Origin of the sequence: Acinetobacter halobius, from assembly GCF_044130335.1 — a bacterium.
GTDB lineage: Bacteria > Pseudomonadota > Gammaproteobacteria > Pseudomonadales > Moraxellaceae > Acinetobacter.
This window is the reverse complement of the sequence record NZ_JBIQOD010000018.1, coordinates 1-57,671: the sequence shown is the minus strand read 5'-3', so window position 1 is coordinate 57,671 and position 57,671 is coordinate 1. Positions and strand designations below refer to the sequence as shown.

Here is a 57,671-nt window from a genome sequence, read left to right as displayed (position 1 = left end):
GTAATCAGCACAAAACTGAGCGCATTTAAACCTAAGGGTGCATCGAGCAATAAATCGGTGAAAATACCCACAGCAAAGGCGAACCAAATTCCACACCATGTCGGCTGACACAGCACCCAAAACAGCATGACCATCATCATAAACAATGGACGCCAGCCAGAGAGCGTATAAGACAGTGGATAGACCATCAACACCGAAGCAATGATCACCGAAAAAATGATCGGAAATAGTGGATCACGCTGTTTGGCAGCACGAAGTTTAGCGATCGGCATGCGGTTGCTCCATCGCTAAAGAATCGGAAAATAACACAACGACATGATGTCCACCCGCTAGCTGTGCGGCAGGTACCACATCTATTTGAGCAAACTCACCTGAATTATGACGACTGATTTTTGAAATCGTACCCACCAAATAACCCGCTGGGAAATGCTCACCAAGACCTGAGCTATACACTTTTTCACCCACTTTAATTTCGGCACTGGTCGGGACATATTCCATTTTCAAATGCCCTAAATCTCCCGTACCCGAAACAATCGCTCGCATACCCGAGCGCTCTAAACGGACTGAAAGTGAATGTTCTTTATCTGAAAGCAACATCACACGGCTACTATGTGGATAGACATTGATAATCTGCCCCATAATGCCTTTGTCATCGAGCACCGTCTGCCCTACTTTTAACTGACTGTTGGCACCACGGTTAATCACAATAATATGACGCAGTGGATCGGCATCGGTTCCAATGACTTCTGCAATCTCCATACGACCATCAATGATTAACGGGGTATCTAACAAACCACGCAAACGGGTATTTTCCGCAGATAGTTCAGATAATTTTTGTAAACGTACCTGTGCCTGTAACAGTTCAGCTTGCATCGCGGTATTTTCACGGCGCAGTTGAGCCTCAGACTTGGTTTGTTGATTCAGCCACTCTCGCGATAACACGGGATAACTTGCTACAGCATAAATTGGATTATAAGCGGCGTACAAGACATCTCTTGCAGGTTGAATCACATGCGGCATGCGCCAGTTAAAAAACAGCACAACCAAACATGTGATCACTGCAATGATAAATGAGCGAAAAGATGGCGGTTGTCTGGAAAACAGATTTGTTTGCACCCGCCGATTCCTTTATTAGCCTACAAATAACATGTCGTGATTTGGATTATCGAAGAACTCCAAAACTTTACCACCACCACGAGTGACACACGTTAAAGGATCTTCTGCAACCACCACAGGTAAGCCCGTTTCTTGCGCAAGAAGTTTGTCGAGGTTACGTAGTAATGCACCACCACCTGTCAACACAATACCGCGCTCAGCGATGTCTGAAGACAGCTCAGGAGGCGTTTGCTCAAGTGCAGATTTCACAGCCGAGACAATACTTTGTAGAGGATCAGAAATCGCTTGCGTGATTTCGTCCGAAGTTACATTAATGGCACGTGGCACACCTTCAGCAAGGTTGCGACCGCGAACTTCAATCTCAAGCGTTTTAGCATCAGGCTCGGGCAAAGCCATACCCACTTCTTTCTTGATAATTTCTGCAGTGGTTTCACCAATCACACAACCATGAGCCTTACGTACGTAGTTAATGATTTGTTCATCAAATACATCACCACCAATACGGAGTGAGTCAGCATAGACACAACCTTGTAATGAAATGATCGCAATTTCAGTTGTACCACCACCGACATCCACCACCATCGAGCCACATGCTTGCTCAACTGGCATACCTGCACCAATTGCAGCGGCCATTGGTTCTTCAATCAAACGAACATCGCGTGCGCCTGCATTAAATACAGCTTCACGAATAGCACGACGCTCAACCAAAGTTGATTTGCAAGGCACACACACCACAACACGCGGTGCAGGTGGGAACAGACGTTTTTCATGTACTTTACCAATAAATTGGTTCAGCATGGTTTCAGTCACTTCAAAATCGGCAATCACACCATCCTTCATTGGACGAATGGCAGAGATATTTGCAGGGGTACGGCCTAGCATTTGCTTTGCATCAAGACCTACTGCGGCAACGATTTTTTGTGAACCACTGTGACGAATTGCCACAACTGTCGGTTCATTTAATATAATGCCTCGTCCTGGTGCATAAATAAGTGTATTTGCTGTACCTAAATCAATGGCTAGATCGGGCGAAAACAAGCCAATTAGTCTTTTTAGAATCACGGAGACGTTCTCGATTAAACTTTATGTGGACGCAAGGTGGCAACTTTAACTAAATGTGATGATTTGAACAAGTCAATCGCTTATTATAACGCACGATATTTTGAAATTTTTTAATACTGACTCAGGTGATGTTATGTCTACATCGGATGCACAGCATTCTGCAGATTTAAATGCACAAACAGTTTCAGCAATCGCCAATCTTGCTCGATTGTCGCTAGATGATACGCAATCTGCTGAATATGCTCAAAGTCTAAATAAAATTTTAGGCATGATGGAAACCTTAAAAGGTATCGACACCGATGGTGTTGAGCCGCTTAAAAGCCCATTTGATCACCCACAACCCTTACGTGAAGATGTGGTTTCAGAAACCAATCATCGTGATGAATATCAAGCCATTGCACCGCAAGTGCAAGACGGTTTGTACCTTGTTCCTCGCGTGATTGAATAATTTCTATTCAGTTAAACCATTATTTTGTAAAAATTAACGTAAAGACATTTCTCATGACAGATTTACATCGCTTATCGATTCGTGAACTCTCTGAGGGTTTAGCTGGGGCTAAATTTTCATCTCGCGAACTGACTGAACATTATTTAAAGCGCATTGCAAAACTAGATACACAAGTTAAATCTTATGTAACCGTGACTGCAGAACAAGCGCTTGCACAAGCCGATGCTGCTGATGCCGCAATTAAAGCAGGCACAGCAACCGCATTGACAGGTGTGCCCATTGCACACAAAGACATTTTTTGTACCCAAGGCATTAAAACCACTGCGGGTTCAAAAATGTTGGATAACTTTATCTCTCCTTACGACGCCACCGTTGTAGCGAAAGGCAAAGCCGCTGGTCTGGTCACTTTGGGTAAAGTGAACATGGACGAGTTCGCCATGGGTTCAACCTCTGAGAACTCATTCTACGGCGCTACAGCAAACCCTTGGAACTTAGGTCATGTACCAGGTGGTTCTTCAGGTGGTTCTGCGGCAGCGGTTGCAGCGGACCTCGCTCCATTTGCGACAGGTACAGACACAGGTGGTTCAATTCGACAACCTGCATCATTCTGTGGCTTAACGGGTCTTAAACCAAGTTATGGTCGTGTGTCGCGCTTCGGGATGATTGCTTATGCATCATCACTGGATCAGGGCGGACCAATGGCACGTTCGGCTGAAGACTGTGCCTACCTCATGAATGTGATGGCAGGTCATGACGCGAAAGACTCAACATCGGTTGAAAAAGACGTTGATGACTATGTGGCGAATCTAAACGGCACAGCGATTCAAGGTCTACGTATTGGTATTCCAAAGCAGTACTTCAATGTCGCTGGTTTAGATGCCGACGTGAAAGCACGTGTTGAAGAATCATTGAAAAAATTGGAAGAGATGGGCGCGATCCTAGTTGAGATTGATCTCAACATGACTGAAGCTTATGTTCCAACCTATTACTTGATTGCACCTGCTGAAGCGTCATCGAACTTGTCTCGTTACGATGGCGTACGCTATGGCTACCGTGCAGAGAACCCAGTTGACTTGATGGACTTATACAAACGTTCACGCTCTGAAGGTTTTGGTGCAGAAGTACAGCGTCGTATCTTGATTGGTACGTATGCGTTGTCTGCGGGTTACTACGATGCCTACTATGTGAAAGCGCAAAAAGTCCGTCGTCTGATTCAACAAGACTTCTTAAAAGCGTTTGAATCGGTGGATGTGATTGCTGCACCTGCTGCACCAACCACGGCTTATAAAATTGGAGCGAACTTGTCCCCAGTTGAAATGTACTTGGGCGACATTTACACCATCGCGGTTAACCTTGCAGGTCTTCCTGCGATTAATGCACCTGTTGGTTTTGACAAAGACAACTTACCTGTGGGCTTACAGCTGATTGGTAACTATTGGTCAGAATCTCAACTGTTGTCTGTGGTACATCAGTACCAACAAGCGACGGATTGGCATACGAAACGTGCGACAATTGCTGAGGAGAATGCATAATGGCTCAAGCTCAAAAGAAACCAAAGTCGTTATTAATTGACGGTTGGGAAGTCGTGATCGGGATCGAGATTCATACTCAGCTTGCAACCCAATCTAAAATCTTCTCAGGTTCATCGACTGAATTTGGTCAAGACCCAAACACCCAAGCTAGCCTCGTTGACTTGGCAATGCCGGGTGTACTGCCTGTACTGAATAAAGAAGTGGTGGATTTAGCCATTCGCTTTGGTTTGGGGATTGATGCTTACATCGACCAAGCGTCTGTGTTTGCACGTAAGAACTACTTCTACCCTGACTCTCCGAAAGGCTACCAAATCAGCCAGATGGATAATCCAATTGTGGGTTTGGGTCATATTGATATTCAACTTGAAGATGGTACGGTAAAGCGCATTGGCGTAACACGTGCCCACCTTGAGGAAGATGCAGGTAAATCAATCCATGACCAGTTTGAAGGAATGTCAGGCATCGACTTAAACCGTGCAGGTACACCTTTACTTGAAATCGTGTCTGAACCTGACATGCGTTCGGTTGAAGAAGCGGTGGCTTATATCAAGTCGATTCACACTTTAGTGCGTTGGTTGGGTATTTCTGACGGTAACATGGCGGAAGGTTCATTCCGTGCAGACTGTAACGTGTCGTTACGTCGTCCGGGTCAACCGTTCGGCACACGTTGCGAGTTAAAAAACCTCAACTCATTCCGTTTCATTGAACAAGCGATCAATGTTGAAATTGAACGCCAAATGGAAATTTTGGAATGGGATGGCACGATTGACCAAGAAACGCGTCTATTCGACCCTGTGAAGATGGAAACACGTTCAATGCGTTCAAAAGAAGAAGCGAACGACTATCGCTACTTCCCAGACCCTGATTTGTTGCCTGTGATTATTTCTGATGCGCAAATTGAAACAGCTCGTGCTGCATTGCCTGAGCTTCCTGCGGCACGTCGTGAGCGTTTCGTCGCGGACTTTGGTGTCACTGAGTACGATGCGCATGTGTTGACGCTGACCCGTGAAATGTCTGACTTTTATGAAGTGGTTGTGGCTGCTGCTGGCGGCGCGGCTCAAGGTAAAGTGTCTGCAAACTGGGTCATGGGCGAGTTCTCTGGTGCTTTAAATAAAGCGGGCTTAGAACTCGCAGACTCTCCTGTTTCGGCTGAAAAACTGGGCGGCATGGTTGCACGTATCGTGGATAACACCATTAGTGGCAAGATTGCGAAGCAAGTATTCGGCTTTATGTGGGATGAAGGTAAAACTGCGGACGAAATTATTGCGGAAAAAGGCTTGAAGCAGGAAACTGATACAGGTGCGATTGAAGCGATTATTAAAGACGTACTTGCTGCCAATGAGAAGATGGTTGAAGAGTTTAAATCTGGTAAAGAGAAAGCTTTCAATGGTCTTGTTGGTCAAGTAATGAAGGCGTCTAAGGGTAAAGCTAACCCTGCTCAAGTCAATGAATTAATGAAGAAATTGATTGGTTGATCTGATCTGTTTTTGAAAAAGAAACCCGTCTTAGGACGGGTTTTCTTTTAACTACGGAGGGGATGATCAGATAGACTAACTCTTACATCTTGCATGTTATGATCATATAAAGCTTTTTTAAAATAAGATAAGTACTGAAATGAAGCAGGCCCAATATAAATATTCTTCCAATAACTCTTTAATTCAATATCATAATTCACGAATGTATATGTAAGTAAGTTATTAATATCGAAGATATTTTTAATCCTGGTATCACTAATATCAGTACAATAAATTACTCTACATTCTTCCTCTTCTTTAAATGCCGCATGCTTAAACAAAAAGCTAACCAAAGACAAAAGGCTTCCTATAGGACTATACATTTTAGAACTTTGATTATTAGTTATAACTTTAATATATTCTTTTAACTCGCGTAACAACCTCTTCACGTTCAACTCGTTATTTTCAATTGTTTTGTTATATTTCTTCCACTCCAGCTCAATACTAGAAGCACTCCACCCATCTGCCGTTAACTCTTTATAGAAACTTAATTTAGACCTCTTTGCCAATTCAAGATAATCTGAGTTAGGATCTAGATAACAGCATCTAAAAATTGGTAATTTATTGAATCTAAAAAATTCTTTACATCTTATTTCCTCTAACTCTGAAAACCTAATAAATTCCTGTATTTGAGCAGCTAGAGATGTATTAACTAACCCAAATAAATCAGTAATTAAAACCAAGCTTACACCAGACCCCTCTTTTTGATTAGTTTTTCCATATAATCTAAACTGATTAAGATGATTATGATTAAATGTATAACTAGTTAAAAAATTAAGACTTTCACTATCAATACTTGGGTTTAAATTTAAATATGTATCTAATAACTTCCCTTCTGTTCGATCATTCATAAATTCTGTCGAATTTATTCTTAATCTTGCTTTAGATTTAAAAAGAAGATCATTGGCAACAGCAATAGAAGTATAATGTGCTACTTTTCTCTCATAAGAAAAATCAGGGCTTAACCCTAATAATCTCAAAATTTGTAGAACCCTCAAAACTAATAAACTTTGAAGAATATCACCTTGCTTTATATCAAAATTAAGAAACTCACTAAATGAGTAACTATATTCTTCTTTCAGAATTTCCAAGCCAATTTTGTGTTTACTTTCATCTAAGAAATCTTCTCGATTAAGAAAATGAAAAAAGAAACTAGATAAAAATTTTGCTAAGTTGTTTCTATCTGGAAAAATAAAATTTTTATGCAAAAGCTTTAAAGCTTTCTCCCTATTTTCTTTATATTGAATAATCGAATAATAGGTAGTAACTAAACGCATAAAAAGGAATATTCATTAAAAATGGAATTTTTCCCATAGCTAAATTCTTTTTTATTTTCTATTAACTCTATTTTTTCTTCAGCACTATAATTTTTACTTTCTATTAGATTCAATAATTTTTGTAGTTCACTCTTTATAAAATTATATTTATGTTCTAAAACTTTTGGATCAACCCAGTCTTTTTCAAATTTAGACTCCAGTGAAAGTATTGCCCATTTCTTCAAAGACAGAATATCATCAATAAACTCAGTATTCATATTTAATAAAATTTATACTTATCTCGAGATAAATTATAACAATAAAATCATATGTATATCAAAATATTATCTTCTATCATCAAACTTGAAGACTTGGGACGGATTCAACTTTCAAAGTCATTTTTTATGCGTGACTTCCACCCCCTCATCCCCCGCCTTCTCCCACTGGGAGAAGGAGCTTTCATTGTAAATTTGATAGCACCATATATTTAATAATGAATGTTCCCTCTCCTTTTTAAGGAGAGGGTTAGGGAGAGGTATTTAAAAATTCAAAACTCTGCTTCGTATAGCTAAAACTACCTATCTAATTCCCAAAAAACTACTACACTAAGCGTATTCTATTAATTAAAAAATCCACTACTTTCAAAAAATCAAAGGACAAAAAATGAAAACTATCATACTTACACTTTCCACTCTTGCCTTCCTTAGCACCACCATCTTTGCAGAAACCAAGCCCAATGTTCCAGCTAAAGATGCTAGCCAAATCTTTAAAGCCGCAGGCTTTTCAAAAACAAAACATGGCTGGGAAGGTAGCTGCGACACAGGTGAAATCACCACATACAAAGACCTCAATGCTGACGGTCTAAAAGACGCAGTCATTTCAGACTACAGCACCATGTGCTATGGCAATACAGGTGTTGGTTACCACATCGTTGCTCAGCAAAAAACGGGAACATGGAAACTCATTTTTGAAAACATGGGCATCCCTACTTTTCTAAAAACCAAAGGAAAAGACGGCTGGCCAGATATTGAAAATGGTGGCCCCGGATTTTGTTTTGCAGTTTACCGCTGGAATGGTCAAAAATATGATGTCAACCGTTATGAATATAACGGCAAAGCCTGCACATTAGACTATTAACATGTGAGCATAGTAAATTTCATATCAGTGAATATATAAACTGATTGATTCAACACGCTTTTACAGACAGTGATAACGCCTCAATTACTTGGAGCTTTTTTATAAAAATGACCTCAGCTATACGACTAAAGAGCACTGAATGACTTAAAAATGACATCTGAACTGTGCTAATTTAGATCAAAATTGAACATAAATATGCACAAACAATAAAGAGGGTTTAAAAATGTCTAAACAAATTTTAATGCTCGTCGGTGACTATGCTGAAGACTATGAAACCATGGTGCCTTTTCAGTTTTTAACAGGTCTCGGTTATACCGTACACGCAGTCTGCCCCGATAAAAACGAGGGCGAAAGCATCGCCACAGCTATTCATGACTTCGAAGGCGAGCAAACCTATAGTGAAAAACGCGGTCATAACTTTGCGATCAACTACAACTTTGAAGCGGTACACACTGCGGACTATGTCGGTTTAGTCATTCCCGGTGGTCGTGCGCCCGAATATTTACGTATGAATGAACGTATCCTTGAAATCGTACGTGAGTTTGATACTGCAGAAAAACCAATTGCAGCGGTTTGTCATGGTGCACAAATTCTTGCAGCAGCCGATGTACTCAAAGGCCGTACTTGTTCAGCCTACCCTGCGTGCGCAGCCGAGGTGAAACTAGCAGGCGGGACTTATGCAGACATTGAAGTGAGTGAAGCTGTAACCGATGGGCACTTGATCACAGCACCTGCTTGGCCTGCACACCCTGCTTGGATGGCGCAGTTTATTCAAGCTTTAGGGGCGACTGTGACGATTTAATCGTCCTTTTGCGAAATAAAACTTTTATCAAAAAATAGAATTTTTGATCTTTTAATTTATTGAAAAGTCTCGATTTATCGAGACTTTTTTATATAATAAAAACATCATAATTTTTGAATAATAAAAATGGAATTCATCAATCCTATAGCAGCTCTTATTGCACTCATTATCGCTATTTTCTCAATTCCTAAAACACTTCATGCAATCAATGAACATAAGCGTAAAAAATTCAAAGATGAGTTAGATTTTTATAAAGAATATTTAGACAATTATTATCAAAAAACTGAATCGGAGCTTTCTTTATTACTGAAAGACAAAGCAGCACAAACGCTCACTCGTTCAACAGTCATTAGTGCAAAATTAGCCGATTACTTTATCTTGTTACACGAACAGAAAAAATTGAATTTCCAAGACGTGACAGATGCTTTTCATTTTGGACATAAATATATTCATGTTGATGAAGAACGCTTAGTTTTCTCACCCAAAATTAATCAAATCAAGTTTAGGAAAAACCTTTATTATTTAATCATCCTTGCGTTACTTGCTTATATCTACGTTCTGTACGGAACAAATGCTGGAGAGAGTTTTCATATTGTAGTAAGGAGTTTAGGTACTATTTTTTCTATTATTTTATGTATTCAGTTTTTGGATAAAATTTTAAACTTAGAAGAAAGTGCTAAATTTTTTGAGATAGTGGATAAGGCTCAAGCTCAAGTAAAGTCAACTACTCAAAATGACGTTTTAATTGGAGACAACTAAGCGATTCAATGCGGTGTTTTTTCCAATTGAACACTCATTCTTAATTCTTATATTTTTAGAAACAGCAGTGCTTTAAGTTCACTTAGAAATAAGAAACTTGAAGCACTGCTAGAAAATACAACTACCTCGTCACACCCAACTTATTCCAAATTTCTGGGGTTAAAAAAGTCGTCACCAATTTATTCAGATCTACATAGCGCAGTACACCTTGCAACTGCCCTTTCACTTCAGGATTCTTTAAAATTTCCTCACCTGTAATCTGCCCAAGTTCCTGAAAACTGTCTCCAACCGCTTGTAAGCCTTCAGCTTGAATCACTGCTTTGGTCTGCGCTGAACATTGCTCCACCAAAATGCGCTGTAAAACCTGTGCGAGGTTTTTATCTAGCTGTGTACGCTGTGCATCGGTGACATTGCTATACACCTTCAGATCTGGATGTGCAGCCAGTGCCGCAAACGTCCACTGTAACACGGTGGTTTTATCTGTTGCTGTCGTTGACTTCACCAAACAATTACTCAGCTGGTCGACTGTGGTACTGGCTGTTGCAACTTGGACTGAACCACACAATGCTGCTGCCATAACAGCATGACGAAAAATAGCAGAAGACCGACCACGTAAAATGCTTAAAACAGGCTGTGACATAAACTCAACTCCAATCAACAATTGCATTCTTTGTATCACAAAGCCCGTCAATCAGCCTGTTATGGAACTGTAAAATTACCGCGTAATTGAAGCAAAAAGATAAAGTCGCTTCATTCAAGTGATATCTATATTCAACTCAGCAGATTCAAACGCATCGAGCTGTGGATGAATGGTCGGGCATGCGTTCCAAAACCAATAGAAGTAACCTTTGGGATCAAGCAGAGTATGCATCTGTATCATAGATTGACCGCTTTCGGCCTTCCAACACGCTAAAGCAGCATTACGGTTATTATGTAAATCGACAAATTCAGGGGCGACTTGCTTTGGCATTTCAGGAATATAAAGCGCGTCGCCATATTCCACCCACAAATCAGCCAAGTAAATTTTTCGATCTTTAGGAAAATAGCGTCCTACTGAAATCACCAACGGTAATTGATTGGGGTCGGTCGAAGCAAATACATGCGGAAAATCATGATGTTCCAAGTCTGTGATGACAAAAGGATATAAGGTTTTCTCGGTCAAATTAGCCTGAGATGAATCGTAAGGAAAAAAGTGACCTGCCATCATGCCATAACGATATTCAATTTGAGATAGCATCTGCTCTTTTGCTACAACTGCAATCGCTTGTCCTGCTTTGACTAAAGTCATACCAAATGCAGCGGCCGTTTCAGGCGTGGCTTTGAGTGGCATAAACTCAAAAGTGTTTCCTGTGAACGCAAGCTGAGTTTGTTCCCCCCAATCGGTTTGGATCGTTTCAATCTCTTCAGGCACAGCATATACATGCCCCATACTCATACTGGCATTGGTCGATGATGCAGAAATGAGTTCAATAGCATCTGACAGATCAGCTAAAAACTCAGGAGTCCCACCATTATTGTAAAAATATGGTTGAGCAGAAATATCAACGTCTATTTCTTGCAAAGTCTGATCTAACAAAGGCGCAGTAAAATAGGTGGCTGGGTTTGTGACATGACTCATGATCTAGTTCCTTTAGTTTAGATGCCCACATGAAGTCCTGTCAAAAACAGCCGAAAATATTACTTCATTTGTTTGAGCATATTTTTAGCACCTGTATGGTTATGGTTTTTGGCTAAGTTCTGTAACACGTACTTTGCCTGCCCTTTAGGGTTAGAAAAACGACTGCTATAACTTGGGATGCTGGTTAAACAACGTGCAACTAATATGCCTGATTCGGTATAAACATTTGAGGCATCTGAACCTGGTAAACGCCCATAGTTATATGCGCGTTGTGCATTATTGCAAGCAGTGACTTGGTTGCGACCACTGTTAATATCACGGCGAGCTGCCACATACAGTTTGGTCTGTTGCTGTTGTGGTGTTTCTACAGCTTTGCTGACCTTAGGTTGTTCTTCGACTTTAGTTTCCTTTTTGCTCTCCACTTCTTTTTTCGGCTCTTCTTTTTTCACCTCTGACTTTGTCTGCGGAGCTTTGATCACCGTTTTCTTCGTTACAGTACTAGGTGGGGTATTTCTTGGTGCTTGTCCGTGTTCAGCCAAGACTTTAGTTTGTAGATTCACCACACGAGTATCATTGGAACTTGGTAGCTTACGTTCAGACAAAGCCTCTACGCTAACTTGCCACTGTTCACCATTTTTAAGCTGACAACGAAAAGTACCCGTTCCCTGTTTTAAACTGTTATAAGTGCGAAGTAACTTTTTCGCCCACGGATCTTTCACTAAGCTAAAACTACTTTTTTGTGTCTGAGTAAAACGTCCACCATGGGCTTGACAATACTGACTGAACATGGTTCGTGGATAGAGCACCTCAATGTCTTTTTCATTTTGTACACCCACTTTGTGATACACATATTCTTTGCTACTTTTGTCAGTATCATTAATTTTTCGTTCTACAATGAGTTCTTGTGGTGATGCAATATTTGTAAACGGTTCTTGTGCTATATTTCCCAGACTAGTACAGCCCTGTAACACACTCCCCAAAACCCCAAATACCCATAAAATTTTATAATTCACTACGACTTTACTCTTAAACACCCGCATAAAAACATTAGCGGAAAGATCATAAAATAACAAACTCAAACTACTGTTTTTATTATTTATTTTAGCTTGATGAATACATCAAAATGATGTGTTTTATGATAAATTCAACACCATTTAATCAATTTAGTTTGAACCATACAACACAAGTTATAGACAAAACGATGCTTGAGCACATAAAAAAACCTGCCCTAAAGGCAGGTTTAAAAACAATGGATTTATTCGTCAAGTGTCGACTCAAAAGCTTTCAAACGCTTATAAATCGAAAGTAGCTCAATAATGGTTTTCCATGACATGATGAGATATTGAAATGATTCACGGACTTTATCAAATACATTACCAATTTGATTGATTAAACCAAGAGTCATTTTCCCAGCTGCAATCGCAGGAAATAGCACAACAAGACTATATAAAATGTCCAATTGTTTATACCAAGTTGCCACTAAGTTGAAATAAGCATAGTGAAAATACAAACGGAAATAGTTTTTACGTACCCGACTAAACAGTTCAGTCAATGTCGCGGGTTGAGCACGATCTGCATGATCTTCCCCATAAACCAATTCTTTACGATACGCAGCTTCAACTTTTTGGTTATTAAACTCTAAACCTGGTAGTTTGTTTCCCACCACCATTAACAGAACTGTACCAAAAATAGCCCAAATAATGGCCGCCCACACTAAAGAATGCTTTACTTCACCAACGACAGGTAGCTCTGGTACATGTTTCGATAACTCAAACAAAATTGGAAGAAAAGCCACCAATACCATTACTGCTTTGATCAACTCTACGCCCAAATCTTCCATAATCGTGGCAAAACGCATGGTGTCTTCTTGTACACGTTGTGATGCCCCCTCGATATGACGCAATTTTTCCCAACGCTCTGTGTAATATTCATTCATCGCTGTACGCCACCGGAACACATAGTGACTGGTAAAAAAGGCATTGATAACCGCGAAAGTCACTGCAATCATGGCAATATACAAGAAAGTTAAAGTCCCCATATAGAGTTCTTTGATATTCCCTCCTTTACCCAGCATGCCTTGAATCGTATCCCAAAAAGGACCGTACCAAGCATTGATTGCAACACTCACTTGTACACCAAACCAAATGTTAAACAGAATAAATGCAGAACCCCAGATCGACCATCTTTGCCACTTATTGTCTGAAAAAAAACGCCAGAACGAGGCAAAGAGTGCTGTTGCTATAAAAAACCATAGGTAAAACCAAAGAAAGGAAGACGACCAAAAACGGCTTACACCAATAGGCAGTTCAGCTGTTGCATATCCTTGTGGCCATCCTATAGCACTTCCCCATGTGTTGCCTCCCGTATACCACAGTACGACATTGATCACAGACCACAGTAATACTGAAAGGAAGAACCATTTAGGGTTTGGGAAAAATGACTTAAACATGAACGATGTATATCCCTTTTATTTTTAAGGTATGCAATCCCTGCATACTAATCCTTATTTCTTAATTTAGTACAATCGCATTACAGCAAGTTTGTACACTTTACTTATCCTGATTTGGTTATACGTTATTTTATTTAGATACAAATCTACAAGCCCTCATCTAGATATTTTTATAACCCCGAAGTCAAAACCTATTTAAATCAAATAATATCAATAATTTAAACACAAATATCTGAGCATTCTTTGCACTTAGATGTTTTTTTGTCTGCTGTAGGTTTCTTTGGCCCTAAAGTGAAAGCTATTCTTTAGATTTAAAATTTGTATGCATATAAAAATGCGCCAAGCTTATCTTTCGATTACTTTTTGATTTTATGGATAAAAGATCATTTTTACACACATAAAAATTACTTCATGTTAGTATCGAGACATTAAAAAAAAATTGTTGGGTCTGTTCCATGGAAACACTAGTACTTGAACTGATAAAACCACTAACACTGACAAAAGAAGACTTTCCGCCCATTAACTTTGAAGAAGGCACCATTTTAAAAGTCATCATGAAAACCCCAACGGGTTACCTTGTGACAGCGGATTCACGTTTTAATTTTACGGTTTCTTATGATGATGAAAATCAGATCTGGCAGAAGCTCTAGTTTAAGCCTCTTCTCTTAGAAAAATAAAATTTACTCAAGCAGATAAAAATAAACATTCATCTTTTTTATAGATTTAAAAACTGATTGTTTTTATTAAAATTTGGGTTCTTCATACCCTATCAGCACATGAATAGCGTGCTGATAGTTTTCTACACTTATTGATTTTATGATTATTTTTTCCACCAAATCCAAATTTGCACAGCGATCATAATAATAATTGCAATACCGACAAAATAAGGATGTGGTACTTTCCAAAGCATAAGTCCAGCAGCAAGACTCATACTCAACAAAGAAAGTATTTTCGCTTTTGTCGGTAAGGTTTTATGTTCTTTCCATTGTTGTAAAATAGGACCAATAACCCGATTCTGTACAATCCAACGATGTAAACGCGCCGAACCTTTAGCGGCAAAAATAGTGGCTAAAAAATAAAAATCAAAAGTAGGTAAACCAGGAATAATGATTCCTAATGTGCCTATAGCCAAACAGACCCAAGCAAGCCCAATACACACCCAACGTACCCAAATTGATTTTGCAAGATTTGAATCTGAGTCATCCTTAGGTTTGGATATTGAACTTAACTCGGTATTTTGCATGTCTGCCTCTTACTTCAATTGTTCTAAGTCTGCTAACAATTGACCAAAGCGAGAAAAGCCTTGCATCGCGCCCTCAATGACCTGATCTTGCTGCTCTTGACTGAAGTTGGCATCATCCATAGCCTGCTTAAAACGTTTCCAGACCACAGCGCGCCCCTCTGGATAAGCAGCTAAATTACGCGCAGCAAAGTCAGCGCTAAAACCAAACTGGCTCTGCGCTGCTTTAAATAAAAATGCTGCACCTAAAGTCGAACCTTCAGACACATAGATCCAGCCCAAAGCTTGAGGAAAGCTGACATGATCTGTTGCAATGCTACTGGATTGAGGTGCTAACCCTAGATCTTTTAAGTCCAACAGCGCAGCATCTGAACGACCACGAATATCTAAATCAGGAATAATTTGAACTACATCTGGATGTGCATATAAGTGTTCAACATCTTTCTGGAAATAATACTGAGATAAAGTAAAGCGCGCATAGTTACTTTGGTTTTCAAAGACTTTTGCTTGTGCCATTAACTGTTCCATTCGATCATGTTCTGTCGAAGTTTCCGTTTTTAGACGCTGTGACAGACTTGTTTCTAGCTGCTGGTTCATACTGGTGGTCACGTTTAAATCCTATGGTTCCTGTTTGTACTGATTTCCACGTTTGTTCTTTTCAGAATTTCCCAACAACTCGAATCACGCTTTCGGATCTCTTGAGATTGATGATTTTTCTAAACTGTAAAACTGGACTTATACATATAGACGAACAAAAAGTTCAAAATACGCAAAAATAATTTAACTTTCTTCTCTGTACTGAAAAATCGTCTTTTTTACTTTACGCACTATTGCATTTGGACACATCATAAATGATAATCAATATCATTTAAACCCTTGGGGAAGTATTATGTCTCCTTCCACCTCTTCCAAAGCACAGCAACAGTTAATTGGTGAACTTTATCTTCAGCACCATGACTGGTTAATTCAATGGCTCAGATATCGCATTCGGCATCCCTTTAATGCTGCCGATATTGTGCAAGATACTTTTGTGCGTTTAATCCAAGCCAAACATAAGTTGGCTTCGATCCAAGAACCCAAAGCCTATCTCATCAATATTGCAAAACACGTTTTGATTGATCAGCATCGTAGAAATGTAATTGAAACCAATTACTTAAAAAATCTCTACGATGAAGCTCAATTAGGACAAGAGCTAATTCAAGACAACACTATTGAAGACACCATACAAATTCTGGATTTTCTATCGGTTGCCTTAGGTAAAACCACCGCTAAAGTGCGCCAGTCCTTTATTCTTTATTATATTGAAGGCTATAGCCAAACTGAGATTGCTGAATTAACAGGAAAATCACTACGTAGCATACAAGGCTATTTAGCCGATGGACTCAGTCTCTGTTATGAGCTACGCCATAAAATGCATGCAGAATGCGAAGAATGAAAGACGCTCGGCATATTCGTAAAGAAATTGCCCTTTGGGTGATTCGACTCAACTGTGACAACCCAACTGAGCGTGCACAAGTTCAGCAAGAGTTTCAGGCTTGGCAAAGAAATCATCCGCAATATCTGCCCTATTTTGAAGAATTCCGAGACTTTGATCTTGAAATGCAGAACCTATCACGCCAGCAAAACCTACATGGTGAAACTGTCGAACAAACCTTTCAAGCCATTGAGCATGAACAGCAAAAAGTTATCTCATTGTTTAATCAGGCTGTTTTCTCACTGATGGCCATCAGTTGTCTTGGTTATTTGAGTTTTACTTATATTCCCTTTTCTTATTATTTTGCAGACTATAAAACTGCAACCAGTGAAGTGAAGAATATTGTACTCGATGATGGCTCAATGCTGAGCCTCGCGCCTAAATCAGCGATAAAAGTGGATTACACCACTGGGCAAAGAAGAATCGAATTGATCCAAGGTGATATCTATGTTGATGTCGCTAAGAACCCTGCTCGCCCTTTTATCGTCCATACAAAACAAGCTGACTATCAAGCACTTGGTACACGTTTTATTGTCAACCAATATACCGATACAAGTGCACTGAATATGTTGCATTCACGTGTTCAAGCCCGTGCTAATCTGACTGCTCAGGCTAAGCCTTTAATTGTTTCAGAAGGTCAACGAATACAAGTTGACGCTCATGGCCTTGGAAAAATTGAAGTCTTTGATACACAAATGTTCAAAACTTCATGGCAAATGCAACAAATTCAGGCCAATGAACTGGCTTTACCTGACCTTCTCAATCGCTTAAATGCTTACCATAGTGGCTACATGATTTTTAATGAAAAAGAACTCAGCCAAATTAAAGTGACGGGGATTATTAACCCTCAACAAGACTTGCTTGGAACACTGCAATTGATCCAGTTACAGTACCCTCAGCTTGAGTTTTTTCAAATCGGAAACTATGTGACCTACGTCAAAATGAAAGCCTCTTAATTTAAAATTTGTACTCAAACTTTAAACTTAAACTTTGCTTATCATTGCTATATAACCAGTCTACATTGCTTTTATTTTGGTTATAGTTGTAGGTTAAATTGGGGGTCAGACCATATAGTGTGAATTTGGGCATTTGCAGTACCGCTGTATAATTCTGTTCAAAATCATGACGTCGGGTATCAAAGCCAAAACCATTGACATATTGATCGTACTGTCTCCAACGTAAAGAGCTAAACACAGTCAAGTTAACGCCTTCTGTAATTGGTTTACTCAACCCAAAGCGAACACCTTGTTGTTCATAAGCTGCAAAATACTGTTCCTCGGTATTGTGATCGACATAGTCTAATCCTGAAAACAACGTCCACTGCTGTGGTAGAACTTTCCAAAAGGTCACAAATATCGACTTTTCAATGCCACTCTGTTTTTCATATAAGATATGATCGACATCTTCAATTTCTGCTTCCAGTTTTAAGGCCTTATCCTGTCCGATAAAACGCATCCATTCTGCCCGCATACCATAAGCATTTGACAAAGTATCATTGGCATAGCGCCGATGTTCAAACACTGGTGCAACTAAAATTTGATTACGTGGGTTTTGAAAACTATAGCCTGCATTAAAATTGAGGGTAGCTTCATTATAGTCACTTTGCTTTTGATAACTTTTTCCATAACCCAACGCCTTGAATGCAAATCCATGCTGTCCTACAAGTGACCAGCGTTTACTGATGACTGTTTCATAGTCGAATGCACTTGCATCAATCGGATCTGGAGTACCTTGCTTTAAGTCACGAATAATATATTCACCATTTGCATCTACCCCGACAATGGTGGGTACCAGTGTATAACGCTCGGAAGAATTATTAATATTGGTTGCATGACGTATCCCCAAAGCTACATTGCCTTGCCATGTATCACGTTGATCTAAAGTTTTTAAATATGCGTCGATGCTGTGATTAATATTGTGACTGATTTGATCATTCGCCCCCGCTAAATGCTGTTTCACTTGTTCAAACAACTGTTTGGCTTCTTTATTTTTTTGTTGTTCTGTCCATAATCTTGCCAATTCCAAACGAATCATCATATTTTCAGGCTGCAATTCTAAGGCCTGCTGAAATAGGTGCTCAGCTTGTTGCGCCCGACCTTGTACTCTTGCCAGTGAGGCTTGCGCAAAATAAGCCAAAGACAGGTCATGATCTTTAAAATTTAAATAGCGATTTAAGTAAATCTGAGCAGCCTGCCACTGTTTTTGCATGACTGCAATGTATAAAGCACGTCCAACCTCCTCCACATTTGGCTGAACTTGGACGGCCTCCCCATCAATCACCATCGTCGGTAATGGATGAGAATCTATGTTTTGTTGCTGTTTAAACTGTTGTTCTATTTGTAATTGCTGTTGTTGTAATTCTTGGTTTAAACGCAACTGAGTGTCGTCATCTGCTGCATATATATGTTGTTGACTTAAAAAGAATATGCCAATTAACCATTTTTTTTTCATTACTCACACTCAAAAGATAAAACATAGAAATATGAAAGACCTACCGAAGTAAGTCTTTCACGCCTTTCACTTAGGGAGTATATGAAGTCTGAACACCACCGAAGGCCGTATCTAAATTACGGTCATCAAACTGGGCAATACCCGCTAAAGAACCAGTATTTGTCGCTTGGTTACCAAAGAAGTGACCCGATGCATCACCTGCGATTGAACCATTTGCAGTGGCAGTTCCATAGAAGCTTGCTGAGCTTGCATCAATATCAGCATTCACTTGTAGGCTGCTTACCGTTCCTGTACCTGTTAATTGGCCCGTCAAAGTTGCATTATTGAAGTTTGCTGTAAAGGTATTGGCACCTGTGGCAGTCAAGTTGTTTCCATTGTTAATGCCACTCACGCTATAGGTTGCAGTACCTGCATTCGGTACTGATGCGCCAGTATTGTTGCCAATATAGAAAACTGTACGGGTTGCTGCATCAGCAGCACCTGTATAGTTTCCAGCACTGTCTTTCACCTCTTTGGCCCATTCGCCAAACCAAACATCATTGCTTGCAGCGGGGCTTACATTCTTGAACTTCCAAACACCGAGACCTGTATGTGGAAATGGAATACTGGCCAAATCAATCCCTGCAGCCAACCCATAGATGCCTGTTGCAGGATCATAAGTACCGCCATAATTTGGATTATTAATAAAGCTAACCAGATGATCTTCAAATGATGCTTTTAAGTTCAATAACTGACCTTGGACACCCCCTGCTGCTGTGCCAGAAAGGTTATACGCTGAGCCCAATAACAAATTGGTCGTGTCCGATTGACCATAAACCAAGGCTGCTTGTGCAGAACCCATTACGCCCAATGAAGCAATCATTGCCAGTGTAAGTTGCTTAAATTTCATTTGTTCATTTCCTTTTATTTAGAATTTAAGATCATCAATAATTAAATGATAATCTTAATGATTATTATTTACATATTTGGATTGTATTTATGCTTGATTCAATTCTCTAGATGTAAAGCATAAAAAAGATCGGGCTATGTAAATTGTCAATTAAACTGTACGAATACAGTTTTGTTATTTTCCATACATTCACATGTGAATACATGGACTTGCTACTGAAGGTTCAGCCGATATAGAGTGCCCAACCTTCGGTATTGCTTTGAATATTTCAAAACATTTAGCTTTAGAATATTCATATATTAATCAAGCTAATAACCTTCTATTTCAAGTTAAAACTTATAGCTCAGTGCCAATTTAAAGGCACGACCTGGAGCCGCAACCGCAGAACGGGTTAAAGGATCCAAGTAGTATTGATTGGTTAAGTTGGTACCAATTAGATCCAGACCTAAATGCTCACTGTGTTGGTAGTGTGCATAGGCATCGACGGTTAGCGTATCATCCCATTGCAAAGGTGCGTTAAACCAAGCCACCAATTCAGTTCCAATATAAGGATGGTCATAGCCTTCAAAATAATTCAGACGTGTGCCTAGCTCTAATTTGTTATCCAATAACCGTGTGCCGAGGGTTAGGTTCGCTTGGTATTCTGGTAAGGCCATATTGACCAAATAACCTGTTGGGAAACCATAATTGATACAGGTTTTTGCTACACCCGACATAGTCATGGCGTCTAGACTGGCAAGCAGACCTGAACTTTCATCGCAGACTTCATTTTTTGAGTTATAAACCAAGGATAAATCGGTAAAGTATTTACCATTGTCAAAACGCCCTGAAAACTCATAGCCTTCGACTGTCTGTTTATCAATATTGCTAAATTTCAGTTGGTTATTACGTTCAATTACATCTTCTGTTTTATTATGAAAATATGCCAGTTTGATGTCTGCATGCCCTTTTTGTAAGTTAAACAAATCCTTCATGTTATATACATAAGCCAGTTCAAAATTGTGGGCATGCTCGGGTTTTAGATCATAACCTGACTGTGATGCCGAAAACCCTAAAGTCGTTTCAAACATGCTCGGCATGCGATAGGCTTCAGTATAGTTAATATAAAAACGGTTGTTCGGATTCAATGTAATGGCCGCTGAAACAGCAGGTGCCCAATTTTTATGGTCTTTTTTCTTTTTCACCACAGTTGAGTTAGTCTCTGTGACTTCAGAAGAACTGACATCAGGCTGACCATTGGTATTGAGCGCCAAGTCTTTTTGACTTAAATCGACTGTTCCATTTAAGAATGGATTGTTCTCTGCATGAAACTTGCCATCTGCGTCGGCATACCAGTAATGTACCCCTTTAAATTGATAGGCTTTTCCAATGGCACGTTTGGCGCGGTTGCGTAGCGCAAGATTAACGCCCCCCCAATCATAAGCAAAAGCTCCATTTTGATCCATTTCATCAAACATTTCTTGGGTATAGACATCGACGTTTTCCGTATAAGACAGTTTCTGCCCAATGGTCCGTGTGGTTTCCGATAAACCCGCAATGCTGTCTTTATTGCCATTTAAAAAGTCATCAAAAGAACTATACGAAACCGAGCGGGCGCCTGCCGTTAAGTTCAGCCATGACGTCGCCTGCCAATCAAAATTAAACCAATATTGATTTTCTGAACGATGCCCTGCTCGTGGCAACATACGAAAAGCAGAGGTGCCCTGACTATCGTTGATATATTCATCTTTGGTGGTCAGTTTTTCACGCGTTAAATCCGCTCCAACAGTTAAACTTAAGGCATCCATAAAGTTAAGCTTGTTGCTGAGACTCACGCCCTTATGAGTGGTTTTGGCATCGGTAAATGCGGTGTCAAGAATGGTAAAACCATCACCTGGACTTCTATCTCGAACACCATCTCCATCACGGTCAACATTGGCTTCCCAAACATAGTCTCGTTTTGAAATCCAGTTCACGAAACCACCTGCTGAATAGGTTTGTGATTCTGTATCGGTCTGAAATAAGTTTGCACTGAAATCAAGCCAACGGCTATTTTCAGGGTTAAATCTATATTTTAAACTATAAGCTTTCGTACTTACTTCGCTGACAGGCCACTGTGGAACATTGTCCTGCGTCTGCCACATAATTCGCGAAGGCATAATTTCGCCATAAATGGTGTTGGTATCTCGATAGGTCAGTTGTAGCGCATGATCATCGTTTGGTCGCCAGTTCCCCTTTAACAGCCAAGATTCCATACGATTAGAAGTATTGGTGACTTCATTGCCCGGTTGCCAGACCGTTGCCATATAAGGTACCAGCCCTGTATTGTAATCAATGTTGCTACGGTCGCCCTGCTTAAAAAAGTCACTATTATGCTTTCCTGCAAAGTAGTTGCCACGGTCTCGATAGGCATAAGCTGCAAGCAAATCAAATTGATCTTGTTTGGTCGCCACCGCAATACGCAGTGCCTGATCTTCTAAATGTGTGAGTTTATTGTCACTGCTGGTTTTTGGAGTCACTTGACCCAATGGGTCTTCACCATTATAGCTACCGAGCTTATCCCAACCTTTAGATTCTGCGACATCCCGATAATCTTGCCCATGATAAGAATGCATTTTTTGGGCTTTGGTGGTATTCGTCGCGCCTTCTACTTTAATTTCAGCACCATAGCGCTGTCCTTCACGTACAACATCATCCGCTTCTAAAGTCTTAACCGATACCCCACCCGCAATGCCTGTTTTCACATCACGATCTAAAACTGAACCTTTCACTACTTGAATCGAGCTGAGCAAATTCGGATCAATATAACTTCGACTATTGGCACCGTTGTAGCCACGCCAGACCGTCATCGACTGTTCTGTTCCATCAATCGTGACGGGTACACGTCCCTGCCCTTGCATACCACGGATATTCGGATCTAAAGCCCCACTATTACGAGCATCGCCACTATACACATTCGACATTCCTTTCAGTAAATCTGAAGGCGTCGTCCCTTTAAAACGCTCAATCGCTTCTTTGCCTGCATAGACGGTCGAAATATTTTTATCATAGACATCATCATAGCCTTGCTCATCTCGTTCTTTTTCGCCACTAAAACTGAGGGCTTCGAGCTGTACATGAACAGAGTTTGGGTTTTCCACGTCGAGAGCCTGTGTACTTTGCGACTCAGGCAATGCTTGTGCAATGACCTTATTTTGTGCTGTATCTGACTTTGATGTAGTCGGAGCTTCTTTTAACAAATAACCTGTCGCATTTTTTTGCAAACTAAAAGGCGTATCTTTTAATAAATGCTGGAAAGCTTCATCGGCTGTGTATTTTCCGTTTAAAGCAGGTGCTTGGAACAGATTGGTCTTTTTCGGGTCGAGTAACAAAGTCACATTGGCTTTCTGCGCAACCAAATTCAACGCACTGGTCAAATTACCCTGTGGAATGTGGTAATTCATTTCAGCAACTTGTGGTGCCGCTGAAACAGACTGCATAGCCAATGTCGATGAAATGGCTAGTGATATACAGAGACTTAAATATGTCACCTGCTGTTTAAATTGTTTTGATGAATGCCCCATGCCCCGACCCAAAATAAGTAAATGATAATCATTAACAAAGCAAGCGTATATAAATCCCTTGTTTGTATGTATAGAGACGAGTGGCGGATAAAAAACATGCAAAAAAAATTAATTTAATTTTTCCCAAAAGGAAATAAGCAGAAAAAAATAACGGTTTCTTTCAATCCTCGTAAAAATAAAATAACAAGATTGTGATAGAAAATGAGGTCCTAAGTCTCATGTTCTATATCTGGAAACAGCATGAAATGTAGAATGCAAACGCTCTAGTTTGGGCATTTGTAGTTTTCGTCTTCATTTCACGATGTATAAATAGTCATGTATGGGAAACAAGGCATTTTGATTGGTCAAGTATTCCATCAAAAAAAGAAGCTTTGTCTCAAGCTTCTTAGCATCATGGCGTATCAAATATATGCTGTACAACGCTTCCAGCCCATTCTTAAAAGAAATGTATGGCTATATTTCTCACAAAATATAAGTCCCAAAACATTCGGTTTAACCTGAGATGCGATATTGGAAGGTATTTTTAACATTCGACACACTGGTCGGTTTGCCATCGACGAGACGAGGCTGATATTTAAAAGTGAGAGCAGCCTGAATCGAAGGTCGTACAAACATCGGATGGCAGTCGCCTTGTGCCTTTGGATTTTCTACCCGTCCTTTTTCGTTCACGCTATACACCACCGTACAATCCCCCTCTAGCTTACGATCCAAAGCTTGTTCAGGATAAGCTGGTGCTATTTTTGTAACAGGTTGATAATTTTTAACATCAAATGATTCAGGATGAGTTTGTGCTTTAGGTTCTACTGATTTCTGGGTCTTCGTCTGAGTTGGTATATCCGCTTGAGACTGCGTATCTACTGTTTTCTGAGATTCCGCTGCTGCCGTTTGCTTTTCCGTCACGACTTGCTGTGTCGGTTTAGCCGCTGTAGGTACAATTTTGTTGCTCTGTGACTCTACAAACTTCTTGGTGGTTTTCGGTTGGACTTCAGTAGGTTTCTCAAGCTGTTTTTTGACAGGCTCATGTAAGGGTTTTTCTTCGACTATCGGCTCAGGCTTTTTAGGTTCAGGTTGTTGTTTGATTGGAGGGGGTATTTGCACAAATTGTAATTGAATGGTTTTCGGCTTGGGTTCCGCCAATGTTTCATGCATCTCAACCGTACATAACCATGCAATTAGCGCAATATGCAATCCAGCCGTGACCGACAGAGCTAGGCCTTGATCACGAAACCTAATTTTGGAAACGGTTGCCATCATGATTGTGGTTCCTCTGTCACTAGCCCCAAGTTCGTTACCCCACTTTTTTGCAAGGATGCTATGGCCTGTGCAACCAGTTGATAATCAGCATCCTGATCGGCACGTACATAAAACTGTAAGCTTTTATCTTTTTGAATAATCGGAACGAGCTTTTGTTGCATAGTGGCTAAATCAATGGCCTGATCCGTAACTTTCTCGGTATTCACATCTGATCCAATATTCCAGTAATACTGGCCATTGGCTTGAATAGATAAGGTTACAATACGCTGCTGTTGTGACGCGGGCATGACATTGGCATCCACTTTAGGCAAATCAATTTGAATGCCTTGCGTCAACATTGGTGCAGTGACCATAAAAATTACCAACAACACCAACATGACATCAATATAAGGAACCACATTCATTTCAGCATTGGGTTTTAATTTTTGAGGACGCTTAATCATGGTTCTTGCTCCTTAACGCGAAGTGCGCTCAGTGTGCCCCAACAAACGATAAATACGCGTTTGCAACTCATTGGCAAAACCGTAATAACGACTGGAAAGCTTGTCAGCACGTGCCGAAAAGCGGTTATACGCCACGACCGCAGGAATAGCGGCAAATAAACCAATAGCTGTCGCAATCAGCGCTTCTGCAATCCCTGGTGCAACTGTATTGAGGGTTGCCTGTTCAACGGCAGACAGTCCAATAAACGCATTCATAATGCCCCAGACCGTTCCAAATAAGCCTATATAAGGGCTGACTGAACCGACTGTTGCGAGAAAGGTTAGATTCTGCTGAAGCTTTTCTTCTTCTTCACTGATACTACTGAGTAAACGACGTTCTACCCCATCAATCACATCACTTGTGGTGAGTTGCTCATCTTTGATCAATTGATGGTATTCATCCACCCCATGTTGAAAAATGCTGACAACGCCTTTTTGTTGTTCAGGCTGTTGGTAATCTTGCTGTAAAAGATTGAGATCTTTTTGCTGTCTAAAATTCTTTAAAAAACGGTTCCAAAGCTGCTCTTGTCCACGAAGTAACATGCCGTGACGCACGATTAAATACCAACTTACGACTGAGGATAAAACCAAAATCAACATCACTACTTTTACCAATACACTGGCATGGCTAATCAACATCCAAACTGACATTTGATCCATCGTTGCTTGCATAACGCACTCCAATTTTTTTACTGCATGGTGCAGTACATATATATTTTTAAAATGGGCTGTGATTCTTTAGCAGCCCATGTACTCACTCAGGTACTAAAGTACTAAAGAGTTATTTAGTCCAAATGCAGCGCTTGGGCGATTTTTTCCCAAGGCACATATTTAAAGTTCTGATTGGTTTCAGGCATACGTTTACGTCCGTCTTGCACCACCAACATGCCTCGCTTCCATTTGCCACCAAAATTTAGGGAACTCACATCTAGTCCATCTGTTTCAGACACAGCGTCAATGCCTTTGTCGGTATTGATGCCGATACGAAATGCGCCACGAACCGTGTAAGGTGCAGCAGCATCAAGCACCACAAAGCTGTCATTGCCTTGGCTTGAAACCACCAAATAACTTTGGTTTTTGCCGTGATACAGTCCCATCCCCTCAATGTCATCATGCATCACCTCTCCTACACCTATCACCTGCTGCATAGGAAGCTGAGTTTTTGGGTTGAGATCTTTTACCCACACCGCGACATCTTCTTCACCCAAGAAAATACGCCCTGTGGCATCGTCTACGACACAGCCTTCAGGTTGAGTTTTCACTGAAAAACGTTGTACTTCTTCAGCCCGTAATTTTTGCTGTGCAGCCGTGATGTGGTATTGAACAAAAGTCCCGTTTTTATCGTTGGGAATGGCATAAATTTCCCCTTGAGCGTCGCGGTACATGCAAATGCCATAAATATCATCCAATGTGGTTGCTAACTCGCCAAGCACAGAAACCTTGCCCGTTTTGGGTTGAATCGCAAAGAGATGCAGGCTGTTATGATCTCGGTTCGATGCCACCGCCAAATCGACTGTCTGATTGCCCCATTTAAAACCGTGGCGTACATCGACATTATTCAATCGCCCTACTGGCAAGTACTGCACAGTTTTGCCTTGTAAGTCTGTGACCTGTAAGCCACCTTGTTTGTCTGTCGCTAAAATACGGGACTGACTCGGCTGCGCAGCGTTATGCCAAATCGCAGGATCATCAGCCGCATCCCCTGTACTTGGCACACCCTCCGTCTGCACTTCTGCTGGAATAGTGATGATATTTTGGGCTTTGGTCTGGGTCTGCGTTTCCCATTCCACATCTGTCACTTTCACGGTTTTATCATCTAAAATCAGCAAGGATTTATCAGTTAAATTACCTTGAACACTCAAAGTCTCTGCTTCTTTCGCCGTGTCTAGTTGTAAAGGCGGCTGTGCTTTCCATTGCTTATCTTGCTTTTGATAACGATAAAGCAAAGGTTTTTCTGCATCGAGTACCGCGACATGATCATCTACAATCGCAATTGCAGAAGGTGAACCTTGAATCGAACCAAAGGGTTGCACGAGATCCACCGCCTGACGCACCATGTCTGCTTCAGAATGAGCTGGATATGCCCAAATGCCAACATTCGCTTCATTAATAAACAACTCTGCTGTGGCATCATTCACTTTGCATACACTACTAGCAGGTGGAAAACTGAGACGGCGTACCAACTGTGGTTGAACCAAAGCCTTCTCATGCTGAGCCACCAACCATTGTTCACCAAGCCCCTCTTCACCTACTAAAAAAGCAAAACTCAGCCCTTGAGCATCGGTATATAGGCAAACATCTTCAGACTTAAATGAACGCTTTGGAATAAAACTAGGCTTGTCCCATGCTTTATTTTTTAAGTTCATGCTCATCAGTTGAATTTGCTGTTGTTGCAAATTCGACGCAGCAATCAATAAACGCTCCGAACCAATCCGATAATCAAAACGCCCAAACTGACCTTGAATTTGATGTAGTACATTTTGTTGATCATCTAAAATTTGTAGCCCTTTATTTTTACTGCTCAACAGTGCGGCAACTTCAGGCCATGCACTCAAGGTTAACCATTGCACATCCTCAGTTTTCGCCCCATTCATGTCGACTTCACGTAATTGCAACTTCGCTGCCATAGGCTGATCTATTGGTATTTCAACCGAGCTTAACGACTGGCTATTTTGCGGAGCTTGGGGCACGCTGTGCTGACTGCATGCGCTCAATAACAGCAAGCAACTGCTTAAAGCAGACCATTTAAAAGATGAAAATTTCATAGAGATACTCAAAATTGGGCAAGGAACCTCAGGTCTGCTTCTGTTGAGCAAACCTGAGTACTAAATTTAATTCGACTTAAAAATGGGTATAGGTCAGTGCCAGTTTGTAAGCTGGGCCATACTCTTCATATTGCGCGTTATAAGCCTTCGAACCTGCATAGTTGTAATAATGCTCATCGGTGATGTTTTGTACATCAAACTTGAGCTGTAAGTTTTTAGATAAGTTCACATGACTACTAAAATCAAGGAAGATTTGGTCATCGGTATAAATATCTTTTTCAGGCGTATCAATGTCACCAAGTTCATACAGATAACTCGATTTATAATTTGCTGAAAGTCGTACACCAAAACGTTCATTTTCCCAGCCAAGCATCGCATTCGCCACCACATCCGACTGATTTGGCAAATGAATACGACGACTCAGAAGTTCACCATCTTTCATCGAATCAATATCCGCCTCTGACTTACTAAAGGTGGTATTTAAACCCAACAAGAACCCGTTCCATGGTGCTCCTAAGTGGTCAAATTTTTGTGAATAGGCAAACTCCATTCCATAGAGTTTGGCACTTTGACCATTTTTATAAGTCACAGCTTCATCAAAGTCAGCCCACTGACCTGTCCCTGCAATATTGGTGTTATAGATAAAATTGTCGATATCTTTATAAAAACTATAAAAACTCACCATACTGGCTTTGCCAAAATACTTTTCTACACCCAAATCAAAGTTAGAAGACTCTAAAGGCTTTAACATTGGGTTACCAAACTCAGCTTCATCACCATCTATGTAAACACCTGGCGCACTTTGCGCAAAGTTCGGACGCACGACACTATTGGTCCATGCCGCACGCAGGTAGGTATTGTCCGCCAATTGATAACGCAAATGTAAGCTTGGCAACCAATGATCATAGTCATTTTCATATTTGGTCGCAGTGATCACATCATCATTAAACTCAAAACCACGTGCTTCAAAGTTGGTATTTTCATAACGTAAACCAGCAATCACACGCAATTGATCCAAATCAATCGTATTCATGACATAAGCCGCTTGTATGTCTTCATTTGACTTAAAGTCATTAATGATGGAGCCATCCGCAACCACATAATCAGCAGCGTTTAGCCCATTTATTTTGTCCTGAATGGCATTTTCATTGATGCTTGGACCAAACTGTCCCAGTTCATAGTGACTGTTTGAATTGAAATCTGAACTTGACGTGCTGAGGTCTTTATATTTCCATTCATCGGTATTATTGGTTTTCTCACGTTGACTGATTTTGCCCCCGAACTTCAATGCAGCAGCATAATTCCCCAACATATAGTCTTTTAAAAAGTCTAATTTACCGTTGTATTCTTTATCGGTGGTTTTAGACTTTTCCCACGACACCGAATCTAGCTCATAGTTGGCAGCATCATAAAAATCTTGATCTGCTGTTACAACTGGCTTTTGGGTGCTGCTAAAGCCAAGATTGCTAAACTCAGCTTTATATTTCGCCCCCGAAATACCACCCGGATTTTCCTCCGATGCTTCGCTATAACCGAGTTGACCTTCCACCGTCCAAGTACCGAAACCTTGCTTGCCCCCTAAAACAAAGGACTGAATTTCTTGCGTTTCAACACGGCTTTTTAATGAGCGAGTGACTTCTGCATTTCCACTTTGCCCCGCAGTTTGCGGATCGGCAAATTCAACTGAAACTTCTTGACGCGATTCGGTATCTTTAAATCGGCTATATAACGTTCTTAAATAGTATTCGCCTGTGTCATTGGGGCGGTAATCAAAATTCAGCCCTGCACCAATGCGCTCCCGCTCGATGTCATATTGGCGCATTGCGGTTTCTTCAAGTGCGTCGCCATCCCAAGCCCCACCCGTTTCAACATTGTCCGAGCCAAATTTTCGGTTTTGATAACTCAGTGCCAGCGCTACCCCAAGGTTGTCTTGCCCCTCACCAACACTGAAACGGTTACTGATGGCACCCGATGCTTTAGGGCTATATTTTTCCCGTTTTTCATCATAACCACCTTCAACCGTTCCCGTATAAAACAAACCGTCATGGTCAAAGGCTGATAAACTTTCGACTTGCACCGTACCGCCTAATGAGTTGGCATCCATATCTGGTGTCAGCGTTTTCACCACAGCCAAAGACTGCACCAGCTCTGATGGTAAGACATCCAATGCCACGCCACGGCGATCGCTTTCAGGCGCGGGAACCAAAGTACCATTGATGGTCACTGCATTTAAGTCTGCACCTAAACCACGAACTGAAACAAAACGTCCTTCGCCTTGGTCACGCTCTGTAGATACACCCGGTATCCGTTGCAAAGCTTCTGCGGCATTGTCATCGGGTAATTGTCCAATGCCATCGGCATGTACCACACTGCTGATTTGGTCGGCACGTTTTTGTTCTTTGAGTGCTTTATCCATACTTGCAGCTTGGCCAATGACCTGTACATATTCCACCGTGTTATCTTCGGCATGTAGATGCGTCATGCTCAGCATTGACAGGACCAGTGTGCTGAGCTGAAAACCCGCACGCTTATGTTTCATGAAACGGCTCTGATTATTTTGCATTATGTTCTTCCCCTCAAGCCAAAGTGGCATGGTTTGAACGCACAATAGAAATTGAATGTGAACATGATGTGACAGTGCCTTTTACCACCTGCCCTTTTTATTTGTTTTTGGCCATTTTCAGTAAAAAGTGAGCTAATTTGATCTGTATAGAGAAAATTCTGAGCATACAGAATGATGCATATTCACCACAAAGATAGGGTTTTTCAGCATTTTTATTCTCAAAAAGCAAAAATACACTGATCTATTTTGACTCTAGCCTTTGCCATCAAACTGTCATCTAAATCTGTTTAGCTTGGGCGAAAATAAATCATTTCAAAAAATGCTATGCCTAAATACTTTGCTTACTACCGCTGGCCTTTGTTATGTGTAGCGACTGCCTGTAGCTTATCCCTGTGGTTGTTTATCTTACTTGGACAGAGCAAGTCGTTTGCTGAATGGAACTGGGTCGATATTTTAGGTGAAGGGGGAGCAACTGTTTTTATTGGTATTTGGATTTTCTTTATTATTAAAAGCCGTCCTTTGGGCCGTGTAACTAACTATATCTTTTATGGACTGTGTTTTATTTTTTTCCATATGTGGATGGACAGCTTAGATGAGTTTATTCGCCTACCTAAAGAAATCATGTGGGATGCATGGCTTGAGTCCATTCCTTTTCCAATTGGACTGTGCCTATTTACCATCGGGATTTATTTTTGGCATCAAGAAGAACTGGCGATTTCTAAACACATGCAAAAACGAGAACGTATTTATCGGGATCATCGTTTATTCGATGCACTCACCCCTTTGGCCGATGCTCATTACTTTAAAACACAGCTCAAAGCTGCAATTGAGCAAAACTTGCATGAACCCAGCGACATGTCCGTCATATTGTTAGATATGCATAATTTTAATCAGATTAATCAAACACATGGTTTTGATGAAGGCACATCTATTTTACAGCATGTTTCACAATTGATTAGCTTAAACTTACGACCACAAGACCTGCTCTGCCGCTTCGCAGGAGATCGTTTTATTATGCTGTTACCAGAGACGAAGCTACAACATGCTGAAAAAATAGCAGCTCAACTTGAGCGCATGCTTATGGTCAGTGCTTATTATCAACGTGATCTGTCCGCACACATTCCTTTAAAAGCACTCACGACCTGCTGTTCAGTCGGGCAATACCAAACTGCTCAGCAACTTTTAAGTGCCTTAAATCAGCAATTGCTCCAAGTGAAGCAATACTACTCACCAAAGCGAGTCACCGTATGAGCTTTGAATGCGACTACAGCTACATTCCTGCGCATCATCAATTGTCTATTTTAATTGATTTAGCAGTCAGCCATGAAGTCGAACATCACGTCCTACTCAGTGGTAGCGGTATTTTCTTGGAAGATATCTTTTCAGGGCAAAAGCTGATTAGCCAGCAACAGTTACAACAGGTTTTAACAAATGCAGAGCAGTGTTTTCGCAATCAGGACATCAGTTTTTTATTCGGTCAACGCAGCCTAACCACCCCCTTTAATGACGCCATTAAATCCATGCTGTATGCATCGACCTTTGATGAGGCGCTTAGCCGTTATTTAACATTTTCCGCATCTGTTTCACCGTGGTTATGCCCTCGACTCATGTATAGTCAAAGCCATATTCATATTTATTGGTTAGATGAAAACAAGCTTGAAAATCGCTTTTTAATCGAAAGCGCAATGAGTGCAATACAAGCATTTAGCCGTCAACTGTATCAAACCAAGTTAGCGTGGAAATTCGAATTTAATTTTTCTGAACCGGATTATATTGAACAATATTGGACGCATTTAGGCAGTGCTTTAGAATTTAATCGCCCGATCAACATGATGAGCCTGCCTCGTGACTTGGTCCATGAAAAACTTCCCAATGCCTCTTCGACCTTAGCTGCAATCAGTTATCAACATGCGCTGAAAGAAATGACAGCTCAAAATATTCAACAGAGTTTTTTGCTCAGTTTGCATCAATACTTCATGCAAAATATTCAAAATAATATTCAACTTGAACAAACTGCTGATTATTTTCAAATGAGTTCTGCCACCTTAAAACGTAAACTGAAAAAGCATCAGACCCATTTTCAGGCGCAACTCGATCAAAGTCGTTTGCATACCGCCATCATTTTATATCGTGTGCATGGTTTTAAAACTGAACAGATTTCTCAGTATTTACAAATTAACGATGCCACTAATTTTCGACGTGCGTTTAAGCGTTGGAGTGGTTTAACGGTACAAGCTGCACAGTCCTAACCACTTATTTTCCCCAAAAAATCACGGATATTGCTGTTGTAACGCCGAAATTAAAAGTCAAAAACTCATCAGCTAATCACTAAAGTCCGCATAGTCACGTTCGCTGTATTTTTCTGTTTGCGTCCAAGGTGTAGCAACATGTTGGCCAATTTTGCGCACGGTAAAGGTTTTGGCATAGCCAGAGGTCGGTTTGAGCAATTCATATTTTTGAACCAGTTGATCCTGTTCATTCCATATAATATTCAACGTTTGCCCAGCACTGCGTATTTGATAATGCGCTAACTTCGGATCACGTTGAATCAATTGTGCTCGCTTTAAAATGTCAGGATGAATCAAACTATATTCACAGCGCCAACAGTTTTTCATCCCTAGCATTTCTTGATCGACATCCTGCAATTGCACCCGCATTTTTTCATCTGGCAAAATATAAAAACGCTGAAACGGACTTTCTACGTTTGCTTGCCCGACTACATCTTTGCGCTGCATCCACTGAATTGCACTGTCAAAACTCGCATGCTCATGGGTGTCTGTTTTGGCAGACACATGAGCGTTGCTATGTGTCTGGGCTTCGTCAGCATGCGTTTGTGTGTTTAAACGTTCAATCCAAATATTTTGCGCATCTCGAATCATTTTCTCACTGTATTTTTGAATGGTCGTGACCCCATTGGAATCCAACCGTTCAATCTGATAATCAATACGATATTCATCGGCCGACCATACCCATGGACTGAGCAAACTGAAAGACAATGCTAAGAACTTCATTTTGAATTTGAACGGCCGTATTAATCTTGTATCCATTAAAATCCAAATGCCTTTTTCAATTGCTCAAATACCCATGTATTTTCTTGTGTGCCTTTGAAGAGATTTGAATTCTTTCCTTCAGCAAACAGCATCACATCTCCGCCGCCATGTGTTTCGCTTTTCGTCAGTTGTACCCCGACTTCTTGTTTATAGTCGTCAGCAAAGGCTTGCTCGTTGCTAATACTGTCACGAATATCTAAACGCTTGCCCGTACCATTTCCAAAAACGAGCGTCGTTCCTGTTGCCCCATTTACATCGCGGTATGGATTATGTACTTGGCCATCAGCCAGCACTTTGCTGTAAGCATTTTGCTCTTTTGCAATATTATAGTCATAGCTCAGCCCCAAAATACCTGGATTAGTCTCCGTCGTTTGGCCCGTTCGTGCGGCATAACCATTAAAGGTCATCACATGGTCATGGTCTGCCGTCACTACTATCAAGGTATTGCTCAAATCCACTTTATCCAGTGCAGTTTGAATTGCATCATTAAATGCCTTGGTTTCCTGCAATGCCCGTTTGGCATTATTGGCATGTAGCGCATGGTCAATACGCCCACCCTCAACCATCAAGAAATAGCCTTGTCCATGACTCTGTGCTTGCAGTGCATCAATCGCTTTACTGGTCATCACCGCCAGACTCGGTTCAGTCTTTATATTGTTCTTGAGTCGATCCAAATCAAAATTTAAATGCGACTGTGTGGAGAATACGCCGAAAATTTTCTGAGTATTGACCGTCTGTGCCAAATCACTTTGGCTTAAAACGGTTTGATAACCCTGCTGTTTAAACTCTGCCAATAAATCACGACCATCCAAGCGCCCTTTGGGGTTGGAGACTGCATCATAAGGCGTCCAGTGATTTAAGCCGCCTCCCAGAAGGACATTAATGCCATCCAATAAGTTTGGATTATAAGCTTTACCTTTTGGAACAGCTTGAAGCGCAATATCGTATTGCGCATCACGATGACAAATATGTGCATAGGTTGCCGCAGGTGTGGCATGGGTGAGTTCGGTCGTCGTCACTACGCCAACCGCTTTTCCCTGCTTTTTTGCCAGTTCTAAAATACTTAACGCAGGCATCCCTGCGACCATACTACGGCCCTGTTCTGGACAACGGTTGATGGCTTTCGCTAAGCTTTTGCCATTCGGCAATTTTCCATCTTCAGGTTCGACCGCAACCGTTCCTGTTGTCATGGCAATCACTTCATTTTTATTTTTCTGCCCAGTCATATAGGCGCCCATAGAGGGAGCGCTATCTGTGGTTTGACCATCCTCAGAATAGGTTTTAATCCGTGCTGCGTGCTTCATGCTGTCCATGGCCAGTATGCCATTTTCCCCCACAGCATAAATACGACTTGCAGTCACTGTGGTTGGTCCCATGCCATCGCCTAAAAAGAATATAACGCTTTTCGTCGGTGTAAGTGTGGTGTCAGCAGCATACAAAGCACTTGAAGAAATCGACGCTGTAAGCAGAAGCATCATGTATGGGATGGTTTTTAAAGTATGTTTCATGTGATATCCTTCTGCTATAAGCCTGTGATCTTACGAATGAGGTGATTGACCTCAATATTTTCAAGGCTACCTGAGAACTGATCGGCTCCCTGACCAATTGCACCTAAAAACACATCTGCACCGCCATGCGTTTCTTTATCTTTATAGCCCGTTTGAATCACAGCTTCTTGTTGGAAATCATCCGCAGCAGTGCCCGTACACCAACCCGTTTCAGCCAAAGGATAGGTGAAACCATATTTTTCACCTTGCGGTGCCTTTGGCCCTTGTACTGGATGACAGACATCAGTGTCTTTTAAGTTCAGTACCAAGTCATCCATACGGTTTTGAGTGGGGCGTTTTTTGCCCGTACCAAAACCGATAATCGGATAAGGTTGACCATGAATATCTTGAGCAAAGCCCGCTTGATCATAGTTTTTTACCAATCCAAGCACACTGGTTTCCTTACCTTCGACGTATTTTCCTGTGCGCTTGGCATAACCATTTAAAACCAAGGTGTGATCATGGTCGGCCGTGATTACAATCAGTGTATTTTTAAGTTCAGGATCACTTTGTTTAAGCTTTTGAATGGTTGCTTCTAAAGCATCATTTAAGGCAATCGTGTCTTGTAAAGCACGTTTGGCATTGGTGTCATGCAGCGCATGATCTATACGCCCGCCCTCCACCATCAGGAAAAAACCTTTTTTATTTTGCGTCAGGATGTCTAAAGCAGACAGCGTCATTTGCTTGAGACTCGGCTCTGCCAAGTTTTTCTTGGTGCGATCCAAGTCGTAATTTAAATGGCTGTGATTAAATAAACCCAATAATTTTTCATTTTTCGCCAGTTGCACTTGGGAGAGTTGGTTTTCATCAAAAACCACGCGGTAGCCTGCCTTTTGCATCTCGGTAATTAGATTGCGCCCATCAGTACGTTCTCCACCTGCATCTTTGGGCAAAAATTGACGCTTACCTCCACCTAAAACAACATCGACTCCATCTTTGAGTTTGAGGTTATAGCGTTGATAATCATCGCCTTTTGAACTCGGGACCAACTGTGATGCAATGTCATTTTCAGCATCACGGTGGCATATATGCGCATAAGTCGATGCAGGCGTGGCATGCGTGATCCGCGTCGTGGTCACAACCCCTGCCCCCCAACCCTTTGCTTTGGCTAATTCGAGTAAAGTCTGTGTGTTTTGCTTATTTTGGTTTTGTGGGTTAGTCGCGCACTGGTTATTTCCTACTGAGTCAGGTTCAACCGCAATTGTCCCTGTCTGCATCGAGATCACCTCGTTTTTCATCTTCACACCGGTCATGTATGCGCCCATCGAAGGTGCGCTGTCCGTGACTTGTGCATCTTCAGAAAAGGTACGAACAAAAGCAGACTCAGGCAGCCGATCAATCGCCAACTGACCATCTTCACCAACAGCATAAATACGTGAAGCGGTAAGCGTGGTAATGCCCATACCATCACCCAAGAAAAAGACCACACGTTTCGGTTGTTGGACTTTTTCTTGTTGGAGCTGTTGCGCTGTATTGGCCTGTTGATTTCGCGTTATCGTCGTACTTTGACAAGCGGTAAGCAATAAAGCGCTGAAACTTATACATGCCACGCTGATTGTTTTTAATTGGAATTTTTCAAGAGAACCGAGCATGGCATCAACCCATCTAAAGATGGCTGAACCATACACCGCAGATATTTAATTAAGATTACAACAGCACACAAACTTTAAATTTTCTTGATACTTAGATATTTTTATCACGTTTCACAATGATTTTTAGTTGGGTATTTTACAAAATCGAGCACTATAAAAAACCTCGGATACGAACATCCGAGGCTTTTTAATTTTTAAACCTATGCTGAGGCAAGTTATTGCGCGGTATAACCGCCATCCATCACCACGGCTTGACCCGTTACACCACCCGCCTTATCACTGGCAAGGAAGATCGCATAATCCGCAATTTCCTCTACACTGAGTAAGCGTTTTTGTGGCACCATCGCCAAAATTACATCTTCTAATGCACTTTGTTCGCTGACATTTCGGGTTTTAGCCAAGTCATGAATTTGACCACGTACCAACGGTGTATCGACATAGCCCGGACACAGCGCATTCACCGTAATACCATCACGCGCACACTCTAAAGCCGCAACTTTGGTCAAACCAATCACACCATGCTTAGCACTGTTATAGCCAGCCTTGCCAGCAAAGCCAATCAGACCGTTAATCGAAGCCATGTTAATCACGCGACCAAACTGCTGCGCTTTCATGATGGGAAATGCGTACTTGATACCAATGAACGACCCCACCAACATGACATTAATCAACTTTTGATAGACTGCGGTTGGAAAGTCCTCAATCACTGCAACATGCTGAAAACCTGCATTATTGATGAGAATATCCAAACGACCATAGGTTTGCTGAGTCAGTTCAATCGCAGCTTTATACGCGTCTTCATCAGTCACATCGCAAGGCGCAGACAAAGCCTCAAAACCTTCATTTTGAAGAGCTGTAACCGTTTCAGCACACTTGTCTGCATTCATATCAGAAATGACAACTTTAGCACCTTCACTGGCAAATTTCTTTGCAATTTCATGTCCAATACCGCTGGCTGAACCAGTAATAAATGCAACTTTATCTTTTAACAGTTGACCCATCATGTACTCCGTTGTCTTCTTTTTTCATTCCAAAGTCTTAAACAATACCAAACCAAGTAAAGGCAGCAATGGCAACAAATACCGCGATGGTTTTAATAATCGTGATGGCAAAAATGTCTTTATACGATTGTTTATGGGTTAAACCTGTGACTGCCAACAAGGTAATCACAGCGCCGTTATGCGGTAAGGTATCCATACCGCCTGATGCCATCGCAACAATACGGTGCATGACTTCGGGTGGAATTCCCATGGCTAGAATCGCAGCATTGTACTGATCGGCCATCGCACTTAGGGCGATACTCATCCCACCAGAAGCTGAACCCGTCACGCCTGCTAAAACTGTCGTGGTGACTGCACCATTGACCAGCGGATTGGTAAAGGTATTACCCAATGCATGACTAATGATCGCAAAGCCCGGTAAGGCCGCAATGATCGCACCAAAACCATATTCAGATGCAGTATTCATCACTGCAAGTAAAGACCCGCCAATACTGGCATTAACGCCATCTTTGAAGCCCGTATAGACACGGCGGAAGTCAAATGAAATGGCTGTGATTATGCCCACAATCAAAGCCAAGCCCACGGCCCAAATGGCAGAGGTTTTCGCAACATCGACCGTGTAGGTTGCAAGTCCAATCGCATTAAAGTCAAAACCGTTTGGATACCATTCTTTAATCGCAGTTGATAAATACTTATTGGTCACGGCAACTAAAATAAGCGGTACAAAAGCTAACCATTGACGCGCGGTAGAACCATTTGATGTGGTATCTAAGTTTTGCTTCAGTTGTTGTTGCTCGGCTTCTGTTAGTTCAATACCTGTGGCATAACCATCGCCATTTCGAGCGGCTACACGACGACGCCATTCCAAATAGCTCAAACCTGTAGCAAGAACAAATACACCACCAATCAAACCAAGAAATGGCGCTGCATAAATGTCTGTACCAAAAAAGGTCGTCGGAATAACGTTTTGAATCTGCGGGGTTCCCGGCAAGGCATCCATGGTAAAGGTAAATGCACCAAGGGCAATGGTTCCTGGAATCAAACGCTTTGGAATGTTGGCTTGTCTAAAGAGTTGATTTGCAAATGGATAAACAGCAAATACCACCACAAAGAGACTGACGCCGCTATAGGTTAAAATCGCCCCTAAAAGTACAACGGTTAACATTGCATTTTTAGAACCAATCAGGTTCACAATGGTTTTGGCAATGGATTCGGCAATTCCTGACATTTCAACCACTTTACCGAAGATGGCACCGAGTAAAAACACCAAGAAATAATCTTTAATGAACCCAACCATTTTGGGCATAAACACGCCTGAATAAAAAGGCAAAACGTTAGCAGGGTTAATCAGTAAAACCGCCAACAAGGCACAAATCGGTGCCATAAGAATTACAGAAAAACCTCTGTAGGCTGTATACATCAGTAGCCCAAGAGACAATAAAATTACACCCAAATCCCACATATTTTTTACTCCATCCTTAAAGAAAATATGTCTTGATGTGCTGTGATATTAATAGCGAATGATGTCAAATGTAGTTGAGTCACAGTACAATCAACCTGTACTGAAAGTACCCTATACGCATCCATAGACTGTCTATTTTCCATCATGACGAGATGTCTATGTGCACTCTGATCTGTGTACTATATTTATTCATCAGAGCATTAATATTTCAGCTTATGGGTCAGACTATAATGCATATAAACCCGCACATTGTTTGAAAATAATCATTGAGTAAGAAGAAAAATTGATTAATATCCATGCCCTAGTAAGACTGATCAAACTAATTGTATCAAGTTAAAGGTAAAATTTCGAAATCACACAAAATAATCAATTTTTATATTTTTCATTGGGTTAAACATATTTTCACAGACTATCACACTGTTCGGCTTATACTGCTTTGACCCATCGAATCAAAACCACATTTACTTTCATCACTTGATCTATTTTGACCTCCTGTTGTATTTTTCATGTAAACCATTGGAGAAAAGCACGTTCACTTTCATTCGACATCGTGTTGCATCATTGCTCAGGGAAGCTCATGACACTCAAACAATTAAAAGCCTTTTTAGTCCTTGCACGTACGCTTAATTATGCCAATGCAGCCAATGAACTGTGTCTGAGCCAATCCGCTCTCAGCTTAAGTATTAAAACGCTAGAAGAAGAACTCGGTGGAAAACTGTTTAAACGCAATACACGTCGGGTAGCAATCACCACCGAAGGTCAGTCCCTGATTCCCTATGCCAAAAAGCTTCTGGCTAACTGGGAAGATATGGAAAAAGATGTCAAACAGCGCTTTAAACTCAACCGTGGCACTTTAAATATTGCCTCAATGCCCTTTGCCACCCATGCGGTACTCCCCGCAGTCATGCATGATTTTTCACAATTACACCCCAACATCAGTTTTTCCATCCATGACATTACCAATGAAAAAATCATTGAAAAAGTTCAAGAAGGCATTTTTGAGATTGGCATTTGTTTTGAACCTAAACCGAATGATCAACTGATTTTCCAGCCCTTATTCAATGAAGACTTTTTGGCTCTGTTACCCAAACACCATGCTTTAGCCAAACAAAAAAGCGTGACATGGCTGGAACTCTGCTCTTACCCTTTTGTGACCTTACAAAACCCCTCGATTATTCGACATGTAATTGAGGAACAGTGTGCGGCGCATCAAGTGGTGTTGGATTTGAAAGTCGAATGCCACCAAATCAGTTCCCTATCTCACTTTGTTGCCTATGGCATGGGCGTCAGTGCGATTCCACGGCATTTTCAGAAATTCATTGATCTTGAAAAAAATGTGTTGGTTGAAATTGGCGACAACCAAACTCAACTGGCGGTGGGCATTATTTATAAAAAAGATTATGAACTGTCCAACATTTCAGCCCAATTTATTGAAACCACACTTTGGCATCATTTTTAAAGCCTCACTTTTATCATTAAAGACAAACCACTATTTTTATTTATTATAAATCAAATACTTATAATGATTTAAATATTTAAGGCATTTTGTATTCTTCGCACCTAGTTCTCTCTTTTTCCTTCTTTAATATTAATGATTAATGAGTTTTTTTTATTACACATTAGAAAGATTCAATTTCTAAAAAAAGCAGTGCAATGCTAAAAAAATAACAAGCAAGGAAGATCAGGAAATAAAGGATGAATAAAGTTGTCGCAAATGCAGCTGAAGCATTGGCTGATGTGGTTGCCAATAATCAAACTATTGCTGTTGGTGGTTTTGGCCTCTGTGGTATTCCGGAAGCATTAATTGATGCCTTAAAAGAAACAGGTGTCACAGGTTTAACCTGTATTTCAAATAATGCAGGTGTGGATGGCTTTGGTTTAGGTAAATTATTAGAAACCAAACAAATTAAAAAAATGATTGCGTCTTATGTTGGGGAAAACAAAGAGTTTGAGCGCCAGTATCTGAATGGTGAACTTGAAGTCGAGCTCACACCACAAGGCACACTCGCAGAAAAACTACGTTCAGGCGGTGCAGGTATTCCTGCATTTTTCACCCAGACAGGTGTAGGCACTCTCATTGCCGAAGGCAAAGAAGTTCGTGACTTTCATGGTCGTCCACATATTTTAGAAATGTCTCTCACTGCGGACATTGCTTTAATCAAAGCCTACAAAGCCGATAAAGCGGGCAATTTGGTGTTCCGTAAAACCGCACGTAACTTTAACCCTGACTGTGCTATGGCAGGCAAATTCACCATTGCTGAAGTCGAACAAGTGGTTGAAATTGGTGAAATTGATCCAGATGACATCCATTTGCCGGGGATCTACATCAACCGTGTGGTGCTGAATGCCACCCCCAAAAAGCAGATCGAACAACTGACCATTAAAGCAGAGGAAGCTTAATCATGGCTTGGACACGTAATGAAATGGCGCAGCGTGCTGCCCTTGAACTCGAAGATGGTTTTTATGTCAACTTAGGTATTGGCTTACCGACTTTAGTGGCCAATTATCTACCCGAAGGGATCAATGTTTTGTTGCAGTCAGAAAATGGCTTGCTCGGTATTGATGAATTTCCAACCCGTGATGCAGTCGATGCAGACTTGATTAATGCAGGAAAACAAACTGTCACCGCACGCAAAGGGGCTGCATTTTTCTCAAGCTCAGAATCCTTTGCCATGATTCGTGGTGGTCATGTCAATATTGCTATTTTAGGTGCAATGGAAGTCTCTGAAACGGGCGACTTGGCAAACTGGATGATTCCGGGTAAAAAAGTCAAAGGCATGGGCGGTGCAATGGACTTGGTCTCTGGTGTACAAAAAGTTGTGGTGCTCATGGAACACTGCGCCAAAGATGGCACGCCAAAAATTGTGCCTCAATGTACCCTACCACTCACGGGTAAAGCTGTCGTTAGCCGTATCATTACTGACTTAGGTGTGATGGATATCACTGCTGAAGGGGTGAAACTGGTTGAACTGGCACGCGATGTGAGCCTAGAACAAATCCAGAAAGCGACTGGCTTAGCACTGATCATTAATGACTTTAAAGCTGCTTAAGTACAAAAACGACATCATTCAAAGCAGCTTCGGCTGCTTTGTTATTGGGATCAATCAAAAAAATCCGTTAGCAAAAGGCTTCTTTATAGCCTTTAAATCAAGCATAAAAACCATCATTACCTTGACCAAGTCTATCTCTCGATATTCTCGAATTTACCGAATGATGACTCCTGCGCACATTTTTTAACTCAAATACCTGATGAAAAACTAATCCGCTCGGCTACTATATTTGCATTCCACATCCAGAGGTTCCCATGTCACAACAAGATTATGAAAATGGTTTAAAAGTTCGCACAGAAGTCATGGGCGAATCTTTTGTTAAACGTGCTCAAGACAATACTGTGCCTTTCACCCAACCTTTGCAGGACTGGATTAATGAACATGCTTGGGGCTCAACATGGCAACGTGAAGGTGTTTTACCACGTAAATATCGCTCGTTAATTACCATTGCATTTTTGACGGCACAAAAGAGTCCAACTGAGCTGAAAGGCCACGTTCGTGGTGCACTAAATAACGGTGCAACAGTTGAAGAAATTCAAGAAGTCCTTCTGCACAGTTTGCCTTATTGCGGCGCACCTGCAACTCAAGAGGCGTTCCGCGCTGCACTGGAAGTGATTCAGGAATATCAAAGCAATTCATAAATAGACTAAATGCCCATACAAAAGCGTTATATTGCAGTCGTATGGTGCAATTCATCTGGTTTGGCTATGCCGTATTTTTTGCTTAGCCAAACCTTTTTCATTAAAAGGCTTTAGTCACACTCATGCCAACGCTAAAGTTTCGACCATCGGCCGGTTCAAAGAAACGACTATTGCTGTCATTCACAATCACTGAACCAACATAGTTACGGTCAAACAGGTTATCGACTCGAGCATAGCTGTTTACTTTCCAGTCACGGTTTACCCATAAGTAGCCGACATTTGCAGCCACAACGGTATAACTTGGTGCCGTATCTGAGTTGATATCATCGACATAAATTTTATCCATATAGCGTGCTTCTAAGCCTGCTTGAAAGCCTTGCTCAGGTTGCCATGCAATACGGGTGAACACTTGTTTTTTGGCAATTCCGGGAATATATGTCCCTTTTTCAATCAAAGGTTTGGTGCTAGTTGCTGCAATATCGGCATCAAAAGTGGCATCCAAATAACTATAGCTTGCACTAAGTTTTAAATCCTGCCAAAGCTGATGTTGCCAAGCCAGCTCAGCGCCTTGTCGTAAGGTTTGTTCTGCATTACGAAATGTATTGCGTCCCGCATTGGCATCATCAGGCACAATGTCATTTTTAGTGACAGTATTGAAAACAGCCAATGTAAACAGACCAAATGCATTTTGAGACTTTAACCCAAGCTCATAGGTATCACTACTTGCAGGTTTTAAATCGAAATTAATTCCCGATGTGGCCAATGTAGGATAAGCCATTTCGGTAAAGGTTGGGGTTTCAAAGCCTTTGCCATAACTGGCATAAGCATAGAGTTCAGGTAAAATTTCCCAACCTAAAGCCACAGACGGCAATAATTTTTGATAATCCGTTGTACCACTGTCATCACCATTCCCTGCTACAATGTAATGGTCTTCCGACTCATAATGCACATTGCTATAGCGTAAGCCTGTATCAAGATGCCACGTGGGTAAGAACTGCCATGAGGCTTGCACATACGGATCTAAATTCCATAAGGTATTATTTTCATTACGACGTAAATCACCTTTCACGCCAAATTTCCCTTGATTATTATAATTGTTATAGCCTTTACGGTCTTCCGTCATTCGGTCTAAAGCCACACCGGCAACCAAAGTTGTATTCGGTAAAAGTGCTTTCCCAGTCCAACGGAAATCTGCGCCATAATAATCTCGGTCAAAATCAATCACACCACCTGCATGGCGAGCATTGGCTTGTGGTCCCTTTGGAATCGACTGATATTGTACGACCTGTCGGTTACCCAAATAGAACATGCTATATAGCTCTTGTTGATCATTCAGCGGCTTCGTCCACGTCAGCCCAGTTTGGGTTTGCTCGATTTCTTTACGCACATCATAAGTATTGGTACGGTCATTCACTTGTTTCGGATTGGCTTTCCACTGCTCACGACTGAGACCTTGTGGATCGTCGGCATCAATATCAACACGGTTCATCACCCAGTTGATTTTACTGCCATCTTCTAAGTTCCACGTCAGTTTGGCATTATTCAATACTTTTTGTGCTGCACTATGGTCTCGAAAACCATCGGTATCAAAATAAGAAGAACTAATCACATAAGCTGGTTGATTGGCCTGTTCGGAACCCCCTTGTAATTGGATATTGGCTTGTTGCTTATGGTGGCTGCCTGCATTGAGTCCCACTTGAATTGAGTCTTTCCCTTGTCCTTCTTTGCTCTCAGCTAAGATGGTTCCCCCTGATGAGTTGCCATATAAAGATGAAAATGGCCCTGTCAGTACTTCGATGTGATCTAAACTATTGAGGTCAATATTGGAACTTTGCCCTTGGCCATCAGGCATGGTCGCAGGAATACCATCGACATACATCCGAATGCCACGCACGCCAAAAGTCGAACGAGCGCCAAAGCCACGCATCGAAATCTGTAAGTCTTGCGCATAGTTTTCACGGTTATTAATTTGTAAGCCTGCAACCCCTTGTAGGACTTCGGATAAGTTTACATTGGCATTGTTTTGTACTGTAGCCGCTTGGACTTTTTGAATAGATGCGGAAGTCGATAACAACTCACTATCGGTATGTACCGCTTGGACAGTGATAACAGGAAGTTGATATTCTGTCGTTTCTGCATAAGCATGCATCGTTTGTAAAATAACCGCAGTCAATAAGGCTTGTTTAAAAGGCGTATGCATCAAATAAGTTAATCGCACAATATTTCCTTGCTTGTTATTAGCATAAAAATGGGAAGCCTATCATCTCGACAGGCTTCCCATACAATAAAACGTTTTAATCGGCTAAGCTATACGCAACCACATAATCACCATGATCAGGCGACTGACGTGCCCCACCTGCGGAAATGACCACATATTGTTTGCCTGTTTTTGGAGAAATGTAGCTCATCGGTGTACCTTGGCTACCCACAGGTAAACGCGCTTTCCATAACTCTTCACCATTCGATGAATTGAAAGCACGTAAATAGAAGTCTTGTGTTGCAGCAAAGAACACTAAACCACCTTGCGTCGCCATTGGGCCACCAATCGTTGGCATACCTATGGGCGCTTCTAAGCCCATTTTAATGCCCATTGGGCCAGTATCTTCAACCGTACCTAAAGGCACCTGCCAAGCCACTTGACGGGTTTTCATATCAATCGCCGTCATGGTTCCGAAAGGTGGTTTTTGGCATGGAATACCCAATACTGACATAAAGCGGTTTTTATTCACTTTATACGGTGTACCTTTCATTGGCACTGCGCCCATACCTGTGTTGACCTTCTCTCCGCCACTGGCTTCAAGTTTTAAATCTTCAGGTGTTTGTTTAATCAGCTGAATCCACAGACCTAAGCGCATGTCGTTGACAAACATATAACGGTGCGTCGGGTCAAATGCGATACTGCCCCAGTTCATCCCACCCAGCGAACCCGGAAAACTTAAAGATACATCAGAACCTGGTGCTGTAAAGAGACCGTCATAGCGCATTGATTTAAAGTTGATACGACACATCAACTGGTCAAATGGCGTTGCGCCCCACATGTCCGATTCAGTCAAAGTTTGATTGCCAATCTGTGGCATTTCAACTGAACGTGGCTGAGTTGCACTGTATTGCTCATCAGGGATATCTGCAGCTTTTACAGGTTGCTCAACCACTTTGGTTAAAGGCTTGCCTGTCACACGGTCAAGTACAAAGAACTGACCCGACTTGGTGCCAATGACAACAGCAGCTTTGGTTTGCCCATTTTGCATTGGAAAGTCGACCAAGCTTGGCTGCATGGGTAAATCGAAGTCCCAAAGGTCGTTGTGAACGGTTTGATAAACCCACTTCTCTTGACCTGTGGTTGCATCTAAAGCCAAAACGGAAGAATTGTACTTATGATCTACAGGTTGACGGTTTCCGCCCCAAACATCGACCGATGAACTCCCCATCGGTAAGAACACCGTGTTCATTTGCGGGTCGTAGGACATTGCCGCCCAAGAGTTAGCCGAACTACGTTTATAGATTTCACCCGGTTTGAGAACATAGTTTGGATTTGGGTTACGTGGATCAAAAGCCCAACGCAACTGTCCAGTAATCACGTCATAGGCACGAATCACACCACCCGGCATATCGGCTGCAAAGTTGTCAGCAATACGACTCCCGACAATGATGCTGGTGCCTGCAATGGTTGGCGCTGAGGTCACTTCAAAACGAGGCGCTTGCGTACCCGCACCTAGACCTTCCAGTAAGTTCACCGTTCCATCGACACCAAAGTCTTTACAGCGTTCGCCTGTATCGGCATTGACTGCGATTAAACGACCATCAGGTGTATTGGTATAAACACGACGTGGACATGCGGTATTATTTGCCACCGCTGTAACTGCACTTGCACCTGCTAAAGTCGGTTGTACCAAGGCTTGAGTCGAGTCAAAGTAACCTACACCACGGCAACGCTCCCAAGCATCCGCTTTAGAGTTCACTTCAGCCTTCCAGATTTGTTTACCTGTGTCTGCATCTAAAGCAATAATGTTGTTATGCGGTGTACATAAAAAGACTTTATCACCGACCTGCAAAGGCGTGAGCTGGTCTTCTGCGCCATTACCCGTACCTGTAGTCATATCGCCTGTTTGAAAGCGCCATGCTTCTTTTAACTTAGACACATTATTACGGTTGATCTGATCCAACGCAGCAAAACGACTTCCACCAGCATCATTACCATAGTGCGACCAATTCACTTGTTGAGTTTGAGCTGTTACAGGCACTAGAGGTAGCTCTTCACCACTGGCTTTTACCGTTGGATGTGGAATAAACATGCCATATAAACCACCCAGCATACCTAACACCGTCAAACCACCTAAGGCATAAGCAGGTGCTGAAGGCGCAATTTGAAATTGGTACTTACGAATAGCAGGTAAAGTAAAACACAGTGCGGCAAATAAACCCGCAGGAAACATTAACCGTGAATGGAGTGCCCAAAAATCCCAACCTGCATCAAACAGTGCCCAGACCACGGTTCCAAGAAAAACCAATGCAAAGATCCAAACACCCAATGCTTTTTTTCTAAAAATAAAGATTGCGGAAATGGTGGTCAATAAGCCTGCAATCAGGAAGTACCATGAACCCCCTAGACTAATCAGTTTTCCACCACCGATTAAATAAAATAAGCCAGTCAGCAATAAAGCCAAGCCTAATATAAAGCACCATATTTTAAATATGGGTTGAGATTGCGCTTCGGACATACGTTTTACTCCAAATGCTGTGTTTTAAATGACCACTCCCACTTTGTTCTGAGCATCATTCACACCACATCCAAACTTTTGAGCATCCACAATTAGTTTGCTTCAGCAACGAAAAAAAAGAGTATTTAAATTCAGCAATCACATCGCTGATATTTTAAACACTCTCCCACTTCAAATACGATTAAAAATTTACCTTAACGCTAAGACCCGCCACCCATGCATCATCCACTTCTTTCACCCCAGAAGGTTGATAGATATATTGCAAGTTGGGTCTAAGCATCACCGCAGAAGACCATTGGTAGGTATAGTTCAACTCAACATTGAGTTCGTCATGTTGAATTGGGACATAATCGCTGGCGAGCGCGTCATAACTGTAATAACCACGACTTTCATTGGTGGCGATTTGCTTGTCCGTCACACGGTCATTCACCACATAGTTGGCCAAACCAAAGCCAATCGAATCATTAGGGCGACTGTCAAAAGGGCCTTTATACCAAAGTGCCAACTGCTGCGTACTTTCTACAGCGGTCGTATCTCGGTCATTGATGACCCCATTGAAACTGATATATAAACCACGTTTAGGATCAGCCCCGTGTTGGGTTAGTTGTTGTTGAGCATTTAACCAGAAACTATATTTGCCATCGTGGATTTCTCCTGATGTACCCACATCTTTAGCTTCTGCTGTGGAATACAGTGCACCGAGTTTATATTCGCCTGGTAAACCATTAAATGTGGCAAGTTTTGGTTTCCATGCCAGTTCAACTGGAATGGTGGCCCCTTCGACATTGTCCATATCGAGGTTAAAACCATCACTGTCTGAGTCTGTTTTGACATTGTCAGGATTAACTTCATAGACCCCAACACCAAGTGACCAGTCTGGTGCAAATTGGTATTTAACATTGGTGCCCCATAAGCTGACAGGCCAGTTATACCAAATCGAACCGATAGATTTGCCTAACTGTCCACCACACAAAAGTAAGTTCTGAAACTCACATTGCGAGCTGTTAAAGTCATCGGACATGCCCATACGACCAATCTTAAATTGGACACGATTCTCATCAAAACCTGTTTTAATCCATGCTTGGGTTAAGCGCCAGATCTTGCCACGCCCATAAATTTCTTGAGTATTCCCCAAAGTACTGGCACGTGGATCTTTAATTCGCGCTAAAGTTAATGAATTACCATCACGTTTGGTAATCATTAAGCCTGCTGTGGTATTTTCCCAACCTGCAATTTTGTTTAAATCAAAATTGGCACCTAAGGTCAACTGTGCAGCATTGTCAAAACTTCGGTCATCGTTATAACCACCAGCCAAATTGGTCGCTGCTTGGCTCATAATCGAAGCTGTAAATTTATAACCTTGATCTTCCAGTTGCTTCCGTTCACCGTTCCAATCGCCGAATAACCATTGACGGTCTGCCGAGTAAAATTCATTGGCTGACGCCAATTGGCAAGTTAAAAGCGCCAAAGATAATGTGCCTAGTTTTAAGAGTTGTTGCATACCAAACATCCTTTTTTGTGAGGAAAGCTCAACCGAGCTTTCCATGCGGTTTTTATTATTTAATGCGAACAGCTGGACTCAATTCAGAGGTCGCACCCAAGTGGTCTGTGACATTGGCGGTGACATTAGCCACACCACTTGCCACTTTCCATGTTGCTTGACCTTGACCTTGTGCATCGGTTGTCACCACTTGAGTACCTAAATACTGCTCTGCTTCTTGACTCTTCGCTTGACGATTAGCAAAGAATTCAACTTGGTAACGTTGATTTGGTTGTGCTTGTACTTCAGCCATAACCTGACCTTTGCTATAACTCAAACGTGGCGCTTGGATATTTTGGTTGGGTATCGCATTACAGCCCTGTTCATTTGGCTGTGTACAGGTTTTTTGCAGTTTCGCTGCTTCAATGACTACGCCACCCCCACGAGAACCGACAAAGCCAGCATGTTCTAAGGCCGGCACAGCAAACACAATGGCACCTAAACGTTGATTGGGTACACACGAACCACCCGCCTCACAGCGCTTAATATCTTTGCCATTGTCCCAAATTAAGTTTTTGGTCAAGGTTGTGCGGGCATTGGCATCTTTTTCTGAACGAATGGCTATCCCTAAACGGTTAGCATGAACTTTATTGCTGTCAAAAATGTTGCCATCACCTGTGAGGTTAAAGCCAATTGAGTTGTTGGTCAGTTCGTTATAGGCGATATAATTACGCTTACCCCAGTTGATTTGTAAACCATCAGAGTAATTTTCAAATTTGTTACCGACCACCGCATTGTCATTACCCCACAGGATTTCAATCCCTTGTGACGGTTCTGGATTGGCTTTGGTTGAAGTAAATAGGTTATTAGCGACAAGGTTAAATGCCGCACCACGCGTCAGCTCTAAACCATCGCCATTATCTACAAACAAATTATTTAAAACTTTGTTGTTATTGGTGGTGGTCGAGGTTGGATTGCCCTTACCATCATCACCCGTTAACATCACGCCTGAACCACCGTAGTTATTACTGATACGGTTATGTTGAATCAAGTTATTGCTTGAACGGTTCACCAAAACGCCAATACAGAAACGGTGAATATCGAGACCTCTTAAGGTCACACCATTCACATCTTGCAGAACCAGACCCGGTAAAGTCATGGTACGGACATTGGTGCCATACTGTTCAGGGTTTGCCCCTGGGCAGGCTTTCGCACCTTCACCTTTAATATAGTTTGAACCATCAATCGCAATAAACTCGCCTGTTTTGTCCCATTGCATCCCGATGATCTTCACTGAAGACTTAATTGGCGGTAAAGGCTGATTTAGTTTAATGGTATAAGGTGCTTTGCCCACAGCTTGGATGTGGATTTCATTTTCTTGCGCCGTATTGGCATTCGATTGTTCAATTGCCCAACGCAGTGAACCTTTTGCACTATCATCCTGATAGCGATCCACAATATAAGTTTCTGCACTGGCCAAACCTGATGTCGCTAAACTCAAAACCAATGTGGTCAAACGTAAAGTTGATGGTTTCATATTTTAAATCCTTTTCTATCCTTGAACATGAATAACGCAGTGCATTAAGGGGTTGGTTGTACAGTTTTCAGCAACTGTTTGAGTTGAGTCACATCAATTTGACCCGGTGCAGAAGCTTCACCAATCATGCCAAAACTTAGGCTGCCACCCATGTTGGCAGTCGCCACACGTGAAATGGTGCCCAACTGTCCCATCGACATGGTCAATAGTGGTTTTTGACTTTTTTGGCTGACAGCCAAGGTGGCATTCATGAGGGTAAAGACATCTTGTTTTGACTTTGGCATTACCGCAATTTTCAAAATGTCGGCACCCATCTGATCTTGTTTTAGCAGACGGTTTTCAATGTCTTGTTGCTCAGGTGTTTTTGCAAAATCGTGATTTGACATGATCACCAATACGTTCTTGTCATGCGCCAATTTGGTTAATTTCGCCACACTGCCTGCATCACGGAACATTTCAATATCCAGCAATTGCATAAATGGCTTTTTCAGGTATTCACGATAAATTTTTTCATAGTCTTGGTCAGACACTGTCATTTTTCCGCCTTCGTTATGAGTACGAATGGTGGCAATTAATGGTTTGTCTTTTAAAATTTGATTCAGCTGCTGGCCCAGTGCCATCACTTTTTTAGTGTCGGCAGAAAATTCCAATAAGTCGATACGAAACTCAGCCACATCTGCGTTTGGATTACTGGCAATCACTTTTGCTTGGGCAATCGCTTGTTCAGCCGTTTTTGCGGTAATCGGCACAATGGTTTTGACAGGTAAGTCACCAATATTGAGGTTTTTCACCACATAGTGTTGTACGCTTGATTGAGCTACTTCCGCTGCAAATGCTGGCATTGCTGCTAAAACAGCACTGCTTAAACAAAGTTGCATCGCAATTTTTTTGATTTTCATCATTACATTTCCTTGTATTTACAAACTATTGCCTGACTTCTGTCATCAATGGCAAATATACGTGGGATGAACGCAATGGGTCATACCATCACCACGTATAAACTTTTATCTTTAGAATTAGTTCAAGATGTCTCGCACTAAATCTTGGAAAATTTAGATATCCAAAAAGACCGTTTCGTCTTCTCCTTGAATACGAATATCAAAGCGATACACCACTTCACCATCACGCTGTTCACGTTTTGCAATAAGTGTCTGACGACGAGGTGCCCACTCAATGCCTTTCAGCACAGGATCTTGTGCATTGGCTTCCGCTTCATCTTCAAAATAGACACGGGTGTTTAAGCCAATGTTGATACCGCGTGCAAAAATAATCAGTGCAATATGCGGGGCTTGAGTTGTGCCTTTACGTCCCGGAACAGCACCCGGTTTAATGGTATTGAAACTCCAAAAACCAGTTTCAAAGTCTGCCCCTGTACGTCCCCAACCGAGGAAGTTTGGATCGACCGCTTTGCCCTGAATATCCGCCGCACTTGGATACACGCCGTTGGCATCTGCCTGCCAAATTTCAATCAATACATCGCGTAACGGCAAACCTAGACCGTCGAATACTTGACCCTCTAAGCGAATACGTTCACCTAAGGTTTTTTCTTGAACCAACTGATTGTTAAAGTTGTTTTCAAAGACTTCAATGTTGGCTTGTTGGGGCAACAAACCAATGTGTACGTATGGCCCACCTGTTTGAGATGGCGTTTCATGCAATTCTTGAAAGTTCCAATGGTTCATGTTGCTCTCCCTGAATTAAGTCAAATCATTTTCGAAATATGTCGCACGACGACCACGTAAAGTGATGTCAAAGCGGTAACAACGGCTGTCTGCTTCAATGAAGTTGCTCTTATCCTCAAGAGCAATCAGCGCGCGACGTTGTTCTTCCGAAGGAATGGTTTTAATAATCGGACACGAATCAATCAGCGTATCGCCTTCAAAATAGAACTGAGAAATAAGACGCTGCGCCCAACCATCGGCAAGCAAAGAGAAATGGATATGAGCAGGACGCCATTCATTAATACGGTTACGCCAAGGATAAGGACCCGGCTTAATGGTACGGAACACAAAATAGCCATTGGCATCCGTCATCATGCGGCCACAGCCGCCAAAGTTCGGGTCCATTGCACCAATAAACTGATCATTTGGATGACGATAACGACCAGAAGCGTTGGCTTGCCACACTTCAAGCAAGGCATTTTTAACTGGACGCCCAAACTGATCACGGACATAACCATGCACAATAATGCGCTCACCAATCGGCAAACCTTCTTTGGCATAGTTCAAAATCAAATCGTTATCTTTAGGCCCAAACTGCTCCGCACTAAACTGTGGTGAAGTCACTTCAGTTAATGTTTCTGCAATCGAAATCAACGCATTTTTGGGCGAGCGTAATACACTGGTTTTATAGCCGGGTGCGTATGCTGGCGGGTGATCTTCGGTATTGCGTTGTGCATAAGCACCTAAAATAAGTTGCGACATGTGACGTCCCTCTTAATCTTGTTCCATTACTCTTGATTCGTTTGTTCTTGGCTAAGCTGCTGTTCGCTCAGCTTTTGCGGGGCAATGCCCAAATCTGCAAAAACTTCTTCTGCCATGTGCATGGCTGCATTGGCTGCGGGCAAACCGGCATACAGTGAACAGTGCAAAATCAACTCTTTTAAGTCGTCCTTGGTCACACCATTGTTAAAACAAGCACGTAAATGCATACGCAGTTCGTCTTCACGGCCCAGTGCCAATAACACCGCAATGGTGACTAAGCTACGGGTGTGGCGCGGCATGCCTGGTCTAGACCAGACTTCGCCCCACGCAAAACGACTGATAAAGTTTTGAAAGTCAGCATTGAAATCATTTAAGTTCTCAAGTGAACGACCGACATGCTTTTCACCCAGCACTTCAGTGCGTACCGTGATTCCTTGTTCATAACGTTGTTCATCATTCATGGGAGAAACCTCAATTAGGTCGCATCGGTATGTGCGACCAGTGATTTAACAAAAATAGCGACTGCTGCTGCTGTTGCTGGAATTAACAGCAGACTTAAAATGGCAGTAAACGACCAGTCATTGCCCAGTAGAACTGCGCCAATCCATGCACCAAATACCGCACCGAAGCGCCCAATCCCAGACATCCATGCCACACCTGTTGCACGGCATTGGGTTGGGTAAAAACGAGCACTCAGCGCTGGCATTGCCGACTGTGCACCATTAATTGCGACACCTGCGCAAAGCACTAAAATGGCAAGTAGGGTTGGATTTGCTAAGCTCTGACCAACGGCAAAAGCAAAGATCCCCGCGACAAAGTAGAAGCCTGCAATAATGCGGTTCGGGTTGAAACGGTCCATTGCCCAGCCAATAAATAAAGCACTGAGTACACCGCCAAACTGGAATAAACCACCAATAAATGCAGCGCGTTCCATGGTTGCGCCAGTTTCACGCATTAAGGTTGGTAACCAACTGGTGAGTAGATAAATCATCACCAAACCCATGAAATAGGTCAGCCACAATAAAACCGTGCCTTTGACATATTTCTGAGAGAACAGCATGCCAAACACACCTTTCTTCTCGGCACCTTCGGTTTTTTCTTCAGGTACATGAAACTCAGTGACACTCTGTACTTGCGTCGGTGCAATACGCGTCAAAATTTTACGAACTTTTTCGGGGTCACGACCTTTCACAATCAAGAAACGATAGGATTCTGGCAGGAAGAAAATCACCAAGATCATCAAGATCAGTGGTGACCAACCGCCCAGTAAAAATAAGCTGTGCCAACCAAAGGTTGGGATCAACCAACTGCTGATGAAACCACCTGTCGCCATACCCAAGTTGTAACCACAGAACATGCAGGTCACGAGTAACGAGCGTGAACGCTGCGGGCAATATTCAGAAAATAGCGTGGTTGCATTCGGCATTGCGGCACCCAAACCAATACCCGTTAAAAAGCGCAAGACCACCAAGGTATTTAAGTCAGCTGCATAGGCTGATGCCAAAGTAAAGCCACCAAAAATCAGCATCGAAACACTTAAAACAATCTTTCGCCCAAAGCGGTCAGCGGTTGGACCAGACACCAAAGCACCAATAATCATGCCACCTAAAGCTGCACTCATGACTGGACCTAGTTGCGAGCGGTCTATTCCCCAGTCTTGTGCCAAGGCTGGAGCAATAAAACCCATTGCCGCAGTATCAATACCGTCAACAAAAACAATGAGAAAACATACAATTGCGATCAACCACTGATATTTGCTAATCGGTGCATCATTAATCAGTGCTTGTGCGTCTATACTCGTTTTTTGAGTAGCGTATTCCTGAGACGCCATACCTGCCTCCTTGGGCTGAAAGTCCTTTTAAAAATCCTTAAATTATTGAATCGATCCAATAAACTGAGTCAGGGTTTGGTTAAACAGCTCAGGTTGTTCAATATTGGAAAGATGCGATGCGTCAATCACCGCGAGTTCACTCTTTTGAATTTGTTGTTGCATAAAAACGCCATCTGCCACTGTCGTGACTGGGTCAAATGCACCCGCAATCACTAAAGTTGGAATCTGAATCTGCTGAATTTCTGTGCTCAAATCAGCCTTAGCCAATGCTCGGCAAGATTCTGCATAACCCAATGCTGGCGTAGTCGCTAAAGACTGAATGGTACGCTGAGCCAAAGCATCGTGTTGATAATCAAACTGCTCGCTGAACCAACGTGTATGCGTGGTCGCGACCAAATCTGCTAAGCCATTGGCTGTCACAGCATCTGCACGAGCATTCCAACCTTCTTCAGTCCAAATTTTGGCTGCTGAGTTCGCCACAGTGATACTATGAAAACGATCTGCATGGTGAATACCGAGCCACAAAGCTGTCATACCGCCCATTGAAATCCCGCAAAAATGCGCTTTTTCAATGTTTAAACCATCAAGAATATCAATCACATCTTCTGCAAGGTTTTGTACAGTGCTCTGTTCAATCACATCGCTTTGCCCATGACCACGCGTGTCATAAGTCACCACTTTGAACTTTTTTTCGAAGGCAGCAACTTGGGGCTGCCACATGCCTTTATCGGTACCCAATGAGTTTGAAAATACAATCACAGGTGCATGATCTTGCCCACTGATTGCCACAGATAAAGTCTTGCCTTGACGATTGGTCATCGTGATATTCACTTTGCCTCTCCTTTTGCTTCTTGCAACACCGCATCAATCTGGTCTTGAATATTGCCGAGATATGACGCGGGGTTAAAAATTTCTGAAATCTGGGCTACGCTGAATAAGTTTTTAACTTGATCCAATTCAGCAATCACATCTCTTAAGTGCACACCTTTTGCAACAGCTGTTTTACATGCGTCCTCTACCAGATGATGAGCTTGTAAACGTCCGATGTGTGGTGCCAAAACCATCATCACCGCTTCCGCCATAATTAAGCCTTGCGTACATTCCAAATTGCGTTGCATATTTTCAACATTGACTTGCATCCCCTGTAACACATCCAAAGTCCGCTCTAAAGCACCAGCACAGAGTTGGAAAATTTCAGGTAATGCCAACCATTCTGCATGCCATCCACCTAAACTACGCTCATGTTCCTGCACCATGCTTTGGTACAAACTCGACATCAGCACAGGCACACGATTGGCTGCTGCCAAAACGGATGCCGCAGCAACAGGATTACGCTTATGTGGCATGGTTGATGAGCCACCACGCCCTTTCGCTGCCGGCTCAAATACTTCTGCAATTTCAGTTTGCATCATCAACGACCAGTCACGTGCCATTTTGCCCAAACTACCTGTCGCTATTGCGAGAACACTCGCCACTTCAACAATACGGTCGCGCTCACCATGCCAAGTACAGCTTGGAACAGAAAGTTGTAACTGTGCTGCAAATGCTTGCACAACTGCTGTGCCTTGATTTTGCAAAGATGCCAATGAACCCACTGCACCGCCTAATTGCGCAGTGAACACACGTGATTTCATGGCTTCAATACGGGTCAAATCACGATGAAAAGCCGAAGCCCAACGTGCGAATTTATGACCCAACGTAATGGGTAGACCCTGCTGCAACCACGTGCGTCCAATCATCACTTGTGAACGATATTGTTCAGCTTGGGTCAATGCAGTGCGGTAACATTGTTGAATTAAAGATTCCACCTGTTGTAGCGCAGCACGACATTGCAAAAGACAAGCAGTATCTAAAATGTCTTGACTGGTTGCGCCCCAATGCACATAACGCGCAGCATCTTCATCACTTTTTTTCACAATTGCAGTCAATTGCTTCACAAAAGGAATCGCAATATTGCCTGCCAAACCTGTTGCAACAGCCAAAGCATCAAAATCAATCTGATCAATCGCAGTCTGGGCAACTTGGGAAATTGCTGTTGCTGCAAATTCTGGAATGACACCAACCTGAGCCTGCGCTTGTGCCAAGGCAACTTCAGCCTCAATCATGTATGACACCAAGGCGCGATCACTGAAAATTTCAGTCACCTCGTTTTGGTAAAATAAGCTGGCATATAACTGGCTCATGATCGCTATCCTTAAATCTGCTTTAAACGCGCTGAATAATCATTGCAATGCCTTGACCGACACCAATGCACATCGAACACAAGGCATAGGTTCCAGCCGTTTGTTCTAACTGGTTTAAAGCTGTGGTGACTAAACGCGCACCCGATGCACCGAGTGGATGACCGATGGCAATTGCACCACCGTTTGGATTCACTTGAGTGGTGTCATCCTCTAAACCAAGATCACGCGTGACCGCCAGTGCTTGTGCTGCAAAGGCTTCATTTAGTTCAATCACATCCATCTGTTCTAATGTCAGATTGGCTTGTTTGAGGAGCTTCTTGATGGCAGGTGCAGGTGCAAAGCCCATGATGCGTGGTTCTACCCCCACTGCGGTTGAAGCAATGATTTTGGCACGGGGTTTAAGTTGGTACAGCTCAACAGCTTGTTCCGAAGCAATCAGTACAGCAGCCGCACCGTCATTGATGCCTGAAGCATTCCCCGCAGTGACGGTGCCTTCTGCTGTCACGACTGGCTTGAGTTTTGCCAAAGCTGCTAAGGTGGTCGATGCACGTGGATGTTCATCCGTGTCGACCACAATTGGATCACCCTTACGCTGTGCAATATTTACAGGGATGATCTCATGTTTAAAAAAGCCTTGAGCTTGCGCGGTTGCGGTGCGCTGTTGACTCGTCAAGGCAAACTGGTCCTGATCTGCACGATCAATATTAAATTGTTGTGCCACGTTCTCCGCAGTCTGCGGCATAGTGTCTACACCATACATCGCTTTCAGCTTAGGATTGATAAAACGCCAGCCCATAGTGGTA

Annotated in this window: 51 protein-coding genes (1 of these 51 running past the window's edge); 15 read left to right on the top strand and 36 right to left on the bottom strand. The window is 42.1% G+C overall.

The genetic code is table 11. The features are described from left to right. The 3 genes in view from mreD to ACE01U_RS14065 are tightly spaced (at most 15 nt apart) and all read right to left on the bottom strand, a layout consistent with a single transcriptional unit that may run on beyond the window. On the bottom strand, window positions 1–272 hold the 5' portion of the coding sequence (gene mreD, locus ACE01U_RS14075) for a rod shape-determining protein MreD (protein ID WP_086208606.1). Its footprint begins 220 nt before the window's first position; the window shows 272 of its 492 coding nt (coding positions 1–272); it begins with the start codon at window positions 270–272; its stop codon lies off the left edge, out of view. Further along, on the bottom strand, window positions 259–1,116 hold the full coding sequence (gene mreC, locus ACE01U_RS14070; RefSeq protein WP_086208607.1) for a rod shape-determining protein MreC: 858 nt from the start codon (window positions 1,114–1,116) through the stop codon (window positions 259–261). The genes mreD and mreC overlap by 14 nt, the downstream gene beginning before the upstream one ends. A gap of 15 nt (window positions 1,117–1,131) precedes the next feature. Further along, window positions 1,132–2,178, bottom strand: a complete 1,047-nt coding sequence (locus ACE01U_RS14065) for a rod shape-determining protein (RefSeq protein WP_086208608.1) — start codon at window positions 2,176–2,178, stop codon at window positions 1,132–1,134. A 133-nt stretch (window positions 2,179–2,311) separates the two neighbouring features. Between ACE01U_RS14065 and gatC the strand changes: the two genes are divergently transcribed. Genes gatC through gatB form a run of 3 tightly spaced genes read left to right on the top strand, consistent with a single transcriptional unit; the run spans window position 2,312 to window position 5,633 of the window. Continuing rightward, window positions 2,312–2,626 carry an Asp-tRNA(Asn)/Glu-tRNA(Gln) amidotransferase subunit GatC gene (gatC, locus tag ACE01U_RS14060; protein ID WP_004694671.1) on the top strand — a complete coding sequence of 105 codons (315 nt, stop codon included), beginning with the start codon at window positions 2,312–2,314 and terminating at the stop codon, window positions 2,624–2,626. A 53-nt stretch (window positions 2,627–2,679) separates the two neighbouring features. Then, window positions 2,680–4,158 (top strand): Asp-tRNA(Asn)/Glu-tRNA(Gln) amidotransferase subunit GatA, encoded by a 1,479-nt coding sequence (gene gatA / locus ACE01U_RS14055; protein WP_395579775.1) that lies wholly within the window; start codon window positions 2,680–2,682, stop codon window positions 4,156–4,158. Further along, a complete protein-coding gene (gene gatB, locus ACE01U_RS14050; protein WP_168158417.1) occupies window positions 4,158–5,633 on the top strand; it encodes an Asp-tRNA(Asn)/Glu-tRNA(Gln) amidotransferase subunit GatB in 1,476 nt (491 codons plus the stop codon). The genes gatA and gatB overlap by 1 nt, the downstream gene beginning before the upstream one ends. Before the next feature lie 47 nt (window positions 5,634–5,680). On the opposite strand, the gene ACE01U_RS14045 is transcribed toward gatB, so the two are convergent. Together ACE01U_RS14045 and ACE01U_RS14040 are read right to left on the bottom strand one after the other, a co-directional pair. Further along, window positions 5,681–6,949, bottom strand: a complete 1,269-nt coding sequence (locus ACE01U_RS14045; RefSeq protein ID WP_395579774.1) for a hypothetical protein — start codon at window positions 6,947–6,949, stop codon at window positions 5,681–5,683. After that, window positions 6,940–7,206 (bottom strand): hypothetical protein, encoded by a 267-nt coding sequence (locus tag ACE01U_RS14040; RefSeq protein ID WP_395579773.1) that lies wholly within the window; start codon window positions 7,204–7,206, stop codon window positions 6,940–6,942. The genes ACE01U_RS14045 and ACE01U_RS14040 overlap by 10 nt, the downstream gene beginning before the upstream one ends. Before the next feature lie 385 nt (window positions 7,207–7,591). Between ACE01U_RS14040 and ACE01U_RS14035 the strand changes: the two genes are divergently transcribed. From ACE01U_RS14035 to ACE01U_RS14025, 3 genes are all read left to right on the top strand, one after another. After that, the gene (locus ACE01U_RS14035; RefSeq protein WP_110974960.1) at window positions 7,592–8,065 is read left to right on the top strand and encodes a hypothetical protein; all 474 of its coding nucleotides are present in this window, start codon (window positions 7,592–7,594) and stop codon (window positions 8,063–8,065) included. Window positions 8,066–8,288: 223 nt separating this feature from the next. Next, complete coding sequence (locus ACE01U_RS14030) at window positions 8,289–8,867, top strand: DJ-1/PfpI family protein (protein ID WP_395579772.1); 579 nt, start codon at window positions 8,289–8,291, stop codon at window positions 8,865–8,867. Window positions 8,868–8,993: 126 nt separating this feature from the next. Beyond that, window positions 8,994–9,626 (top strand): hypothetical protein, encoded by a 633-nt coding sequence (locus ACE01U_RS14025; protein ID WP_110974962.1) that lies wholly within the window; start codon window positions 8,994–8,996, stop codon window positions 9,624–9,626. Window positions 9,627–9,747: 121 nt separating this feature from the next. Here ACE01U_RS14025 and ACE01U_RS14020 read toward each other — a convergent pair whose 3' ends face one another. The 4 genes from ACE01U_RS14020 to sbmA all read right to left on the bottom strand — a co-directional run bounded on the left by ACE01U_RS14020 (window position 9,748) and on the right by sbmA (window position 13,693). Continuing rightward, the gene (locus ACE01U_RS14020; RefSeq protein ID WP_119064257.1) at window positions 9,748–10,266 is read right to left on the bottom strand and encodes a hypothetical protein; all 519 of its coding nucleotides are present in this window, start codon (window positions 10,264–10,266) and stop codon (window positions 9,748–9,750) included. A 114-nt stretch (window positions 10,267–10,380) separates the two neighbouring features. Then, complete coding sequence (locus tag ACE01U_RS14015) at window positions 10,381–11,244, bottom strand: hypothetical protein (protein ID WP_395579771.1); 864 nt, start codon at window positions 11,242–11,244, stop codon at window positions 10,381–10,383. Between the two features lie 59 nt (window positions 11,245–11,303). After that, the gene (locus ACE01U_RS14010) at window positions 11,304–12,359 is read right to left on the bottom strand and encodes a hypothetical protein (RefSeq protein WP_395579783.1); all 1,056 of its coding nucleotides are present in this window, start codon (window positions 12,357–12,359) and stop codon (window positions 11,304–11,306) included. A 140-nt stretch (window positions 12,360–12,499) separates the two neighbouring features. Beyond that, the gene (gene sbmA / locus ACE01U_RS14005; RefSeq protein WP_395579770.1) at window positions 12,500–13,693 is read right to left on the bottom strand and encodes a peptide antibiotic transporter SbmA; all 1,194 of its coding nucleotides are present in this window, start codon (window positions 13,691–13,693) and stop codon (window positions 12,500–12,502) included. A gap of 455 nt (window positions 13,694–14,148) precedes the next feature. Between sbmA and ACE01U_RS14000 the strand changes: the two genes are divergently transcribed. Continuing rightward, entirely contained in the window at window positions 14,149–14,343 is a 195-nt protein-coding gene (locus ACE01U_RS14000; protein WP_086208620.1) for a hypothetical protein, read from the top strand. A gap of 170 nt (window positions 14,344–14,513) precedes the next feature. On the opposite strand, the gene ACE01U_RS13995 is transcribed toward ACE01U_RS14000, so the two are convergent. Together ACE01U_RS13995 and ACE01U_RS13990 are read right to left on the bottom strand one after the other, a co-directional pair. Continuing rightward, entirely contained in the window at window positions 14,514–14,936 is a 423-nt protein-coding gene (locus tag ACE01U_RS13995) for a YbaN family protein (protein ID WP_119064250.1), read from the bottom strand. Between the two features lie 9 nt (window positions 14,937–14,945). After that, the gene (locus ACE01U_RS13990) at window positions 14,946–15,542 is read right to left on the bottom strand and encodes a biliverdin-producing heme oxygenase (protein ID WP_395579769.1); all 597 of its coding nucleotides are present in this window, start codon (window positions 15,540–15,542) and stop codon (window positions 14,946–14,948) included. Window positions 15,543–15,822: 280 nt separating this feature from the next. Between ACE01U_RS13990 and ACE01U_RS13985 the strand changes: the two genes are divergently transcribed. Further along, complete coding sequence (locus ACE01U_RS13985) at window positions 15,823–16,368, top strand: RNA polymerase sigma factor (protein WP_086208621.1); 546 nt, start codon at window positions 15,823–15,825, stop codon at window positions 16,366–16,368. Next, window positions 16,365–17,363 (top strand): FecR family protein, encoded by a 999-nt coding sequence (locus tag ACE01U_RS13980; RefSeq protein WP_395579768.1) that lies wholly within the window; start codon window positions 16,365–16,367, stop codon window positions 17,361–17,363. The genes ACE01U_RS13985 and ACE01U_RS13980 overlap by 4 nt, the downstream gene beginning before the upstream one ends. Before the next feature lies 1 nt (window position 17,364). On the opposite strand, the gene ACE01U_RS13975 is transcribed toward ACE01U_RS13980, so the two are convergent. The 8 genes from ACE01U_RS13975 to ACE01U_RS13940 all read right to left on the bottom strand — a co-directional run bounded on the left by ACE01U_RS13975 (window position 17,365) and on the right by ACE01U_RS13940 (window position 30,353). Beyond that, window positions 17,365–18,858, bottom strand: a complete 1,494-nt coding sequence (locus ACE01U_RS13975) for a surface lipoprotein assembly modifier (RefSeq protein WP_395579767.1) — start codon at window positions 18,856–18,858, stop codon at window positions 17,365–17,367. A gap of 70 nt (window positions 18,859–18,928) precedes the next feature. Continuing rightward, complete coding sequence (locus tag ACE01U_RS13970; RefSeq protein WP_086208624.1) at window positions 18,929–19,747, bottom strand: Slam-dependent surface lipoprotein; 819 nt, start codon at window positions 19,745–19,747, stop codon at window positions 18,929–18,931. 329 nt (window positions 19,748–20,076) lie between these two features. Continuing rightward, a complete protein-coding gene (locus ACE01U_RS13965; protein ID WP_395579766.1) occupies window positions 20,077–23,289 on the bottom strand; it encodes a TonB-dependent receptor domain-containing protein in 3,213 nt (1,070 codons plus the stop codon). Window positions 23,290–23,781: 492 nt separating this feature from the next. Next, window positions 23,782–24,543: an energy transducer TonB gene (locus tag ACE01U_RS13960; protein ID WP_228146972.1), complete on the bottom strand. Its 762-nt coding sequence runs from the start codon at window positions 24,541–24,543 to the stop codon at window positions 23,782–23,784. Beyond that, complete coding sequence (gene tolR, locus ACE01U_RS13955; RefSeq protein WP_034171509.1) at window positions 24,540–24,986, bottom strand: protein TolR; 447 nt, start codon at window positions 24,984–24,986, stop codon at window positions 24,540–24,542. The genes ACE01U_RS13960 and tolR overlap by 4 nt, the downstream gene beginning before the upstream one ends. A 12-nt stretch (window positions 24,987–24,998) precedes the next feature. Then, the gene (tolQ, locus tag ACE01U_RS13950; protein ID WP_049590884.1) at window positions 24,999–25,697 is read right to left on the bottom strand and encodes a protein TolQ; all 699 of its coding nucleotides are present in this window, start codon (window positions 25,695–25,697) and stop codon (window positions 24,999–25,001) included. A 113-nt stretch (window positions 25,698–25,810) separates the two neighbouring features. Further along, window positions 25,811–27,790, bottom strand: coding sequence for a phytase (locus ACE01U_RS13945; RefSeq protein ID WP_395579765.1), 1,980 nt, complete (start codon window positions 27,788–27,790; stop codon window positions 25,811–25,813). 76 nt (window positions 27,791–27,866) lie between these two features. After that, window positions 27,867–30,353: a TonB-dependent receptor gene (locus ACE01U_RS13940; protein WP_395579764.1), complete on the bottom strand. Its 2,487-nt coding sequence runs from the start codon at window positions 30,351–30,353 to the stop codon at window positions 27,867–27,869. A gap of 324 nt (window positions 30,354–30,677) precedes the next feature. Between ACE01U_RS13940 and ACE01U_RS13935 the strand changes: the two genes are divergently transcribed. Together ACE01U_RS13935 and ACE01U_RS13930 are read left to right on the top strand one after the other, a co-directional pair. After that, entirely contained in the window at window positions 30,678–31,604 is a 927-nt protein-coding gene (locus ACE01U_RS13935; protein WP_395579763.1) for a diguanylate cyclase domain-containing protein, read from the top strand. Continuing rightward, the gene (locus ACE01U_RS13930) at window positions 31,601–32,602 is read left to right on the top strand and encodes a helix-turn-helix transcriptional regulator (protein WP_005234808.1); all 1,002 of its coding nucleotides are present in this window, start codon (window positions 31,601–31,603) and stop codon (window positions 32,600–32,602) included. Before ACE01U_RS13935 ends, ACE01U_RS13930 begins: the two co-directional genes overlap by 4 nt. A 72-nt stretch (window positions 32,603–32,674) precedes the next feature. On the opposite strand, the gene ACE01U_RS13925 is transcribed toward ACE01U_RS13930, so the two are convergent. The 5 genes from ACE01U_RS13925 to ACE01U_RS13905 form a co-directional block, all read right to left on the bottom strand. Further along, the gene (locus ACE01U_RS13925) at window positions 32,675–33,400 is read right to left on the bottom strand and encodes a hypothetical protein (protein WP_395579762.1); all 726 of its coding nucleotides are present in this window, start codon (window positions 33,398–33,400) and stop codon (window positions 32,675–32,677) included. Continuing rightward, complete coding sequence (locus ACE01U_RS13920; RefSeq protein WP_395579761.1) at window positions 33,400–34,911, bottom strand: alkaline phosphatase; 1,512 nt, start codon at window positions 34,909–34,911, stop codon at window positions 33,400–33,402. Before ACE01U_RS13920 ends, ACE01U_RS13925 begins: the two co-directional genes overlap by 1 nt. Before the next feature lie 14 nt (window positions 34,912–34,925). Continuing rightward, window positions 34,926–36,542 carry an alkaline phosphatase gene (locus tag ACE01U_RS13915; RefSeq protein ID WP_395579760.1) on the bottom strand — a complete coding sequence of 539 codons (1,617 nt, stop codon included), beginning with the start codon at window positions 36,540–36,542 and terminating at the stop codon, window positions 34,926–34,928. 215 nt (window positions 36,543–36,757) lie between these two features. Beyond that, on the bottom strand, window positions 36,758–37,543 hold the full coding sequence (locus tag ACE01U_RS13910) for a 3-hydroxybutyrate dehydrogenase (RefSeq protein WP_395579759.1): 786 nt from the start codon (window positions 37,541–37,543) through the stop codon (window positions 36,758–36,760). Between the two features lie 37 nt (window positions 37,544–37,580). Next, window positions 37,581–39,005: a GntP family permease gene (locus tag ACE01U_RS13905; RefSeq protein WP_395579758.1), complete on the bottom strand. Its 1,425-nt coding sequence runs from the start codon at window positions 39,003–39,005 to the stop codon at window positions 37,581–37,583. A 577-nt stretch (window positions 39,006–39,582) separates the two neighbouring features. Here ACE01U_RS13905 and ACE01U_RS13900 point away from each other — a divergent pair. The 4 genes from ACE01U_RS13900 (at window position 39,583) to ACE01U_RS13885 (ending at window position 42,696) form a co-directional block, all read left to right on the top strand. Further along, window positions 39,583–40,464, top strand: coding sequence for a LysR family transcriptional regulator (locus ACE01U_RS13900; RefSeq protein WP_151707165.1), 882 nt, complete (start codon window positions 39,583–39,585; stop codon window positions 40,462–40,464). Window positions 40,465–40,700: 236 nt separating this feature from the next. Then, window positions 40,701–41,405 carry a CoA transferase subunit A gene (locus ACE01U_RS13895; RefSeq protein WP_395579757.1) on the top strand — a complete coding sequence of 235 codons (705 nt, stop codon included), beginning with the start codon at window positions 40,701–40,703 and terminating at the stop codon, window positions 41,403–41,405. Between the two features lie 2 nt (window positions 41,406–41,407). Next, entirely contained in the window at window positions 41,408–42,055 is a 648-nt protein-coding gene (locus ACE01U_RS13890; RefSeq protein WP_395579756.1) for a CoA transferase subunit B, read from the top strand. Between the two features lie 254 nt (window positions 42,056–42,309). Further along, on the top strand, window positions 42,310–42,696 hold the full coding sequence (locus tag ACE01U_RS13885; protein WP_004981378.1) for a carboxymuconolactone decarboxylase family protein: 387 nt from the start codon (window positions 42,310–42,312) through the stop codon (window positions 42,694–42,696). A gap of 100 nt (window positions 42,697–42,796) precedes the next feature. Here the strand turns inward: ACE01U_RS13885 and ACE01U_RS13880 are convergent, their stop codons facing one another. The 12 genes from ACE01U_RS13880 to ACE01U_RS13825 all read right to left on the bottom strand — a co-directional run. Next, complete coding sequence (locus tag ACE01U_RS13880; RefSeq protein ID WP_395579782.1) at window positions 42,797–44,896, bottom strand: TonB-dependent receptor domain-containing protein; 2,100 nt, start codon at window positions 44,894–44,896, stop codon at window positions 42,797–42,799. Window positions 44,897–44,990: 94 nt separating this feature from the next. Continuing rightward, window positions 44,991–47,414 carry a glucose/quinate/shikimate family membrane-bound PQQ-dependent dehydrogenase gene (locus tag ACE01U_RS13875; protein WP_395579755.1) on the bottom strand — a complete coding sequence of 808 codons (2,424 nt, stop codon included), beginning with the start codon at window positions 47,412–47,414 and terminating at the stop codon, window positions 44,991–44,993. 181 nt (window positions 47,415–47,595) lie between these two features. Continuing rightward, window positions 47,596–48,915, bottom strand: coding sequence for a carbohydrate porin (locus tag ACE01U_RS13870; RefSeq protein ID WP_395579754.1), 1,320 nt, complete (start codon window positions 48,913–48,915; stop codon window positions 47,596–47,598). A 55-nt stretch (window positions 48,916–48,970) separates the two neighbouring features. Then, window positions 48,971–50,431 carry a right-handed parallel beta-helix repeat-containing protein gene (locus ACE01U_RS13865; RefSeq protein WP_395579753.1) on the bottom strand — a complete coding sequence of 487 codons (1,461 nt, stop codon included), beginning with the start codon at window positions 50,429–50,431 and terminating at the stop codon, window positions 48,971–48,973. A gap of 44 nt (window positions 50,432–50,475) precedes the next feature. Next, window positions 50,476–51,333, bottom strand: coding sequence for a type I 3-dehydroquinate dehydratase (gene aroD / locus ACE01U_RS13860; protein WP_395579752.1), 858 nt, complete (start codon window positions 51,331–51,333; stop codon window positions 50,476–50,478). 150 nt (window positions 51,334–51,483) lie between these two features. Next, window positions 51,484–52,113: a protocatechuate 3,4-dioxygenase subunit alpha gene (gene pcaG / locus ACE01U_RS13855; protein ID WP_110975816.1), complete on the bottom strand. Its 630-nt coding sequence runs from the start codon at window positions 52,111–52,113 to the stop codon at window positions 51,484–51,486. Window positions 52,114–52,128: 15 nt separating this feature from the next. Next, window positions 52,129–52,854 (bottom strand): protocatechuate 3,4-dioxygenase subunit beta, encoded by a 726-nt coding sequence (gene pcaH / locus ACE01U_RS13850; RefSeq protein ID WP_004981392.1) that lies wholly within the window; start codon window positions 52,852–52,854, stop codon window positions 52,129–52,131. A gap of 26 nt (window positions 52,855–52,880) precedes the next feature. Then, on the bottom strand, window positions 52,881–53,315 hold the full coding sequence (pcaC, locus tag ACE01U_RS13845; protein ID WP_004981395.1) for a 4-carboxymuconolactone decarboxylase: 435 nt from the start codon (window positions 53,313–53,315) through the stop codon (window positions 52,881–52,883). A 14-nt stretch (window positions 53,316–53,329) separates the two neighbouring features. After that, window positions 53,330–54,685, bottom strand: coding sequence for a 4-hydroxybenzoate transporter PcaK (gene pcaK / locus ACE01U_RS13840; RefSeq protein ID WP_395579751.1), 1,356 nt, complete (start codon window positions 54,683–54,685; stop codon window positions 53,330–53,332). Between the two features lie 42 nt (window positions 54,686–54,727). Then, entirely contained in the window at window positions 54,728–55,504 is a 777-nt protein-coding gene (pcaD, locus tag ACE01U_RS13835; protein ID WP_395579781.1) for a 3-oxoadipate enol-lactonase, read from the bottom strand. Window positions 55,505–55,512: 8 nt separating this feature from the next. Next, entirely contained in the window at window positions 55,513–56,868 is a 1,356-nt protein-coding gene (locus tag ACE01U_RS13830) for a 3-carboxy-cis,cis-muconate cycloisomerase (protein WP_395579750.1), read from the bottom strand. A 22-nt stretch (window positions 56,869–56,890) separates the two neighbouring features. Then, window positions 56,891–57,671: acetyl-CoA C-acyltransferase (locus tag ACE01U_RS13825; protein ID WP_395579749.1), on the bottom strand; the 781-nt coding region annotated here is incomplete at its 5' end.

Bases quoted from the DNA above. Each gene is read 5' to 3' on its own strand.
- gatC (WP_004694671.1), top strand. From the start codon at position 2,312: ATGTCTACATCGGATGCACAGCATTCTGCAGATTTAAATGCACAAACA.
- gatA (WP_395579775.1), top strand. From the start codon at position 2,680: ATGACAGATTTACATCGCTTATCGATTCGTGAACTCTCTGAGGGTTTA.
- gatB (WP_168158417.1), top strand. From the start codon at position 4,158: ATGGCTCAAGCTCAAAAGAAACCAAAGTCGTTATTAATTGACGGTTGG.
- ACE01U_RS14045 (WP_395579774.1), bottom strand. From the start codon at position 6,949: ATGCGTTTAGTTACTACCTATTATTCGATTATTCAATATAAAGAAAAT.
- ACE01U_RS14040 (WP_395579773.1), bottom strand. From the start codon at position 7,206: ATGAATACTGAGTTTATTGATGATATTCTGTCTTTGAAGAAATGGGCA.
- ACE01U_RS14035 (WP_110974960.1), top strand. From the start codon at position 7,592: ATGAAAACTATCATACTTACACTTTCCACTCTTGCCTTCCTTAGCACC.
- ACE01U_RS14030 (WP_395579772.1), top strand. From the start codon at position 8,289: ATGTCTAAACAAATTTTAATGCTCGTCGGTGACTATGCTGAAGACTAT.
- ACE01U_RS14025 (WP_110974962.1), top strand. From the start codon at position 8,994: ATGGAATTCATCAATCCTATAGCAGCTCTTATTGCACTCATTATCGCT.
- ACE01U_RS14020 (WP_119064257.1), bottom strand. From the start codon at position 10,266: ATGTCACAGCCTGTTTTAAGCATTTTACGTGGTCGGTCTTCTGCTATT.
- ACE01U_RS14015 (WP_395579771.1), bottom strand. From the start codon at position 11,244: ATGAGTCATGTCACAAACCCAGCCACCTATTTTACTGCGCCTTTGTTA.
- sbmA (WP_395579770.1), bottom strand. From the start codon at position 13,693: ATGTTTAAGTCATTTTTCCCAAACCCTAAATGGTTCTTCCTTTCAGTA.
- ACE01U_RS14000 (WP_086208620.1), top strand. From the start codon at position 14,149: ATGGAAACACTAGTACTTGAACTGATAAAACCACTAACACTGACAAAA.
- ACE01U_RS13995 (WP_119064250.1), bottom strand. From the start codon at position 14,936: ATGCAAAATACCGAGTTAAGTTCAATATCCAAACCTAAGGATGACTCA.
- ACE01U_RS13985 (WP_086208621.1), top strand. From the start codon at position 15,823: ATGTCTCCTTCCACCTCTTCCAAAGCACAGCAACAGTTAATTGGTGAA.
- ACE01U_RS13980 (WP_395579768.1), top strand. From the start codon at position 16,365: ATGAAAGACGCTCGGCATATTCGTAAAGAAATTGCCCTTTGGGTGATT.
- ACE01U_RS13975 (WP_395579767.1), bottom strand. From the start codon at position 18,858: ATGAAAAAAAAATGGTTAATTGGCATATTCTTTTTAAGTCAACAACAT.
- ACE01U_RS13970 (WP_086208624.1), bottom strand. From the start codon at position 19,747: ATGAAATTTAAGCAACTTACACTGGCAATGATTGCTTCATTGGGCGTA.
- ACE01U_RS13965 (WP_395579766.1), bottom strand. From the start codon at position 23,289: ATGGGGCATTCATCAAAACAATTTAAACAGCAGGTGACATATTTAAGT.
- ACE01U_RS13960 (WP_228146972.1), bottom strand. From the start codon at position 24,543: ATGATGGCAACCGTTTCCAAAATTAGGTTTCGTGATCAAGGCCTAGCT.
- tolR (WP_034171509.1), bottom strand. From the start codon at position 24,986: ATGATTAAGCGTCCTCAAAAATTAAAACCCAATGCTGAAATGAATGTG.
- tolQ (WP_049590884.1), bottom strand. From the start codon at position 25,697: ATGCAAGCAACGATGGATCAAATGTCAGTTTGGATGTTGATTAGCCAT.
- ACE01U_RS13945 (WP_395579765.1), bottom strand. From the start codon at position 27,790: ATGAAATTTTCATCTTTTAAATGGTCTGCTTTAAGCAGTTGCTTGCTG.
- ACE01U_RS13940 (WP_395579764.1), bottom strand. From the start codon at position 30,353: ATGCAAAATAATCAGAGCCGTTTCATGAAACATAAGCGTGCGGGTTTT.
- ACE01U_RS13935 (WP_395579763.1), top strand. From the start codon at position 30,678: ATGCCTAAATACTTTGCTTACTACCGCTGGCCTTTGTTATGTGTAGCG.
- ACE01U_RS13930 (WP_005234808.1), top strand. From the start codon at position 31,601: ATGAGCTTTGAATGCGACTACAGCTACATTCCTGCGCATCATCAATTG.
- ACE01U_RS13925 (WP_395579762.1), bottom strand. From the start codon at position 33,400: ATGGATACAAGATTAATACGGCCGTTCAAATTCAAAATGAAGTTCTTA.
- ACE01U_RS13920 (WP_395579761.1), bottom strand. From the start codon at position 34,911: ATGAAACATACTTTAAAAACCATCCCATACATGATGCTTCTGCTTACA.
- ACE01U_RS13915 (WP_395579760.1), bottom strand. From the start codon at position 36,542: ATGCTCGGTTCTCTTGAAAAATTCCAATTAAAAACAATCAGCGTGGCA.
- ACE01U_RS13910 (WP_395579759.1), bottom strand. From the start codon at position 37,543: ATGGGTCAACTGTTAAAAGATAAAGTTGCATTTATTACTGGTTCAGCC.
- ACE01U_RS13905 (WP_395579758.1), bottom strand. From the start codon at position 39,005: ATGTGGGATTTGGGTGTAATTTTATTGTCTCTTGGGCTACTGATGTAT.
- ACE01U_RS13900 (WP_151707165.1), top strand. From the start codon at position 39,583: ATGACACTCAAACAATTAAAAGCCTTTTTAGTCCTTGCACGTACGCTT.
- ACE01U_RS13895 (WP_395579757.1), top strand. From the start codon at position 40,701: ATGAATAAAGTTGTCGCAAATGCAGCTGAAGCATTGGCTGATGTGGTT.
- ACE01U_RS13890 (WP_395579756.1), top strand. From the start codon at position 41,408: ATGGCTTGGACACGTAATGAAATGGCGCAGCGTGCTGCCCTTGAACTC.
- ACE01U_RS13885 (WP_004981378.1), top strand. From the start codon at position 42,310: ATGTCACAACAAGATTATGAAAATGGTTTAAAAGTTCGCACAGAAGTC.
- ACE01U_RS13880 (WP_395579782.1), bottom strand. From the start codon at position 44,896: ATGCATACGCCTTTTAAACAAGCCTTATTGACTGCGGTTATTTTACAA.
- ACE01U_RS13875 (WP_395579755.1), bottom strand. From the start codon at position 47,414: ATGTCCGAAGCGCAATCTCAACCCATATTTAAAATATGGTGCTTTATA.
- ACE01U_RS13870 (WP_395579754.1), bottom strand. From the start codon at position 48,915: ATGCAACAACTCTTAAAACTAGGCACATTATCTTTGGCGCTTTTAACT.
- ACE01U_RS13865 (WP_395579753.1), bottom strand. From the start codon at position 50,431: ATGAAACCATCAACTTTACGTTTGACCACATTGGTTTTGAGTTTAGCG.
- aroD (WP_395579752.1), bottom strand. From the start codon at position 51,333: ATGATGAAAATCAAAAAAATTGCGATGCAACTTTGTTTAAGCAGTGCT.
- pcaG (WP_110975816.1), bottom strand. From the start codon at position 52,113: ATGAACCATTGGAACTTTCAAGAATTGCATGAAACGCCATCTCAAACA.
- pcaH (WP_004981392.1), bottom strand. From the start codon at position 52,854: ATGTCGCAACTTATTTTAGGTGCTTATGCACAACGCAATACCGAAGAT.
- pcaC (WP_004981395.1), bottom strand. From the start codon at position 53,315: ATGAATGATGAACAACGTTATGAACAAGGAATCACGGTACGCACTGAA.
- pcaK (WP_395579751.1), bottom strand. From the start codon at position 54,685: ATGGCGTCTCAGGAATACGCTACTCAAAAAACGAGTATAGACGCACAA.
- pcaD (WP_395579781.1), bottom strand. From the start codon at position 55,504: ATGACCAATCGTCAAGGCAAGACTTTATCTGTGGCAATCAGTGGGCAA.
- ACE01U_RS13830 (WP_395579750.1), bottom strand. From the start codon at position 56,868: ATGAGCCAGTTATATGCCAGCTTATTTTACCAAAACGAGGTGACTGAA.